48 protein-coding genes, 8 pseudogenes and 2 other annotated features (2 of these 58 cut by a window edge) are annotated in these 57,671 nt (G+C 64.2%); of the genes and pseudogenes, 23 read left to right on the top strand and 33 right to left on the bottom strand.

The window, feature by feature from the left end:
* Positions 1-349, bottom strand: partial view of an alpha/beta fold hydrolase gene (locus J6U32_RS10545; protein WP_208795308.1) — the 5' end (the start) only. The gene continues 512 nt to the left of window position 1, outside the view; 349 of the gene's 861 nt are visible here — the first part of the coding sequence; the start codon lies at positions 347-349; its stop codon lies off the left edge, out of view.
* A gap of 101 nt (positions 350-450) precedes the next feature.
* Between J6U32_RS10545 and J6U32_RS10540 the strand changes: the two genes are divergently transcribed.
* The 4 genes and pseudogenes from J6U32_RS10540 to J6U32_RS10525 all read left to right on the top strand — a co-directional run bounded on the left by J6U32_RS10540 (position 451) and on the right by J6U32_RS10525 (position 5,460).
* Positions 451-1,035: a nuclear transport factor 2 family protein gene (locus J6U32_RS10540; protein WP_208795306.1), complete on the top strand. Its 585-nt coding sequence runs from the start codon at positions 451-453 to the stop codon at positions 1,033-1,035.
* Positions 1,036-2,351: 1,316 nt separating this feature from the next.
* Positions 2,352-3,191 (top strand): SDR family NAD(P)-dependent oxidoreductase, encoded by an 840-nt coding sequence (locus J6U32_RS10535; RefSeq protein ID WP_208795304.1) that lies wholly within the window; start codon positions 2,352-2,354, stop codon positions 3,189-3,191.
* Positions 3,192-3,522: 331 nt separating this feature from the next.
* Positions 3,523-3,957: a DoxX family protein gene (locus J6U32_RS10530; protein ID WP_244332782.1), complete on the top strand. Its 435-nt coding sequence runs from the start codon at positions 3,523-3,525 to the stop codon at positions 3,955-3,957.
* Between the two features lie 902 nt (positions 3,958-4,859).
* Positions 4,860-5,460, top strand: a pseudogene (locus J6U32_RS10525) (TIGR03086 family metal-binding protein).
* Between the two features lie 227 nt (positions 5,461-5,687).
* Here J6U32_RS10525 and J6U32_RS10520 read toward each other — a convergent pair.
* From J6U32_RS10520 to J6U32_RS10505, 4 genes are all read right to left on the bottom strand, one after another.
* Positions 5,688-5,897, bottom strand: a complete 210-nt coding sequence (locus J6U32_RS10520; protein WP_208795294.1) for a ferredoxin — start codon at positions 5,895-5,897, stop codon at positions 5,688-5,690.
* A gap of 34 nt (positions 5,898-5,931) precedes the next feature.
* On the bottom strand, positions 5,932-7,113 hold the full coding sequence (locus J6U32_RS10515; protein WP_208795293.1) for a cytochrome P450: 1,182 nt from the start codon (positions 7,111-7,113) through the stop codon (positions 5,932-5,934).
* 337 nt (positions 7,114-7,450) lie between these two features.
* Positions 7,451-8,335 (bottom strand): SDR family NAD(P)-dependent oxidoreductase, encoded by an 885-nt coding sequence (locus J6U32_RS10510; RefSeq protein WP_244332780.1) that lies wholly within the window; start codon positions 8,333-8,335, stop codon positions 7,451-7,453.
* A 48-nt stretch (positions 8,336-8,383) separates the two neighbouring features.
* The gene (locus J6U32_RS10505; RefSeq protein WP_208795289.1) at positions 8,384-9,856 is read right to left on the bottom strand and encodes an aldehyde dehydrogenase family protein; all 1,473 of its coding nucleotides are present in this window, start codon (positions 9,854-9,856) and stop codon (positions 8,384-8,386) included.
* A 583-nt stretch (positions 9,857-10,439) separates the two neighbouring features.
* Here J6U32_RS10505 and J6U32_RS10500 point away from each other — a divergent pair.
* Positions 10,440-11,555, top strand: coding sequence for an acyl-CoA dehydrogenase family protein (locus J6U32_RS10500; protein ID WP_208795287.1), 1,116 nt, complete (start codon positions 10,440-10,442; stop codon positions 11,553-11,555).
* Between the two features lie 183 nt (positions 11,556-11,738).
* On the opposite strand, the gene J6U32_RS10495 is transcribed toward J6U32_RS10500, so the two are convergent.
* Entirely contained in the window at positions 11,739-11,933 is a 195-nt protein-coding gene (locus J6U32_RS10495; protein ID WP_208795286.1) for a hypothetical protein, read from the bottom strand.
* A 172-nt stretch (positions 11,934-12,105) separates the two neighbouring features.
* Between J6U32_RS10495 and J6U32_RS10490 the strand changes: the two genes are divergently transcribed.
* Together J6U32_RS10490 and J6U32_RS10485 are read left to right on the top strand one after the other, a co-directional pair.
* On the top strand, positions 12,106-12,315 hold the full coding sequence (locus J6U32_RS10490) for a hypothetical protein (protein WP_208795284.1): 210 nt from the start codon (positions 12,106-12,108) through the stop codon (positions 12,313-12,315).
* A 202-nt stretch (positions 12,316-12,517) separates the two neighbouring features.
* Positions 12,518-12,895, top strand: coding sequence for a GNAT family N-acetyltransferase (locus J6U32_RS10485; RefSeq protein ID WP_348273371.1), 378 nt, complete (start codon positions 12,518-12,520; stop codon positions 12,893-12,895).
* Positions 12,896-12,936: 41 nt separating this feature from the next.
* Here the strand turns inward: J6U32_RS10485 and J6U32_RS27840 are convergent.
* The 3 genes and pseudogenes from J6U32_RS27840 to J6U32_RS10465 all read right to left on the bottom strand — a co-directional run bounded on the left by J6U32_RS27840 (position 12,937) and on the right by J6U32_RS10465 (position 15,682).
* A pseudogene (locus tag J6U32_RS27840) lies at positions 12,937-13,804 on the bottom strand (IS5 family transposase).
* A 74-nt stretch (positions 13,805-13,878) separates the two neighbouring features.
* A pseudogene (locus J6U32_RS10470) lies at positions 13,879-15,005 on the bottom strand (IS701 family transposase).
* A 236-nt stretch (positions 15,006-15,241) separates the two neighbouring features.
* Positions 15,242-15,682 carry a hypothetical protein gene (locus J6U32_RS10465; protein ID WP_208795281.1) on the bottom strand — a complete coding sequence of 147 codons (441 nt, stop codon included), beginning with the start codon at positions 15,680-15,682 and terminating at the stop codon, positions 15,242-15,244.
* A gap of 219 nt (positions 15,683-15,901) precedes the next feature.
* Between J6U32_RS10465 and J6U32_RS10460 the strand changes: the two genes are divergently transcribed.
* A complete protein-coding gene (locus tag J6U32_RS10460; RefSeq protein WP_208795279.1) occupies positions 15,902-16,216 on the top strand; it encodes a transposase in 315 nt (104 codons plus the stop codon).
* On the opposite strand, the pseudogene J6U32_RS10455 reads toward J6U32_RS10460, so the two are convergent.
* Positions 16,213-17,473, bottom strand: a pseudogene (locus tag J6U32_RS10455) (IS3 family transposase). The gene J6U32_RS10460 and the pseudogene J6U32_RS10455 sit on opposite strands and share 4 nt — an antisense overlap.
* Positions 17,058-17,189, bottom strand: a sequence feature (AL1L pseudoknot). (Overlaps the previous pseudogene by 132 nt.)
* Before the next feature lie 371 nt (positions 17,474-17,844).
* Between J6U32_RS10455 and J6U32_RS10450 the strand changes: the two are divergent.
* Positions 17,845-18,150: a transposase gene (locus J6U32_RS10450; RefSeq protein WP_208795278.1), complete on the top strand. Its 306-nt coding sequence runs from the start codon at positions 17,845-17,847 to the stop codon at positions 18,148-18,150.
* A 20-nt stretch (positions 18,151-18,170) separates the two neighbouring features.
* On the opposite strand, the pseudogene J6U32_RS10445 reads toward J6U32_RS10450, so the two are convergent.
* A pseudogene (locus J6U32_RS10445) lies at positions 18,171-19,669 on the bottom strand (IS1634 family transposase).
* A gap of 175 nt (positions 19,670-19,844) precedes the next feature.
* Here J6U32_RS10445 and J6U32_RS10440 point away from each other — a divergent pair.
* The gene (locus tag J6U32_RS10440; protein WP_208795277.1) at positions 19,845-20,468 is read left to right on the top strand and encodes a TetR/AcrR family transcriptional regulator; all 624 of its coding nucleotides are present in this window, start codon (positions 19,845-19,847) and stop codon (positions 20,466-20,468) included.
* A 327-nt stretch (positions 20,469-20,795) separates the two neighbouring features.
* Entirely contained in the window at positions 20,796-21,464 is a 669-nt protein-coding gene (locus tag J6U32_RS10435; protein ID WP_244332778.1) for a TetR family transcriptional regulator, read from the top strand.
* Positions 21,465-21,584: 120 nt separating this feature from the next.
* Here J6U32_RS10435 and J6U32_RS10430 read toward each other — a convergent pair whose 3' ends face one another.
* From J6U32_RS10430 to J6U32_RS10405, 6 genes and pseudogenes are all read right to left on the bottom strand, one after another.
* On the bottom strand, positions 21,585-22,505 hold the full coding sequence (locus tag J6U32_RS10430) for an IS5 family transposase (RefSeq protein ID WP_208796052.1): 921 nt from the start codon (positions 22,503-22,505) through the stop codon (positions 21,585-21,587).
* A 229-nt stretch (positions 22,506-22,734) separates the two neighbouring features.
* Positions 22,735-23,909 (bottom strand): annotated as a pseudogene (locus J6U32_RS10425) (IS1380 family transposase); the annotation flags it as partial.
* 32 nt (positions 23,910-23,941) lie between these two features.
* Positions 23,942-25,202 (bottom strand): annotated as a pseudogene (locus J6U32_RS10420) (IS3 family transposase).
* Positions 24,787-24,918: a sequence feature (AL1L pseudoknot), on the bottom strand. Its footprint overlaps the pseudogene before it by 132 nt.
* Before the next feature lie 48 nt (positions 25,203-25,250).
* Positions 25,251-25,664: pseudogene (locus tag J6U32_RS10415) on the bottom strand (helix-turn-helix domain-containing protein); the annotation flags it as partial.
* A gap of 368 nt (positions 25,665-26,032) precedes the next feature.
* Positions 26,033-27,136, bottom strand: a complete 1,104-nt coding sequence (locus tag J6U32_RS10410; RefSeq protein ID WP_208795276.1) for an amidohydrolase family protein — start codon at positions 27,134-27,136, stop codon at positions 26,033-26,035.
* A gap of 890 nt (positions 27,137-28,026) precedes the next feature.
* The gene (locus J6U32_RS10405) at positions 28,027-29,199 is read right to left on the bottom strand and encodes a thiolase family protein (RefSeq protein ID WP_208795275.1); all 1,173 of its coding nucleotides are present in this window, start codon (positions 29,197-29,199) and stop codon (positions 28,027-28,029) included.
* 100 nt (positions 29,200-29,299) lie between these two features.
* Between J6U32_RS10405 and J6U32_RS10400 the strand changes: the two genes are divergently transcribed.
* Both J6U32_RS10400 and J6U32_RS10395 read left to right on the top strand, forming a co-directional pair.
* Positions 29,300-29,800, top strand: a complete 501-nt coding sequence (locus J6U32_RS10400; protein WP_208795274.1) for a TIGR03086 family protein — start codon at positions 29,300-29,302, stop codon at positions 29,798-29,800.
* A gap of 73 nt (positions 29,801-29,873) precedes the next feature.
* Positions 29,874-30,311 carry a TIGR03668 family PPOX class F420-dependent oxidoreductase gene (locus J6U32_RS10395; protein WP_208795273.1) on the top strand — a complete coding sequence of 146 codons (438 nt, stop codon included), beginning with the start codon at positions 29,874-29,876 and terminating at the stop codon, positions 30,309-30,311.
* 440 nt (positions 30,312-30,751) lie between these two features.
* Here the strand turns inward: J6U32_RS10395 and J6U32_RS10390 are convergent, their stop codons facing one another.
* The 9 genes from J6U32_RS10390 to J6U32_RS10350 form a co-directional block, all read right to left on the bottom strand.
* The gene (locus J6U32_RS10390) at positions 30,752-31,312 is read right to left on the bottom strand and encodes a TetR/AcrR family transcriptional regulator (protein ID WP_208795272.1); all 561 of its coding nucleotides are present in this window, start codon (positions 31,310-31,312) and stop codon (positions 30,752-30,754) included.
* Positions 31,313-31,389: 77 nt separating this feature from the next.
* On the bottom strand, positions 31,390-32,067 hold the full coding sequence (locus tag J6U32_RS10385) for a TetR/AcrR family transcriptional regulator (RefSeq protein ID WP_208795271.1): 678 nt from the start codon (positions 32,065-32,067) through the stop codon (positions 31,390-31,392).
* Between the two features lie 106 nt (positions 32,068-32,173).
* Positions 32,174-33,694: a class I adenylate-forming enzyme family protein gene (locus tag J6U32_RS10380; protein ID WP_208795270.1), complete on the bottom strand. Its 1,521-nt coding sequence runs from the start codon at positions 33,692-33,694 to the stop codon at positions 32,174-32,176.
* Positions 33,695-33,805: 111 nt separating this feature from the next.
* A complete protein-coding gene (locus tag J6U32_RS10375) occupies positions 33,806-34,738 on the bottom strand; it encodes an N-acetyltransferase (RefSeq protein ID WP_208795269.1) in 933 nt (310 codons plus the stop codon).
* A 15-nt stretch (positions 34,739-34,753) separates the two neighbouring features.
* Positions 34,754-35,935 carry an aromatic ring-hydroxylating oxygenase subunit alpha gene (locus tag J6U32_RS10370; protein WP_208795268.1) on the bottom strand — a complete coding sequence of 394 codons (1,182 nt, stop codon included), beginning with the start codon at positions 35,933-35,935 and terminating at the stop codon, positions 34,754-34,756.
* A gap of 216 nt (positions 35,936-36,151) precedes the next feature.
* Positions 36,152-37,381 carry a cytochrome P450 gene (locus J6U32_RS10365; protein ID WP_208795267.1) on the bottom strand — a complete coding sequence of 410 codons (1,230 nt, stop codon included), beginning with the start codon at positions 37,379-37,381 and terminating at the stop codon, positions 36,152-36,154.
* On the bottom strand, positions 37,378-37,632 hold the full coding sequence (locus tag J6U32_RS10360; protein ID WP_208795266.1) for a ferredoxin: 255 nt from the start codon (positions 37,630-37,632) through the stop codon (positions 37,378-37,380). Before J6U32_RS10360 ends, J6U32_RS10365 begins: the two co-directional genes overlap by 4 nt.
* Before the next feature lies 1 nt (position 37,633).
* Positions 37,634-38,503 carry an SDR family NAD(P)-dependent oxidoreductase gene (locus J6U32_RS10355; protein WP_208795265.1) on the bottom strand — a complete coding sequence of 290 codons (870 nt, stop codon included), beginning with the start codon at positions 38,501-38,503 and terminating at the stop codon, positions 37,634-37,636.
* Between the two features lie 336 nt (positions 38,504-38,839).
* A complete protein-coding gene (locus tag J6U32_RS10350; protein WP_208795264.1) occupies positions 38,840-40,336 on the bottom strand; it encodes an aldehyde dehydrogenase in 1,497 nt (498 codons plus the stop codon).
* Positions 40,337-40,578: 242 nt separating this feature from the next.
* On the opposite strand from J6U32_RS10350, the gene J6U32_RS10345 reads away from it, so the two are divergent.
* Positions 40,579-41,328, top strand: coding sequence for an enoyl-CoA hydratase/isomerase family protein (locus J6U32_RS10345; protein WP_208796051.1), 750 nt, complete (start codon positions 40,579-40,581; stop codon positions 41,326-41,328).
* A gap of 178 nt (positions 41,329-41,506) precedes the next feature.
* A complete protein-coding gene (locus J6U32_RS10340) occupies positions 41,507-42,160 on the top strand; it encodes a TetR family transcriptional regulator (RefSeq protein ID WP_208795263.1) in 654 nt (217 codons plus the stop codon).
* A 57-nt stretch (positions 42,161-42,217) separates the two neighbouring features.
* Here J6U32_RS10340 and J6U32_RS10335 read toward each other — a convergent pair whose 3' ends face one another.
* From J6U32_RS10335 to J6U32_RS10315, 5 genes are read right to left on the bottom strand one after another with little or no spacing between them, the layout of a single operon-like run.
* Complete coding sequence (locus J6U32_RS10335) at positions 42,218-43,258, bottom strand: PDR/VanB family oxidoreductase (protein WP_208796050.1); 1,041 nt, start codon at positions 43,256-43,258, stop codon at positions 42,218-42,220.
* 40 nt (positions 43,259-43,298) lie between these two features.
* Positions 43,299-44,768: an aldehyde dehydrogenase gene (locus J6U32_RS10330; RefSeq protein ID WP_208795262.1), complete on the bottom strand. Its 1,470-nt coding sequence runs from the start codon at positions 44,766-44,768 to the stop codon at positions 43,299-43,301.
* A complete protein-coding gene (locus tag J6U32_RS10325) occupies positions 44,765-45,949 on the bottom strand; it encodes a thiolase C-terminal domain-containing protein (protein ID WP_208795261.1) in 1,185 nt (394 codons plus the stop codon). The genes J6U32_RS10330 and J6U32_RS10325 overlap by 4 nt, the downstream gene beginning before the upstream one ends.
* A complete protein-coding gene (locus J6U32_RS10320; protein WP_208795260.1) occupies positions 45,946-46,389 on the bottom strand; it encodes a Zn-ribbon domain-containing OB-fold protein in 444 nt (147 codons plus the stop codon). Before J6U32_RS10320 ends, J6U32_RS10325 begins: the two co-directional genes overlap by 4 nt.
* Complete coding sequence (locus J6U32_RS10315; RefSeq protein WP_244332777.1) at positions 46,386-46,766, bottom strand: hypothetical protein; 381 nt, start codon at positions 46,764-46,766, stop codon at positions 46,386-46,388. Before J6U32_RS10315 ends, J6U32_RS10320 begins: the two co-directional genes overlap by 4 nt.
* A 292-nt stretch (positions 46,767-47,058) precedes the next feature.
* Here J6U32_RS10315 and J6U32_RS10310 point away from each other — a divergent pair, with 292 nt between their 5' ends.
* The 8 genes from J6U32_RS10310 to J6U32_RS10275 all read left to right on the top strand — a co-directional run bounded on the left by J6U32_RS10310 (position 47,059) and on the right by J6U32_RS10275 (position 56,106).
* Positions 47,059-48,234 carry an aromatic ring-hydroxylating oxygenase subunit alpha gene (locus J6U32_RS10310; protein ID WP_208795258.1) on the top strand — a complete coding sequence of 392 codons (1,176 nt, stop codon included), beginning with the start codon at positions 47,059-47,061 and terminating at the stop codon, positions 48,232-48,234.
* Entirely contained in the window at positions 48,231-48,878 is a 648-nt protein-coding gene (locus J6U32_RS10305) for a PaaI family thioesterase (RefSeq protein WP_208795256.1), read from the top strand. Before J6U32_RS10310 ends, J6U32_RS10305 begins: the two co-directional genes overlap by 4 nt.
* Positions 48,875-50,065: a CaiB/BaiF CoA transferase family protein gene (locus J6U32_RS10300; RefSeq protein ID WP_208795254.1), complete on the top strand. Its 1,191-nt coding sequence runs from the start codon at positions 48,875-48,877 to the stop codon at positions 50,063-50,065. The genes J6U32_RS10305 and J6U32_RS10300 overlap by 4 nt, the downstream gene beginning before the upstream one ends.
* Positions 50,066-50,192: 127 nt before the next feature.
* Positions 50,193-51,794 carry a class I adenylate-forming enzyme family protein gene (locus tag J6U32_RS10295; protein WP_208795252.1) on the top strand — a complete coding sequence of 534 codons (1,602 nt, stop codon included), beginning with the start codon at positions 50,193-50,195 and terminating at the stop codon, positions 51,792-51,794.
* Positions 51,791-52,633: an alpha/beta fold hydrolase gene (locus J6U32_RS10290; protein ID WP_208795250.1), complete on the top strand. Its 843-nt coding sequence runs from the start codon at positions 51,791-51,793 to the stop codon at positions 52,631-52,633. The genes J6U32_RS10295 and J6U32_RS10290 overlap by 4 nt, the downstream gene beginning before the upstream one ends.
* Before the next feature lie 106 nt (positions 52,634-52,739).
* A complete protein-coding gene (locus tag J6U32_RS10285; protein WP_208795247.1) occupies positions 52,740-53,564 on the top strand; it encodes a mycofactocin-coupled SDR family oxidoreductase in 825 nt (274 codons plus the stop codon).
* Positions 53,565-53,771: 207 nt separating this feature from the next.
* Positions 53,772-54,521, top strand: a complete 750-nt coding sequence (locus J6U32_RS10280; RefSeq protein ID WP_244332776.1) for an esterase/lipase family protein — start codon at positions 53,772-53,774, stop codon at positions 54,519-54,521.
* A gap of 274 nt (positions 54,522-54,795) precedes the next feature.
* Positions 54,796-56,106 (top strand): ISL3 family transposase, encoded by a 1,311-nt coding sequence (locus J6U32_RS10275; protein WP_208791341.1) that lies wholly within the window; start codon positions 54,796-54,798, stop codon positions 56,104-56,106.
* 119 nt (positions 56,107-56,225) lie between these two features.
* On the opposite strand, the gene J6U32_RS10270 is transcribed toward J6U32_RS10275, so the two are convergent.
* Together J6U32_RS10270 and J6U32_RS10265 are read right to left on the bottom strand one after the other, a co-directional pair.
* A complete protein-coding gene (locus J6U32_RS10270) occupies positions 56,226-57,284 on the bottom strand; it encodes an ABC transporter ATP-binding protein (RefSeq protein WP_208795245.1) in 1,059 nt (352 codons plus the stop codon).
* A gap of 22 nt (positions 57,285-57,306) precedes the next feature.
* Positions 57,307-57,671, bottom strand: partial view of a hypothetical protein gene (locus J6U32_RS10265; RefSeq protein ID WP_208795243.1) — the final stretch only. 475 nt of this gene lie beyond the right edge of the window; the window shows 365 of its 840 coding nt (coding positions 476-840); the start codon falls outside the window, past its right edge; it ends in the stop codon at positions 57,307-57,309.

Genomic DNA, 57,671 nt, shown 5'->3' with positions numbered 1-57,671 from the left:
CAAGGATCGCGCCCATCGAGTGACCGATGAGGAAGACTGGACCGCAGTCGGGCTCAGCGGAGAGCCCGTCAATGAGGTCGACGACGATCTCGGCCTGCCGCGCCATCCGAACGTCCGGACCGACGAGGCCGCGGCTAGCGCCGTAGCCGGGACGATCGATCGCAATCACGCGGTAACCGAGCGACGCACCGAGGTCCAGCAGCGAGGCCACGGGCAGCAGTGGATGGTGCCAGTAGCCCGCGCCGTAGCCGCCGCCGTGAAGGCCGATGACAGTGCCGAGCGGCGTCCCCGCTGGCCGCGCCTCGATGCCCGAGAGCGTCAACTCCCCCACGGACCAGGTCCGGGACATTCTGTCTCCTCGGCGACGATTGCCATAAGGCGATTGCTATAACTAGTAATACTATTTATAGCAATCGGCCCGGCACTGAGCAACGCAGAGGAACTGCCACGATGAGCATCGATGACTGGGCCGCGCCCAGTGGACACCACCGCACCCACTCCGCCGCCCGGCGCATGCCCGCCCCGGAGGGACTGTCGGCGCTGGACCAGCTGCTTGCCTATGAGCAGATCCGCCAACTCGCGAACCGCTACGCACTGGCGGTCAACATGCGCGACTTGGACGCTCTCGTCGACCTCTTCGTCGACGACGTCAAGGCCTTCGGCGGGAAGCGCGGACGCGAGGCCCTGAAGGAGGTCTTCGCCTCTCATATCAATACAGCCGACGTCGACGTGCTCGAGGTGACCACGCACGTCATCAATCTGCACGACGCCGACCATGCGACCGGCACGGTCTACAGCCGGTGCGAGATGGGCTCACAAGGCACCTGGGCGCGCCAATCGATCGCCTATGAGGATCGGTACGAACGTCGCGACGAGCTCTGGTACTTCGTCAACCGCAACCACTTGCTGTTCTACGGTGTCGAGGTCCCTGAGCGCCCGCTCGACCAGCGCCCTGCCAACTGGCCCGAGCACACGCTCGGGCGCGGCAGCGTGCCATACGACTGGGAGTCATGGCAGGCCGCACGCCCGAGGTGAGCCGTCAGGCCGAGTTGCACACCTCCCAGGCCGCCCCCTCGCGCTGGGGATCGGTATCCCGGACGCGGTGAGGCGAGCCGGAGAGCCCGGCGGCAACGTCCACATTGACGCGAGTGCATTAACGACGTCGAGCTGTCCGAACGCCCCGACCGCCTGCGCGACGGCGGCATCGACCGGGCCCTTCGCACAACACGTCGCAATCGACGGGAAGGGCCTCCGCATCGAGATCTCAGATCTCCGTAGCGACCTTCTCGACCTTGCTGAACGTGTAGCCCGCGAGGACCGCCGTCGCGCACTTGTTTGGCCATCGCGAGCGCGACGCCACGCCCGGATCCCCTGGCCCACCCCGGTGATGAGCGCGACACGCCCTGCCCGCCTGCCCCGTACCCGAGTCGTTCACCGACGCATCCTTCGAACTCGCCTGTCGAACCGTCCACGATGAGGCGAACGTAGCGCCGCGACGGAAAACTCGCTAGATTATCTAACTGGTAACTTCCATGCGAGGAGGCTGAGATCGAGATTCAGCGCGTCACGCTGACCGGCTGCGGGATGACGACGGAGTACTCCCACGGCCGGAGCCATCCTGACCTGTCCCCACTCGCTCTCGGCGCGACGCTCGGCTTCTCAGTGCTGGCGCTCAACCGACCGGGGTATGGCGGCTCGGCCGACGCGCTCGCGGACGGGATACAGCTGCTGGACCAGGCCAAGACCGTCTACGACGCACTCGACGGCTTTGGCCGCAGCCACGACACCGGCGCGGGGACCCCTCGTGGTGGCACACTCGTACGGCTACAAGCTCGCCCTGCACCTCGCGGCCGACCAGCGCGGCGGCGACCTTCTCGGCATCGACGGCTCCGCGCGGTCCCGCGGCACGCCCCCGCCCTCGATCCGAACCGACAGAAGTCGGATAAGGAGCCGGCCGCGACCCGTCCTGGGGCAGTGCGTACCTGTTATCCGCCCGGCACCTTCAATCGCGGGATTCACTCCATCGCCCCCGTTCCGGTGATCGAGTCGGAGGACGCCCTGGGCTGGACCGGCATCCTGCCCGCGATGGCCGCACGCGTACGCGTACCACTGCAGTTCTCGGTCGCCGAGCACGAGAGGTGGTGGCTGATCGACGACGCCGCACTGGCCGACTATCGCAGCCTGTTCTCGTCGTCGCCGCGGATGATCGTCCGCTGCCGGCCCCGAGCCGGGCACAACATCAGTCTCGGGTGGGCGGCGCGGCCATACCACCTCAACACGCTCGCGTTCGCCGCCGAGTGCATCCGTCACCCGGAACATCTGAGCCGGGCGCCATCAGGAAGGAAGTACACATGGAGTCACGCCGCTGGCTGGTCTCGGGAGTCTCCTCGGGACTGGGTTGGGAGCTCGCCCAGACTCTCGTCGAGCAGGGTCACGTAGTCATCGGGACGGTCCGTAAGGACGCCGACGCCGATCGCCTGCGCACCCTCGGCCCCAACGTCCACGTCGTCCAGATCGACCTTGTCGAGCCGGAGAACAAGGTCGCCACCGCCGTCCGCGCTGCCATCGACGAGGTCGGCGGGCTCGACGTGCTGGTGAACAACGCCGGATACGGACTGGTCGGAGCCATCGAGGAGTCCAGCGAGGACGAGGCCCGCCACCAGATGGAGACCAACTTCTGGGGCCCGTGGAAGCTCATCCGTGCGGCGCTGCCGGCATTACGACACAGCGATGACGCCCGCATCCTCAACGTCAGCTCGACCGCCGGCTTCCATGGCGTACCCGCGATGGGGATCTACAACGCCTCGAAATTCGCCCTCGAGGGCATCAGCGCCGCGTTGAACCTGGAACTCGCCGATCACGGCATCCACGTCACCATCGTCGAGCCGGGGGCCTTCCGAACCGACTGGGCCGGCGGCGGCTTGAAATTCAGCGAGTCCCAGCTGTCGGAGTATGCCGACTCCGCGGCCGGCAAGATGCGCGGCGGCATCTCGCATCTCGACGGTCGCCAGGACGGGGACCCGCGCCGTGGCGCCCAGGCCTTGGTCGAGCTCGCCTCGGCCGACAAGCCGCCGCTGCGATTCCCTCTCGGCGCCGACGCCGTGCTCGCCTGGCGCAAGCACCTCGCGCGCACCGGCCGCGAGCTCGACGCATGGGCCGACCGCTCCGAGAGGACGAGCTTCACCAGGTAGCCCCTGTTCTGCCGAGCAGGCGCGGCCTGAGGCATCCGATGTTTTGGGCCCGGACCGGTGACAGGTCCGACCGCTGGAGCGCACACCACATCGGTCATGAGGTCTAACTCAAGGGCTCGTGAATCATGCAACACCCCAGCGCACGTCAATTACCGGACCTCGCACTGCTGGAACAGCTCTCAATGGTTCCGATGGCGTTCCGCACCTGACGTGCGAAGAAAATCGACAATAGATACATGAAGGGAAGTTCTCGATGTTTCAAAGAATATCTGCTGATGGCGCCGGTACTGCCGTCGCCCGTCTGCTCCTGCGCACCGTCGTGGGCAGCACAATGATTGCCCACGGTGTCAAGCACGGCAAGAGCCTCGACGGGACCGCCGGCTGGTTCGGCTCGATCGGCTTTCGTCAGCCGAGACTCCAGGCACAGCTCAGCGCCGGGGTGGAGGTCGGCGGGGGTGCGGCACTCTTGCTGGGTGCGGGGACCCCGCTCGCCGCGTCGGTGATCATCGGCACGATGGGCGTGGCCGCCACGAGCGTCCACCGCCCCAACGGCTTCTTCATCACCTCCGAGGGCTACGAGTACGTCCTTAACCTCGCCGCCGCGAGCACCGCCGTCGCTGCGCTGGGACCGGGGCGCTACAGCGTCGACTCGGCTCTCGGATTCGACCGCAAAGTCGGCGGCGGCAAGGCCGCCGCGCTCGCGGTCGGGCTGGGCATCGCGGGGGCCGCCGCGCAGCTCGCCGTATTCTGGCGAAAGCCCGCTTAGGCTGAACGACCCGGACAAGCCCGAACCCGATCACCGGTCTCGTCAATCCCCTCTACGGAAACGATCTCGACCGGCCCGGTGATTCTCTGCACATCGCCAGCCACACAATCGATTACCACGTCGGTCGGCGAGAATTGAGACCGGAACACCTCCGGTGCCGTTGCCACACTTCATCGACATCGACATGCGGTTCCCGCACCGCTCGATCATCGGGAATCTCGGCGTCCGTCATCCGCGACACCCGGTAGATCCGCTCCGTCCACACGAATTCGCAACCAGATACCAGGTATCGCCGGCCACGATCAGGCCGACCGGATCCAGGACGCGTCCGTCGGCTCGCCTCCGCTCGTCAGTACGCGACACGAAGACGCCGATCCTCGACCTCGACTCACTGCACCGGATCCAACGCATCAAGCCTCGTCGGTGGGCGCAGGAATCTTTTCGGCTGCAACATGATTCGCCGACTCGCCTGGGCAACCCTCCCGGGATGCATCTCCGGCAGGGATGCCTCGATCTTTCGTTTCGGCCTCGCCGCCGGCGGCGAATCGATACGTCCAGCACCGGACAGCAACGCAATCGACTCAGACAGGGTCAGCCCCGAAAGCTCCAAGCGATAGTTCTTCATCAATGCGAAGCCCCCGCCTCGGCCGCGAATCGAGTACAGCGGCACCCCCGACACCGACAAGGAATCGCTATCGCGGAGGATCGCCCGCTCCGATACATCCAGTTCGGCGGGAGCCGCGCCGCGGTCTGCGCTCTCCCTTGGAACTCTGCAGCATCAGAATGGACACCACCCGTTCCGCACGCACCCGATGAGCATTCCAGATAATCATGACAGAAGATGTCGGGTATCTGCGGTTGCCTGGTTCTTGTCAGCCTGAACAACCGGAAGGACCGAACCGATGACCACCAATCTGCCCGCCGACCCGCGCCCCCTCCATGCCGCCGCATCCCGCTGGGTCACCGATCTACTCACCGCTGTCCGCGACGATCAACTCGACTCCCCACCCCCTGCGACGAGTTCGATGTCCGCGCACCGGCCAGCCATTTGATCGTCGTCGCCGGTCGGGCAGTGGCGATCGGCGAGATCGGCGACGCCCTCGTCGAATTCGGCCAGGAGGATCGCCACGACGTCGACACCTACGCCGGACTCGCCGCCCGAGCCATCGACGTGTGGGCCGACGACACGCAACTTGCCGCGCCGGTGCGGGTTCCGTGGGGCGAGGTGCCTGGCGCCGGAGCGCTGTGGGGATATGTCAACGAGACCCTCGCCCACGGCTGGGACCTGGCCGTGGCCACCGGCCAGAACGCGCAGCCGGACCCGACGTGCGCTGAGGACACCCTCGTGGTGGCTCGCCAGTTCATCCCGGCCGAGATCCACGCAGACGACACCGTACCGTTCGGCTCGGTCCTCGAACCCCGACCGGACAGGGGGCCACCGAGCGACTGGCGAATTGGAGTGGTCGGTCGTCTGCCCGGTGGGCGGAGGTCAACTCGCGTTGACCTCGACATGATCTGGCGCGATGAAGCGCCACCACCCCGGCAGCCCAGAACGCGAGGGATCGTCGGGCCTTTGGAAACGCCAGTACATACCCCATTTTTGATACAACAGTATAACTGTTTGTCGGGCCCTGATCACTCCGGGCCCGCAAACCGATCCGGCTTCCACCGCGGACGTAGCGATCCTGCCGACAATGGCCACATCGACACACCCACCGTGGTCGAGCGCCTCATGCTGCCGGAGGGCCTCGGTCTTCGAGCACCAGGGCCTGCTCCGGACAGGCTCCCACTCCCCGCCGGACAATTGCTTCGTTTTCTGCGCACACATCGAACAGCTCGACTGTCGAGTACCCGTCGTCATCGATCGGGAAAAGTCGCTCATCTACCGCGAAGCACTGTGCATGTCCAACACAACGCTCCCGTTCGAGCCGAACTCTCATGTGCGGTGCGCCTGACTCATCGACGACGGGCCTATCACAGGTCGACCCTGATATTGGTGACCGTGCGAACCGCGATGTTGTCGTAGGTCAGTGCGTCCGCATCGATCTGGTATTCCGGAATGGCCCGTAATATCTCCTCGAGTGCGACTCTCAGTTCCAGTCGCGCCAAGTGGGAGCCGAGGCAGCGGTGGACGCCGCTCGCGAATGTCATATGACCGGTCTTCTCGCGGCCGAAATCGATATGCAGAGGCTCCGTGTGATACGTGGGATCCACGTTCGCAGCCGCCCAGAATGCGTTGACCTGCTCCCCTGCACTCACGATGAGACCGCCCCCTAAGTCGATATCGCTTTCGGGATAACGCATCCCGAACGGGACCGGCGATTCATAGCGCATCAGTTCTTCGATGGCCGGTCGCAAGATCGTTGGCTCCTCAATAAGCTGCACGCGGGCGTCTGGGTTCTTGCCGAGCCAGCTGATCAGGCATGACATCGATGCGGTCACTGTGTCGAGGCCGGCGAACATGAGCAGGAACAGGATGTTGATCAAGTCCGGTTCGCTGATGGGCTCGCCATCGATCTCCGAACGCATGAGATCGGCAATCACGTCGTCGTCATCGTCCAGGGCCCGACGCTTGTCCTTGAGGAAGGCGTCAAAGTACTCGAGCAGTCTGCCACCGGCGACAGCCATGTTCGCGTCGACTTCCTCGGTGGTCTCACCCGTCGGGTGGACCACGCCTTCTTTGAACTCCAGAAAGAAGTCTAGGTCCTCGATCGGGGCTCCTACCAGCCCCAAGAATATCTGACAGGGCAGCGGAACACAGTAGTCATCGTGTAATTCGGCACCACCCCTGGCCTTCGCGTCATCCAGCAGAACGCGGGAGAGGGTGCGGATCTGTTCCTCGAGCTGTGCGACACGTTTCGGCGCGAACATCGGATCGAGGAGCCTGCGCCACTTCTTGTGGTCGGCGCCGTCGATTTCCAAGGGAATCAGGCCATCGTGGCCCATACTTCCTCCACGCCCGCCACTTCCGAGAACGTCGGGATGTTTATTGACGGCAAGAATGTCCTCGTGACGATAAAGGTGCAAAGCGCCGTCGATGTGCTCGGCGCGGATGTCCCGCGCCTTCTCCATGTAGACGAGTTGGGGATTTGCCAAGGTCTTCACTTGCTGGGACAGACCGGCGATGCGCGGCTCGAAACGGGTCGTCGAGTCCATGGGGCACCTCCTAGAAGGTGGGCTGGAGAAGTGGTGGACTGACCAAGTGGATGGCACTGGAAATTCGTCCGGGGTCTTCGGTGGAGCGACGGACGAGTGGCAAGGCGGCGGAGCGAACGATGACAGCGTCATCGAGATGACGACAACGCAGCCAGTCGCTCATCGAATGCCGAAGTCGCCCGACGAATTTCCAGTGGGAAACACTAAGTTGCTGCGAAAGAATCCGAATAGCGACGCGTGCGATCAGCGCGCCATCGGCACAAAATGTCGTGGAGTCGGTTCCCGGCGCACCGATGAGTCGTACGGTGCGTCGGGAACCGGGTACTGCCACTGCTCACTAGCGGTCGATCTGATCCCTGAACTTGTCCGGGATCGACCCGGAGGTGATGTCGGCGCTTTCACCGAGATCGCTCGGGAAGATGATCGAAGTACGAGCGAACTGTCCACCATCGACAGACTGGATCGATTGGCCGGACATGTAGCGCGCTTCATCAGATGCGAGGAACAGAGCCAGGTTGGCGTTATCCCTGAGAACCGGCGGCTCGTCAAGTCGAAGCGGCATGGCACGATGATCTGGATCCCAGGGCTGCATCTCCTCATATGACTTGCCGAGCACGTCAGCATCTGACGGCAAGGCGAAGTTGATCGACATCCCGTGCGTGGGGCACAACGCATTTGCGCGGATGCCGAACTTTCCGAACTCCAGCGATGCCGCGCGCACGAGGCCGTTCACCGCCGCCTTGGACGCGGTGTACATGGGGAACCCCGGGTAGGCGTTGTAGGCCGACGCGGACGATGTTGCCAGCAGTGCCCCCGGCTTTGAGTTCGCGATCATCCACCGGGCGGCTTGTCGCCACGCGAGGTAGATACCGGTGGTGTTGACCGCAAAGATGTTGTTCCACTCATCGAGGGACGACTCCGCGAGCGGTTGCATGCCGAACCCAGGCTCCGGGATACCGGCGTTGGCCCACATCACGTCGATACGCCCGTAAGTGTCGACCGCGGTCGACACCAGTGCCGACATGTCCGCTTCGCTTCGTACGTCGGCGTCGATTGCCGAAGCCGTACCGCCCTTTTCGATGATCTCCTTAGCCACGGCCTGCGCGCGACCAGATACGACATCGCTGACGACGACGGTCGCGCCCTCCGAAGCGAACAGAAGTGCGCCTTCCCGGCCCAGACCGGAACCGGAGCCGGTGATCGCGACGATCTTGTCTTTCATACGCATGGTTGTTCTCCTTCTCGTCAGTGGGCCGGGCCGGCAATTTCGTCAGTGGGCCGGGCTGGCAATCGACTTGATCCGCAGGTATTCGCGAAATCCGGCGACACCGTGTTCGACTCCGTCACCACTGATGCCGTAACCGCCAAATGGAGCATCGGCAGACAGATAGAAGGAGTTGTTGATGTTGACCGTGCCCGCCCGCAGCTTGTGTGCGACTGCCCAAGCACGTTCCTCATCGGCGGACTGGACATAAGCGGAAAGGCCGTAGCGGGAATTGTTGGCCACGCGCACCGCCTCGTCGTCGTCTCCCTCATAGCGAATCACCGACAGCACGGGGCCGAACACCTCGGTCTGGGCGATCTCGGAGTTCTCATCGACGTCGACGACCACGGTCGGCTGATACCAGAAGCCGCGACCGTCCCGTTCGCCACGCTGACCACCCACGAGAACACGGGCGCCTTCCGCTCGCGCGCGGTCGACGAGTCCCTCGATTCGCTTGAGCTGTTCCTCCCGAATGATCGGGCCGACGACAGTGGCCGGATCGTTGGGATCTCCGCATTGCATGTTGCCGACCGCGACCTCGAGACGTTTGAGTACCTCGTCGTACACGTCGGCATGGACGACCATTCGTGTCGCGAGCGCGCAACCCTGTCCGGTGTTGGACATGCACATCGCAACTCCCACACCACAAGCCATGTCGAGATCCGCGTCGGGGAGGATGACGTTGGCCGACTTACCACCGAGTTCGAGCACCGAATGGCGGATACCGTTGGCGGCGCGCTCGGCGATGCGCTGACCAACCCCAGGTGACCCGGTAAAGTGGTAGAGGTCGATACGCTGGTCGGCGGTCATCGCATCGCCGACGACCGCCTTGTCAGCAGAACTGATCGCATGGAAGGCACCAGCGGGGATATCCGTGTCGGTCTTGACGACCTCAGCGAAGAGCGCTGCGGTCAGTGGCGTGTCCGGCGCGCTCTTGAGTACCACGGCGTTGCCTGTCGCGAGTGCGTGATGCACCTTCCAGATCGCCGTCATGAATGGTGCATTCCAGGGTGTGATTGCGCCGACGACGCCGTACGGCTCGTAAACCACTCTGCGATCGCTCTTGAATCCCAGCCCCTCGTTCGGGCCGAGGTCTTCCTCCCACTGAAAGGCCGTGATCAAGTCATTGAAGAAGTCCATGCCCTCGATCATGTAGCGCACGTGGGTATAGATATTGCCCCGGCAGATACCGGCTTCCGCTACCAGCAGGTCCTCGAACTCATCGGCGCGTGCGCGCAGTCCCTCCTGCAACTGCACCATGCAGCGCTTGCGGAAGTCGCGATTCGTCGCCCAGTCCGAGGTATCGGCAAAAAGTCGAGCAGCGGCAATTGCTTCCTCGACGTCTTCCACGCCCGCATCGGCGGCTTCGGCCACCACCGACTCGTCCGCGGGGTTGATGACCGGGTACCGCTTTCCTGACTTCGCATCGCGGAATTCGCCGTCGATGAACAGCCTTCCCTCGATCTGACCGTTGGGCATGAGATCTCCTCAGACTCGATTGCGGTTATGTATATGTGCTGGGTGCGATCGCCGGCCCACGCAACGAGGTACCGCGGGGACAGCATCAGACAGGTTGCGCCCCAATGGCTTATCGAAGTTGACATCGATTCCAGGAGGACCTCACCGTGTACGACTGTGATGCGTATCGCATGAATGATTAAACTGTATGGCGTACCTCACGTCAAGGGAGCGCTCCTCCCTTAGCCGAGGTTCAGAGACGCCGGCCGCGCAGACGTCCGACGATCCCCCAGACTTCGAGTGGCTTTACTTTACACTGTAACAATTACGCGGCATGATGGTGACCAGCCACTTCAACCGCCCAGGAGGCACTGTGGAACCATCAACCGACACTCCGCTGCTCGATGCAGCCAAGCGCTCCGAGTACATCAACGGACTCAACGCCGAGACCCTCTCGGCATTGATGCGGTCGACCTGGACCTGGGACGATCGCGCTCTCCGACGTCGACTCAGCGAGGCATTGGTGGGCCTCACCGCGGTTCGCGAGATGCGTCGCGGAAAGATCGAATGCTCTCCGCATGTGGTCGACGCCGCTGAAGCGCGGTTGCTCGCCGAGCTCGGCGAGTTCATTGCCGAAGTTCTTGGTCCGCGACTTCTGATTGAGACCGGGAACCCCTTCCGCGACAATCTCTTACCACTCGTCGCTGCGACGGCTGAGCTCACGGCCGACGCAGACCGGGCCATCGAGTTGCTCGCCGTCGACATCGCTGGGCATGTCATCGAACGCAACGAGGATCTGACCACCGTTGTCACCGAGGATCAGTGGGGTTCGCTTGCCTTCGACGGCGCGGTCGGAGCTGCAAAGGTCGCGTATTCGGCCGGGTTCGGACTGAGCGACACCGAATATTTCGCCGCGGCGGGATTGGGCGCCCAGGCACTGCGAACCGCAGCCTCGCCCACCGACACCTCAGTGGACCTACGCCACAGCACTCTCGCAGCTGCAGAGAAATCCGGATCATGGGACCCGGCGCTCGTCCGCACCCGCGCGCATCCGAGCGGCGACCGGTGGTCCATCACCGGGGAGAAATGGTACGTGCCCGGCACCGAGAGCGCCGATACCCTGCTCGTCGTTGCGCGAACGGCCGGTGGCCCCTCCCTTTACCACGTAGCCCGGTCCGCGCCAGGAGTCGACGTCGAGGTCTTGCCAAGCCTGGACCCGGCACGCCCCTTAGGGCACATCACCTTTACCGATGCTCCCGCCACTCTCATCGGCCGTGAAGGTGCGGGCGGGCGAATCATGAATCGCACCGTTGACAAAGCAACCACCGTGCTCGCCGGCGAACAGACTGGAATGGTCGACCGCGCGTTGAAAACACTGTGCGAGCTTCTCCCGCCCTGCAACGACTCGGCCGCTTGGAATCATTTCACCCGTAAGGTCGCGGAGCTCGAGGTGGTTCGCCAGACCGCGACCGCACTCTGGTACCGCGCAGTCAAGTACGACACCAACGACAATCTGGACAGCGCCGCGGTTGCCGCGGCAATGGCCCATATCGGTTGCTCCTCAGCAGTCCGGGCGGCGGCGCTGGAGATCACAACCGTGGCCGACGATGTCGATTCCAGGTTCGTCGAGACGTTCCGCATACGGGCCCGCGCCACCGATCTACTGCTCGGCGGTCCGGCTCTCTCACACGAGCGCCTCCTCGAACGCCTGGGTATCTGATCGGACAGTTACGGACACAATGCATCAGGCCCTGGGGCGCCAGCCGAGGGCCTGATTGTTGTTCCGGCATGACGGTCGGGAGCCGAGCTCGCATCCGGGCACAGCGTTCAACGCGTAACGACATACGTTGCCATCCCGACAGACATGTCGGGTCGGCAACGGCAGATTAGCGCATGAATCGAGTCAGAGCCGCACGCGCGTAACAGTTCCCAACTCAAGGACCTGGCCCCAGATGCCGGTCGGCGCATTCGTCACACTCTCGCGTCGCGACAGGATCGAGGAGATTGCGAGATCGCCGTTTCGGGTGGTGACTTCCCACTCCGCACCGTTGACAACAACCTCGTTGACGCCGAGCGTTTGCCCCGGCTGCCACCGCATCGAGTGACTCCTCGTCAACGCCGAAGGCGGCACCGCCGGTATGCCCATTCGATGTCACGGTCCAGATCGTCCCACGCCACGTTGGAGTCGACGTACTCATCTCCGACGCGATAGATGCCGACACCGAATAGCTCGGCACGCGCAGCTTCTTGGCCGCATCGATCATCATCTGGTGACTCATTCCTTCACCGTTCTCGGGAACCTCGCAGCACTCGAGCTGTGCTGGAAGGTCATTTTCGAGCGTCAGCAACGCGACAGCGACGCCCACCCCGAGCCGCGCTTCCAGATCACGCGTCACCCACTACTGGAGTTCAGCGACGTCGTTCGTCCGTTCGAGAACAGACCCGCCTCGCGAACGCAGGTGCTCCATGGGAGCACGTGACCGGATGATCTGGAACATCCCGTCGCTAAGCCGCTAGGGCGTGTTGCTAAACAGGTGACCGCTGCCTGTGCGTCTGCCATCGCTCTGGGATGATGGGCTGATGATGTCTTTGAGAGGGGAACCCTCCGTGCCTGCTCTGTGTCTTCGGCCGTCAACCGGGGCTGCGGAGTATCCGGCGCTCGTTGAGATTTGGCGCAGCGCGGTGGATGCGACGCACGACTTCCTCGCGGATGCTCATCGCGACGAGATCGAAAGCCGCCTGCAGCCTGACTACTTCCCCACCGTGACCCTCTCGGTCGCAGAACTTGATGGTGAACCGGTGGGATTCTCCGGTGTTCTCGACAGTAATCTGGAGATGCTGTTCGTTGACGCGACACGACGCGGAGCTGGAATCGGCACGGCGCTCCTCAACCATGCAATCACGGAGCACGGCGTCGCCAAGGTGGATGTCAACGAACAGAACGTGGCGGCTGCAGATTTCTACGCTCACCGAGGATTCGAGGTCGTTGGTCGCAGCGAGACGGACGAGGCTGGCCGGCCGTACCCGTTGCTCCACATGAAGCTCAACGAGCCGTCCTGACCCGCGTATTCGCCACCCCGTAAGAAGCTCCCCTGGCCGAACTACAACCATTGGAGCGTCGCAGCGAGGCACACTCCCGCGTGATAGTTGCGAGCCGTCTTGTCTGAGCGCATCGCGATGCCGCGCCACTGCTTGAGTTTGTTGAAGCACCGCTCGACGACGTTGCGGCCACGGTAGCGTCTGCGTTGATCCTCGCCGAAATCGATTGGGCGGCCTGACTTCTTTCGTCGGTGCGCGATCTGATCGTCCCGTTCGGGAATCGTCACGGCGATGCCGTGCTGCCGGAGCCAGGCCCGGTTCGCTTTCGACGGGTACCCCTTATCGGCCATCACCCGATCCGGGCGGGTCCGTGGCCGGCCCCGCCCGACGGGTACCCGGATTTGCTCGAGTGTTGCGACCATCATCCTGGTGTCTGCGGCCTGTCCAGGTGTGAGGATGAACGCGAGCGCGCGGCCCTTCCCGTCGCAGACTAGATGATTCTTCGTCGTCAATCCGCCGCGGGAACGACCGATCGCGTGGTCGGGTGGCTCGTCAGCGAACTTCTTGTAGTTCGACAGAGCCCCCCGTATTCCGCGGTAACGTCGCGCCGTGCTGATGCACGCGCACGATCGTGGAATCGATCGACGTCACCCAGTCCAGGTCGCCCGACTGCTGCGCGAGAGCCTGCGTCTTCTCCAGCACGCGCGCCCAGACACCTTGGCCGGACCATCGGTTGAAATTCTTGTAGATCGTGTTCCAGTTCCCGAATCGTTCCGGCAAGTCCCGCCACGGAGCCCCGGTGCGAAACCGCCACGCCGTCGCCTCGGCTACCACACGTCGAGCTACGGGCGGTCGGCCGGTCGCCTTCGCAACCGGGAACAACGGGCCGATTACGGCCCATACCTCATCCGAGATCACATCACGCGACATGGCCTCAAGCCTCACCCACGTGCCAGCGAAGAGGGTTTAGCAACACGCCCTGGTACTACAGCCGTAGATCGGGTTCATTGTTGCGTTGACCTGCGGCTTTGATGGCATTGTTGGGCTCTTCGTTGGTGTCGTCGTCGCCAGAGTGACCAGTCGAGTATCCGGTCGCGGGTGGTGTGCAGGGGCGCGAGCATCAGTGTGATGAACAAGCGGCGAAATTCGTTGACACTCAACCGGATCAATGCGGGATTGGGGTGTTCGGTGCGGCGTTGAGTCGCGGTGGTGACAGCCAGGAAGGCGTGGGCGAACATCACCAGGATGGTCCAGCGGTGCCACGAGGTCCAGGTGCGGACCTGATGCTGATCCGGGCCGGTCAACCCTTTGCTGGTCTGAAACGATTCCTCCACCGTCCAGCGTCGTCCGGCTACCCGCACCAGGGCGGCGAGGGTGGCTGGCCGGGGGCTGTAGCAGCGGTAGGACGCCACCTCGCCGGTCTCGTCGTTGCGGCGGATGAGTACCGAACACTGACCGCCACGGGCGGGGGTCTCGGTGGAAGTGCCCCATGCCCACGAGTAGAGACGATCGCCTTTGGTGCCGGTTCCGGCTGAGAGGCGTTGCCAGGCGCTGGTGGGCATGGTGGAGGCGATGTCGGCGACACACTGCTCACCAGTATCGGTGGGGATGCGTCGATCCTTGGAGATCGCCAGTACATACCCGATCTGGCGTTGCTGCACCACGGTTCGGAGATTCGGGTCCACGCCGTAGACCTCGTCGCCGGCGACCCAGCCAGCGGGTACGTCGGCATCGAGGGCGCGGTCGATCAGAGCGTGGCCCTTGGAGCTGGTGTAGGTCATATACACCGCCACCTGCCAGTTCTCTATCCGGCCCGCCGTGCCCCAGTACTGTCGTTGCACCCCACAGTTTTAGTTCCCTTCTTCACATCACCGGTCTCATCGACGACCAGGATTGCGTCGGGTTCGGCGAACGCGTCGATGACCATCGCACGCAGGTCCGCACTGATGTCATCAGCATCCCACTTAGCCCGAGACAGCAAGTTCTGCAATCTGTCCGGTGTCGAGTGCCCCGACGGCTCAGCCATCGTCCAACAATTCTTGGAGTCGATCGCCGAGAGGACCGACAACACGAACGCGCCCGCATTACGGGCAGCCTCGCACCGCGCGAACCGCGGTGCAATCTGATCGATCAGCACGTCCAAGCCCGACTGCCACCGTTGATGGTCTACCCTCAAACCTGCGGCTGCCGCGGGCGTATTTGGTTTCTTCACAAATTCTGAATCATGCCCCGGCAGCCGTCCTGACCAGAGCAAACACGCCACACAACCTCAGCGACAGCTATCTACGGCTGTAGTACTAGGCTTTGGCTATTCTTCGACGATCTCCCAGACATCGCTGACGACAACGGCTTTGCCGTCGACCGCCGTCACGTCGCCGGTACGACCAGCGATCCACATCCGGGCGTGGGTGCGGCCATCGATGAGGGTTTGGTGGTCAGTCGCGCCAGGTCACCGGAGCAGAAACTGGATGTGAGGTGCGGCACGGTTGTTCGAGATCGGTGGCGGCCGCTCGCCGACCTGCCCTGCAGGCAGCGCTCGCCCGATGCGACGTCGAACACCTCGGGGTAGAGGGTGTCCTCCCGCGACTGAAAGGCGTCGAAACCCGTCCCCTCCCTGGTGGTCCCGGTGTCGCCCACGCCGGTGTAGCTGATCACCGCGGCACCCCGGTCCTCGGTGACCTTACGTTTCAAGACAGCGCCCATCGGCTGGCCGGCGAACGAGAAGGACTTAGACGCGAATGCCTGGCGGAGAACATAATTCGATTCGCGCTTCTCGACTTCCACGATCGTCGTTAGATGGACCAACATCGGATCATCCACACGTTCAACGACATACAAGATGGTCCCACCGACCACAGAGATGACCGACGCGAACTCGGCCGCCGTTGCGCTCCCACGTTCCATAAGGTCGATCATCAGCGTCGGGACCAGACCGCCGGATCGGACGCAACTTCGGTACGCAAAGACAACTCGATACTGTTATGTCTATTGGGGCGTGTCTCCAAATTCTGAGTGCTGTTGTGGCGCATGATTTTGGGTGTGTCGAGATTTCAGGTGTTCACCGATGAGCAGTGGCTGCTGCTCGAAGCCGTCTTGCCGTCGTCGGATGGTATGCGGGGACGTCCTTTTCGTGATCATCGGCAGGTGATCGAGGGAATTGTGTATCGGGCGCGCACGGGATGCCCGTGTCGTGATCTGCCCGCGGAGTTCGGGCCGTGGCAAACGGTGTGGAAACGCCATCGCCGCTATAGCGGTGATGGCACCTATGACAAGATTCTGGCCGTGCTGGCCGCCGATGCCGACGCACGTGAACCGTCCTGGACTGGGTGGAGACCTGGTTAGGCCACCTCCGTCTCAGAGGTGACGCTCTCACGGTAGCGCGTCTCGTATTCGATGGGTGAGCAGTAGTCCAGCGAGGAGTGCAGGCGGTCGGTGTTGAACCAGAACACATACGCTGCGGTCTCACGTTCGACCTCGGCGCGGTCGGTCCAGGTGCGACTGGTGTTGATGAGTTCGGTCTTGTAGAGCCCGATCGTCGATTCCATCAGCGCGTTGTCGAGGGCATCGCCAACCGATCCGATGGATCCGGTGATGTCGGCCTCCTGCAAAGCCGCGGTAAACGCCAACGACGTATATTGACCAGGTTCAACCGGTGTCGCTGTGGTGCACCAAACCTGTTGCAGTGAAGTCGAATACAGATCTACTTCGGGTGAACAACGCTTGCTTGACCACACTGGTCACCAACGGCGTGTGTTTGCTGGTCATGACCCGCCACCCGAGGATGCGTCGGGAGAACACATCGACGAGAAACGACACGTACACGAACCCGGCCAACGTCCACACATAGGTGAAGTCGGCCACCCACCACTGATCCGGTCGATCTGGTGTATCCCATTGCCGGTCAACATGATCCGGGAATCGTGGCGCTTTGTCATCGCGATGGGTGGTGACGGTGCGGTGAGAACCCCGGACAGCTCCGGAGATCGGCGCAGATCCCCATCAGCCGGCCCACCTGATCGCGACCCATCGGGTGTCCTGCTCGCCACATCTGGTGATGCATCTTGCGGACCCCGTAGACACTGCAGTTCTTGGTGAACTGCCGGAACACCTCGTGTGCGGCGTACGCCTCGGCCAGCGCGGCCGCCGAGACGACACCACGCTTCTTGCGGGCGTAGTAGGTGGACGGGGCGATCTGCATTCCGTACTCGGTGAGTACCCGGCAGATCGGATCGACCCCGAACCGGTCCTTGTGATCGTCGATGTAGTCGACGATCAGTGCAGTCGGCGGTCGATCTCCGCCGCCGCGAAAAACGCTGACGCTGTCTTCAAAATCTCGTTGGCTCTGCGTAATTCGGCGTTCTCGCGGCGCAACTCGCGCAGCTCAGCACTCGGCGCCTCCGCCGATGAGGCACTCGCGGTCGAGACGGCCGGCGTGTCCTTCCCGATCCAGTTCCGCAACGTCGCTGGATTGATGTCAAGCATCTCCCCGACATGGCGCCGCGCCGCCAACTTCGCGCCACCGACCTCGGCCAGCCGATCGTGATACATCCTCACTGCCCGCTCACGAGTCTCCTGGTCAAACTTTCGTGCTGCTCCCATACCGACATTCTCCTGGTGAGATCACGGTCTCCACCAGACCCAGGACGGTTCAACGCGAGGTGCTGGAATGGTCGGTCTCGGTCGATTCCACCGTCGCCCGCGCCCACCAGCACGCCACGAACCTCCCGCGCCACACAGGGGGATCTGTCGAATTACACCAATCGTGGCAACGAGCCGGCTGACCACGCGCTGGGCCGCTCACGCGGCGGCATGAACTGCACAGTCCATGCCCTGGTCGACGGACGTGGACTACCGCTGGTGGTCTTGTGCGGTCCAGGTCAGGGTGGTGATTCGCCTATGCTCGAGCCCTTGCTCGACCAACTCAAGGTCGCCCGCCCAGGACGTGGTCGGCCACAAACCCGGCCGATGCGGTGCTGGCCGACAAGGCCTACTGCGGGCGTGCCCATCGCGAAAACCTGCGCCGACGCGGCATCAAGGCCGTCATCCCGCAACGCGACGATCAGATCGCCCACCGCAAGAACAAGGGCTCCGACGGAGGCCGACCGATTTCCTTGGACAAAGAAGCCCACAAGGGCCGCAACGTCGTTGAGCGCCTCTTCAACCGCATCAAGCAATGGCGCGCAGTCGCTACCCGCTACGACAAACTCGCCCTAACCTACCGCGGCACAGTCCTTCTCGCCGGAATCCGACTCTGCACTCAAACCCTCACACAATAAAGAGACACGCCCTAGCTCAATTAACTAATGTCCACGTTGGGGGCGAGGTCGCGAATGGCTTGGGCCAGGTCGTCTGGGAGTGCGTCCGCGGCGGTGATCGTCTGGCCGGCGGCTTGGATCTCGATAGTTCGATAGCGGTGAGCGGTGGTGACGAACTTCTTGATCGACCATCCGGTGCGGGCTTCGACGATCCGGGTGACCGCGAGGGCGGCGAACACGATCGTCAGGTGCGCATGGATCGATCCTTCGAGGTGGTGGAAGATCGGGCGCGCGGCCAGATCGGACTTCGACATCCGGAACGATTTTTCGATCCGCCGCAGCTGATGGTAGGAGACGATCGCGAAATCTGCTGTGGGAGAGTCGATGTTCTTCGCGTACGCCTTCCACCCGGCAAGGGTCTTCGCGATCGTCGCCAGTGCAGTGTTGACGCTCCTGTCCGCGCCGGTTGCGCTTGACCGGAATCTTGCCCGCCACCGCCGTCTCCGCCTTGTCCAACTGCTCGTTGATGCCACGGAGACTCCGACGGGCTTGATCGGCGCTGTAGCGGTAGTACACCACCCGATTCTGACGGCAACTGGTCTTCTGGTCTTCGAGTTCGCGGGTAGCCACTGAGTCAATGCCAACCCGTCCGGCGGAATCGATTCCGGATTGTCCTTGTGCCACTTGCTGATCAGATAAGGAATGGTCGGGATCTTCTCACCACAATGAACGACAGCCCAGCATCCTCGATGGTCTTCATGTTGGCCGAGGAGATCATTCCAGCATCAGCGACCACCGTCACGTCGGTGAGCTGGTGGGCGGTCATGAACGTTGTCAACGTCGGCATCATCGTCAACGTGTCCGCCTTGTTGCCCTCGAACGCCTCCATCATGAGCGGAAACCCTGATGCGTCGATCAACAACCCGACCGTAATCTGCGGCTCCAGGCAACGTTCCTTGGAGAACCCAGGTTCCTGAATCCCGTCGGCCTTGTCGGTCTCGAAATAGAGCGTGATGACGTCGTACAAACACAGCGTCGCCGGCCCCAGGCGGGCGTGCTCCGCGCACGCTCGCGACAACTCGCGTTGCCACCGCGGCTCGGCGAACGTACGCAGGTGTCGGGTGATGGTGGCATACGAGGGTGGGTCGACACCCGATTCGGCCGGTACCCGTAGCGAATCGCGTTTGCTCATCAGTTCGATGATCCTGGCCAATATGAGATCACCGAACGCTCTGTTGCCATTGGTCTCTCCCGTGAATCCCAGTTCGTCGTAGATTCCGGTCAACGCATCGAGCAGTACCACCATCCGGGAACTGGCAATCGGGAGCGACCCGGTCCCATCAACCGCGGCGATCCCCAGATCCAGTTGCTGCTGCCCTGGGACAGCCGAGCTGCTGCCGCCGCCTTCAGTGCCGCCACCTTGTGTTCGTCGTGACCGGAACCGATGTGTTCGATCCTGCGGGCACCACCACGATTGGAGTACACGATCTGGACAGTGGTGGCCCCCGAACTTCGTCTTCACCGTCCGCACGAACGCCAAACCCACGAGCCTGAACACCACCTGTAAGCGTCCATCTGCAGACCCATCACCCCAGTTCACGGCGCCGCGAATCACGGATCCAACGAAAATGAGATGAGTCAGGAATCACCACGCAGGCATTCGCCCCCAGGCAAGCCCGACCCCTTCGCGTTGGCGTCCATGCGATCATCGAGGCGTGACGTCAGACACCGCACGCAAACGACGGTCGAGCGCCGAGGTACTTTCGCTGATCCGCGACGCGGCCTACGAAGAGTTCGCCTGCACCGGCCTCGCGGGTGCCAGCATTCGATCCATCGCCGAACGAGCCGGCGTCACCGAATCCATGGTATTCCGTCACTTTTCGTCCAAGGCCGAATTGTTCCAGGTGGCCGCAGCCGGCCCGGTGGTCCGGTACATGTACGAGTTCGCGAGTTCTATCGCATCGAATCCCGACGAAGGCCCGACCGACGTGACCGAACGCTTCGTCAGCGGGCTTTACGACCTGTGCATGGCGAACCGCCGAATTCTCATCTCACTGGCTGCAGATGCTTCCGAGGACGTTGGCCTCGACGCCGAGCCGGCATTCGACGCCTGCCTCGATGCCCTCGTTCGCGGAATCAATCGGTATTCAGCCGCGAACAACAGCAGCGCGAGAGGCAACCTCAAGGACACGGTGCGCTTGACGTTGGCAGTGGTGCTCGGGGCAACTATGAGCGGCAATGACCTGTTTCCGCGCTCGACCGACCGATCATCGATCACGGCGATGCTCGCGCAGTTTGTCCTGTACGGCGCTGGATATCGGACTCCCGACATCACCTGACGAAACTCCGAGGCCCTCGTATCAGATCAAAAATTGCACTATTGGGACTAAAAGCTGGGCATTTCGTGACGCCCATGGCCGGGCTCCGACGAGGACCCGAGCTGGATTGGACCCGGACTGCGCGCGCAAGGGATCGCTCGCAGTCGAGGAGTTCGGCTAGCCGTCCTAGACCCCGACTCTGAAGGAACACCAAATGACTTCTGGCACCGCGCGAACCGGATCTCGCGCGCGTCTACCGCACGCCCGCCACCTTACACCGTAATGCTTATGCTGGCCGACCTCGAGTGGCCGCAATCAAAGCAGATGCGCTCTGGGTAGACTTCGCCTGTGACTGGGCACCAGGGCAAAGGAGACGTTTCTGCTGCCCCGCGGCGGACTCTGCGCGCCAAGGGCCGGCCGCCGACCCTGAGTGAAGACCAGATCGTGGAGGCCGCCGTGGCGGTCATCCGTGCTGAGGGCCTCGATGCACTCTCTATGCGTCGCCTGTCGCGGGAGCTGGGCCGTTCGCAAATGGCCGTCTATTCCTATGTCGCCGACAAACAAGCTCTTCTCGATCTCGTTGCCCGCGCGACCTTGGCCGACGTCGAGATTCCCGACACCGGGACGTGGGACGTTCGGCTACGTGCCCTCATCGACAACATCGATCGCAGGTTGAGAAAGCAGCCCGACAGCGCTGGATTGCTGTTGCAGCGCATGCTGCATTCCCACCAACACATCGTCGACGCGATGATGGAGATCATGCTCAGCGCCGGATTGCCGGAACGACAGGTGCTACTGGCATACGCGATGATCCACACGTACCTCTTCGGTCGCTATCAAGTGACGGTCGCGGTCGAGAACAAGGACGACGCCGAGTTGCCACCCACGCTGGCGCGAGTCACGGCGCATCTCGATGAGCTCCATGGCGCCGACTACTACAGCTTCGGCATCGACTCGCTCATCGACGGTTTACGGGCGAGGATCAGGGACGCCGCGACGGAAGCCGGCCAGGAGTAGTCTCGGCCCCAGGACGCGCAACTCCCGACGCCATATCCACAAGGCACTTGACCCGATGCCGTAGAGGCGGCGAACCATATATTGAATTGATCACAGCCATTGCACTTGCCTTATGTGTAGCTAGGGCGTGTCTCCCAAGTGCTGTAGCCAGTTGAGGATCGCGTTCAGTGTCACACCGGCCCGGTAGGTGATGGCGAGTTTGTCGTATCGGGTGGCCAGTCCCCGCCATTGCTTGGACCATGCGAATGAGCGCTCGACGACGTTGCGGCCCTTGTAGAGGTCGGAGTCGAAGGCGGGTGGTCGGCCACCCTTGCTCGCTCGTTTCTTACGCGAGGTAACCTGGGTGGACTTCTCCGGAATCACTGTTTTGATCCCCTTGTCACGCAGCATATCTCGATTGACACCGGTGGCGTAGGCCTTGTCAGCCAGGACCGCGTCCGGACGAGTCCGCGCACGACCGACACCGATCCGTGGAACATGGATGTCGGCGAGCACCTCGGCGAGCATCGCGCCATCGTTGCGTTGGCCGCCAGTGACGATGTTGACCAATGGTCGTCCCCGCCCGTCGACGGCACGATGAATTTTCGTGGTTAACCCGCCCCGCGACCTGCCGATCCCGTGACCTGCGGGTTCACCTCCGTTCGGGGCGGGTTCTTGTGATTCGATGCTGCCCCCTGTGTCCTGATCAGGGCGCGAGGTGTTCGTCGCGTCCTGATGCGCACGCGCGATCGTCGCGTCCACCGACAGTCTCCAGTCGATCCGCCCAGCCGTATCGGCCTCGGCGAGCACGTGCGCGAGCACACGGTCCCACGTGCCGTCCTGGGCATAGCGGCGATGACGTTTCCACACCGTCTGCCACGGCCCGAACACCTCAACTGGCAAGTCCCGCCACGGAATTCCGGTCCGGTACCGATAGGCCATGCCCTCGACCACTCGGCGATGTTCACCACATGGATGCGCACGCTTACCCACATTCGACGGCAACAGTGGTTCGATCCGTGCCCACTGCTCGTCGGTGAACACTTGATACCTCGACGTCATCATCGCCACGAAAACGGCATGCGCCCATCAGAACCACACATATGGGAAACACGCCCTAGCCTCGATGTTTCGCGGGGTGACGCCCGCCGCGTGAGTCGGTCCGGTGCGGTGGTCTGAGGACCGGATTCCGGACCGGGGCCGTGAGTGTGTGGCCGAGCGTCGGTGGGCGTCGGGGTTCACGGCCCCGAAGTGCGTTGTCCTTTCGGTCGGTGGTCAGGCTGGCCGGGGGTCAGCCGGGGTCGGGAAGTGCTGCGAGTCGGGCGATCCCGTCGAGTAGCAACTGGAGGTGGGGTGCGGTGGCGGCGAGTGTGAGTCGGGTCCGTCGCGCGTGACGGGTCAGTCGGGCGGCGATCGAAAAGATTTGTAGTCGTAGCCGTTTGGGTTCCCACCGCCGGGCGGGGGTGGTGTCGAAGGCGAGCATCTGGGTCCAAGCGATCACCTCGCACGCGAGCGCGATGATGGCACACCAGATGCGGTTCTGATCAAACCCGTGCAGCGGAAGGTTCGTCAGTCCGCAGTCTTTGGCGGTGCGGATGCGGTCCTCGCAACGCGCACGCCGGCGGTGGCGCAGTTCCAGCTCGGCGAGCTGGCCGCGGGGTGTGTTGGTGGCGAACGCGGTCAGTCGCATGCCGTCGGAGTCGGTGAACCGCAACTGCGCGCCCGGATGCGGTTTCTCTTTCCGCACGATCACCCGCATGCCCTCGGGCCAGCCCGAAAGGTCCAGCATGCCCGTCAGTTCCGCGACCCACGCCCCGTCGCGTTCGACCCCGTCGGCGTCGTAGGCCGGGGTCCACGCCTGCGGCGACAGTCGGTCGATGATCTCGGCGATGGCCTCGGTGAGTCCGAACCCGACCGAGTAGGCCAGCCGCCGTCTGGTCAGATAGTCGAGGAATTCGTGGGTGCCGCCGGCCGAATCGGTACGGATCAACACGGCTTTCCCGACCCGATAACCGTCGATGCCGGGTACTTGGGCCAGGGCCTGCTCGACGACGCTGATGTGATCAGCAGCGGTGTTCGACCCGGCATTACCGGGCCGCAACATGATGGCGAGTGGTTCACCGGTGCCGGCGGCTTGGTGGTCGGCGAACGCGCACAGCGGGTGAAACCCGAAGCCTTCTTCCAGTGTGGGGTGGCCTGCTCTTTGTCGGAGTGTGCGGTCACCAAGGTGGCGTCGAGATCGATGATCAACGGATGCCGCACATCACGGTCATGGTTAGGGGCCGCGGCGCCGGCGGCGGTCCACGCCTGCGCGCGGGCGGCGGCGCGGGCGGTGTTGATCGCCGACAAAGCCGCCGACGCATCGGCGGCCAGCGTGGAGATCAGCCGCGACACCGTCGGATCCGAGGCCACCGGCCCTAACACGCCCGGATCGGCACGCACCTGGTTGATATCAGCCAGACAATCCCTGAACCGTCCTGGACTGGGTGGAGACCTGGTTAGGCCACCTCCGTCTCGGAGGTGGCGCTCTCACGGTAGCGCGTCTCGTATTCGATGGGTGAGCAGTAGCCCAGCGAGGAGTGCAGGCGGTCGGTGTTGAACCAGAACACATACGCTGCGGTCTCACGTTCGACCTCGGCGCGGTCGGTCCAGGTGCGACTGGTGTTGATGAGTTCGGTCTTGTAGAGCCCGATTGTCGATTCCATCAGCGCGTTGTCGAGGGCATCGCCAACCGATCCGATGGATCCGGTGATGTCGGCCTCCTGCAAAGCCGCGGTAAACGCCAACGACGTATATTGACCAGGTTCAACCGGTGTCGCTGTGGTGCACCAAACCTGTTGCAGTGAAGTCGAATACAGATCTACTTCGGGTGAACAACGCTTGCTTGACCACACTGGTCACCAACGGCGTGTGTTTGCTGGTCATGACCCGCCACCCGAGGATGCGTCGGGAGAACACATCGACGAGAAACGACACGTACACGAACCCGGCCAACGTCCACACATAGGTGAAGTCGGCCACCCACCACTGATCCGGTCGATCTGGTGTATCCCATTGCCGGTCAACATGATCCGGGAATCGTGGCGCTTTGTCATCGCGATGGGTGGTGACGGTGCGGTGAGAACCCCGGACAGCTCCGGAGATCGGCGCAGATCCCCATCAGCCGGCCCACCTGATCGCGACCCATCGGGTGTCCTGCTCGCCACATCTGGTGATGCATCTTGCGGACCCCGTAGACACTGCAGTTCTTGGTGAACTGCCGGAACACCTCGTGTGCGGCGTACGCCTCGGCCAGCGCGGCCGCCGAGACGACACCACGCTTCTTGCGGGCGTAGTAGGTGGACGGGGCGATCTGCATTCCGTACTCGGTGAGTACCCGGCAGATCGGATCGACCCCGAACCGGTCCTTGTGATCGTCGATGTAGTCGACGATCAGTGCAGTCGGCGGTCGATCTCCGCCGCCGCGAAAAACGCTGACGCTGTCTTCAAAATCTCGTTGGCTCTGCGTAATTCGGCGTTCTCGCGGCGCAACTCGCGCAGCTCAGCACTCGGCGCCTCCGCCGATGAGGCACTCGCGGTCGAGACGGCCGGCGTGTCCTTCCCGATCCAGTTCCGCAACGTCGCTGGATTGATGTCAAGCATCTCCCCGACATGGCGCCGCGCCGCCAACTTCGCGCCACCGACCTCGGCCAGCCGATCGTGATACATCCTCACTGCCCGCTCACGAGTCTCCTGGTCAAACTTTCGTGCTGCTCCCATACCGACTCCTGGTGAGATCACGGTCTCCACCAGACCCAGGACGGTTCAGTTCCAGCTCAACCCGACCGCAGCCGCGACGGCCTTCACACTCATCTTGTCGCTGATCATCGCTCGCATGATCCAGGTAGTGGTGCGGCGAGTGACCTGCGCTCGTGGCGCGGCGATCGACGTGAGATCAGCCCGGAACACCGATGTCGCGCAGGCTGCGTTCACACATGTGTAGCGCGGAACCTGCACATGCAGCCGCGTGGGGCGACCCACGATCGGCAGATCGGCCAGCTCCCGGTCGACATGATCACGCAACCGGCCCGGCCGCTCACACGCCGGGCAGCGGTCCTTCGGGTCCAGGAGCTGGCAAAACAGGTGGGTGCGGTCTTCGCCGTCGATGACGGCGTCGGTGATGGTGACGCCGAGTTCGATCGTGCGGCAAATCGTGTCGGCAATAGCGCTACGCTGCGTCATGGTTCCTGTTGGTGTTCGAATGGGTGTGTGAGAGCTTTCATCTTCACACCACAGGACCCGCCACGAGCGCGGCGGCTCACCACCGAATCGGACCCACATCTAGTGGACTCGCACACCCACTCGGGCACTCTCAATCAGGAAGAGCCGTTTTGTTTAGTGGTGTATGACCTGCCCGGTGGCCGCGAACCTCCCACGATGAGCGCGGCCATCAGGTGATCCTTCGAGTGAATTCTCTACGTCCAACTCGAAAGGAACGACCACGATGACCGCTGTCCCTCAGGGTATCGACCCTGCCCAGTTTCTTCACGTCCACCTCACCCAGGCCTCGCCGGATCTAGGCGAGGATCTTCACGCGGCGATTTGGTCGGTCACGGCGCCGCGGCCACCGCTGGGAACAGTTCTTCGAACGACCCGTGCAGCACTCGGTCCCGGATACTCGTGTCGACACCGTCGAACAGGGTATGCAGTGTCTCCTGAGTGTGACCGTAAGTGCCTTCGAGATGCGGGTAGTCGTCACCCCAGAGCACGTTGTAGTACTTGGTGCCCTCGATGACCTGAACACCACTGATGTCATGTTGGAACGACGCGTACACCTGCTGCCGAATGATCTCGCTCGGCAGGCGCGACAACCGAGGACGCACGAACATACCGTGCTGCCGATATGCCTCGTCCATCCGATCGCCAATGGCTGGAACCCAACCGGACCCACCCTCGGCGATCAGGACCTTCAAATCAGGATGACGGTCAAGGGCACCGCCTGCCACCAAATGGGTGACAACGCGCATACCCGGGTAGGTGGTCTCCATATAGTTCACCACGGCGCCGCCCGGGCCCCGATAAACGACATTCTGTGCGCCAGTCCCAATATGGAATGTCAATGGCAAGCCCAGCTCTTCTGCCTTCGCCCACAACGGCTCCCATAGATCCAGACCCCATGCTCGATCATCGTCGATGCCGCATGGGAAGAACAAACCCTGGAAACCCATCTCAGCAGCCCGCTCGGCTTCGGCGACCGCGTTGCCCACGTCCATCAGAGGAACGATCGCGGGCGCGAAGATTCGGTCCTGCGCCGACATCACGTCTTCCATTGCCCAATCGTTCCAGGCCCTGGCAACCGCATTCTCAAGTTCGACGTCGCGGATATTGCACGTCCAGAATCCCATCGACGGGAACGCCAACTGCGACCGAACGCCTTCCTGATCAAGGTCTTGGAGGCGAATTTTCAGATCTTTGAAGCCCGGCGGCCGCATCGCGTCCATGAAGTCATTGAGCTGGCGGTCGATCTGTGTGCCGTCGATGTAAAGAATCTCGTACTTCTCGCCTCGTTCCGATCGCGGTGCGCGATCCGCCAGCCGCTTGGGAAGTCGAGAGGTCCAGAGGTCGTCGGGCTCCATAAGGTGAGAGTCGCCTGAGTGCGCCCAGATCTTCCCTTCCTCTGTCCGCGCCTCAGTGGCGAGCATCGCCTTCGTCATGGGATCTCCTTTACCAGTGTCACATCAGGTTGCCGGCGGCGAGGCTGACCTCCCGCACCAATTACTTTACACTGTAACGCACTGCGTCTGTGATGTGTAGCAGAACTTTTCAGCACACGCCGAACGCGTAGGGTCACGGCCGCCGGGTCAGACCTGAAGCCGGATGCTTGCCCCCGACACCAAGGACCCTCCCCAGTAGCCTCGGTGCACACGCTCGTCACGTCGCGTGCCGACCAGAAGTTGTCGAGACGACAAATTCACCATCGGACTCCGACGAACCATTCGTCGGCATTGCACCGGGAGTTCATTCGGAGCGCCGGGAAGCGCAATGCCCATTGCGCGTGTCCCAGCAAAGCCGGTCCCAGCAAAGCCATCAGCGTAGAGTCACACCTGCAGCTTGGAGCCCAGAGTGCGCGTCTGGCCACGCTCAAACAATGCGGACATTCCGAAACAATTCGCTGAGGTACGCCTCCGGGGCCGACACTGCATTCAGCAGTTTCCTCGCTCATTCCAACTCGAAGGCGATCGGCAGGCGGCCGAGCACGGATCGGAAGCGGGCCGAGTTGCGGCGGAATGTCTCTGGCGGCGTATTCGTCGCGCCGATCTTGCGTAACACTCGAATGATCGGACTCAGCCACGGATTCTCACAACTCGCGGTTGTAATCAATGTGCGATCACTCTCACCACACCGACGTCGGTCAGTTGCCCGAATGCTCAGTCGACATCTCGCTCGAAGTCCCCACCCGATTTCGAAATCGACGAACTATTCGCCCGAGCGACAGAACCCGACGCCGTAGACCGGAGAACGAATCAATGCCAATTCAGGCGCGCACGAGTCTCTATCTTCGACAAGCCGCCTCACGCAACCGTCGCGCTATCGAGTGTTTACCTTACCGAAGGATTTCGTAAATGGTCGCGTTTGCCGTGCCGCCGCCTTCGCACATCGTCTGCAGTCCGAATCGTCCCCCGGTCCGAATGAGGTGACTGATCAGCGTCGAGGCGATGCGGGCTCCCGATCCGCCGAGCGGATGCCCCAATGCGATGGCACCACCGAGCGGGTTGAGCACAGCATCAACCGCTCCCGTCTCGGCCTGCCACGCGAGCGGGACCGATGCGAATGCCTCGTTGACCTCGAACGCGTCGATGTCGTCGACGGACAGACCAGCCCGCGTCAGCGCTAGATGCGTTGCGGGAATGGGGCCGGTCAGCATCTTGACCGGGTCGTCTCCGGTGACCACCGCGGTGTGAATACGGGCAAGCGGCGCGAGCCCGAGTTGAGCCGCTTTCTCCGAGGTGGTGATCAGCAGAGCCGCAGCCCCATCCGAGATCTGAGATGCGTTACCCGCAGTGACACTGCCATTTTCCAAGAACGGGGTCTTGAGTGTGCCCAGCTTTTCCACTGTCGACCCGCGGCGGATTCCTTCATCCGACGAAACGACTCCATCGGCGGTTCGAACCGCCACGATCTCATCGACGAAGGCGCCGTCGTCTTGTGCCTTCGCTGCCCGCTCATGGGACCGAACCGAATACTCGTCCAACTGGGTGCGCGATAGATTCCACTCGCGTGCGATGAGTTCGGCCCCGACCCCTTGATTGAAACGCCCGCCGAATCCTGGTGCGGTGAGTGCGTCAGCGTAACGGTCGACGGCGGAGCCACCCATGTCGCCGGTGCCTTCGACCGTGGCTGCGCCCATCGGGACGCTCGACATCATCTCGACGCCGCCTGCGACGATCACATCGGCCTGTCCCGAGATCACGGTGGCGGCCGCAGTCGAAATGGCCTGCTGCGAGGAGCCACACTGGCGATCGATGGTGAATCCCGGGACGCTTTCCGGCCAGTTCGCGGCCAGCACAGCCATGCGGCCAACGTTGCCGGACTGCTGGCCGACGCTGATGACGTTGCCCCAGTGCACATCGTCGACGATCGATGGATCAATGCCCGCGCGTTCGGCCAGGGCTGTCAGCACCTGGGCGGAGGCATCAACAGCGTGCACACCCGAAAGCCCCCCACCCCGCTTGCCGACCGGCGTCCGCGCCAGCGCCACGATGACTGGGTCCCTCATCACACTTCTCCGATCTCGAACCGATCAAGCGAGCGCGCATTCCGTATAATCAGTTATACGATACGTGCGCGGTGGGGGTCACGTCAACCCCACCTCCGTCGTGACCAACACCCAGCCCGCAGATCCCCGGCCCTTTTACACCGCGGCCACCCAATGGGTCGGCGCCTTGATCGTCCACGTTCGCGATGATCAGCTCGACTCCCCCGCACCGTGTGACGACTTCGACGTCCGCACCGACGAACACCACGATCCCGCCACCTATAACAGCGCGACCGACCAAGCCGTGGCGCTCTGGTCAGATAACGCGAAACTCGTTGCACCGGTACGCGTTCCGTGGGGAGAAGCTCCGGGTGCCGGGGCGCTGTGGGGCTGCGTCAACGAAATCCCGGTCCGCGGCTGGGACCTCGCCGTCGCCACCGGCCAGAACGCCGAGACCGAGCCTGCACTTGCCGAGACCACGCTCGCGATCGCACGGCAATTCATCCCGGCCGAGATCCGCGCCGTCGACGAGGTAGCGTTCGACGCCGTCGTCGGACCCCGTGCCACGGCGGGCGCCACCGAGCGGTTGGCGAACTGGTCGGGGCGTGAGCCCGCGCCCTGAACGCGTGCTTGACGATCTCGCCGTGCCTGACGATCACGCACTGCCGTGTCGAAGATGTGCGAGCGTAGACCTTATGTCCTTCGACACCGCCTGCGTGCGGGCGTTCGCCGCGGCGCGCGTGGCCCGTCTGGCCACCGCTCGCGCCGACGGCACACCGCATCTGGTACCCATCGTCTTCGCACTCGACGACGAGCGTCTCGTCACCGGCGTCGACCACAAACCCAAACGCTCCCAAGCCCTCAGACGCCTGGCGAACATCGAGGAGAATCCCCGGGTGTCGGTGCTTGTCGACCATTACTCCGACGAATGGGGGGAGCTCTGGTGGGTACGGGTGGACGGTCACGCTGTTGTCGTCGACGCCGCCTCCGAGGAGGGCACGACTGCGATCACCGCGTTGGCGAGGAAGTATCCGCAGTATCGCGATCACCGCCCGCACGGTGCAGTGATCATCGTGACCGGTCTGCGCTGGCATCAGTGGTTTGCGCAGACCGGCGCCGTCAGCCCGCGTTGACCCTGGGCAGGACTGTTCGTCAGTCGAATCGTCCATCCTCACCGAGGTGGGAACAACGCGAAACGGCGGCCACAACAGCGGCATCGTCATGCCTGCGTCCCGGTACCGCGTGAGGATGGCCTCGATCTGCTGGGCGGGTTCCGGCAAGCCGCCACCGGCCTCTGCGGTGAGAACGAGAGAGCAGTCGAAGGGATCCGCGGCATCCTGGGGCACCGACGCCTGCGTCGACTCGGCGGGGGGGGAATACCGCGCGCCTCCACCGGCGTTGATGCAACCGACGGTCCCAGAGTCTGCCCCGGGCCCCACCCCATTTGCCGCTTCGAGCGGCCGTTTGCCGAGAGGCGCATTGTCTGGGGCCGTCGCTCTCACAGAGACCGTGCCCGGACCGCCGACCCAGCGGTCCGGGCACTGTGCTGTGACGATGTCGGTGGTTCGGGCCGTCACTGCGGGACAAGCGAGGGCACCAGGAATCGGCGCACCTTCTCCTGCAACCGTTTCAGTGCGTCGTCGGAACCGTCGGTCTGGCTGATGTAGGCGATCTCGATCTCGGCGATCCACTCGCAGAGCAGTCGCACGTCGACGTCCTTGCGCATCTCACCGAGCATCTGCGCTTCGGTGAGGATGGGAGCCCAGAGTTCGTAGGTGAGGTCGATGGCGGTTCCCGAGCGCCACAGCAGTTGCGTCGAGAGGGTCATCTCCTCCGGCGAGACGAGCAGGTGCACCATCGGATCACGCCGACCACGACGCACGTTGTGGCCGATGCCCTCGACGATCTTGTCCTCGAGCGTCCGGCAGTTCGCGATGTAGGACCGCGCGGGTTCGATGTTCATCCGCGCGCGGCGGGTCACCGAGGCCATGATCAGGCTCTCCCGGTCGGAGAAATGCCGGTACACGGTGGCACGCGACATCTTCGCCGCACGGGCCACGTCTTCCATCGTCGTCTTGGTGATCCCGAATCGCTCGAAACACATCTCGGCCGCGCCGAGGATGGTGTCGGCCACCTCGTTGACCCCCGTTGCGGAGCCCCCGGTTCCGGAGCCTCCAGTCCCGGACCCTGCAGCCCCGGAACCGGTCGCGCTCAGGACCGGACCTCGGTCACGGCGTCGGAGGAGGGTGCGCCGGACGCGACCGGACCGGAGGCGACCGCAGCTCCGGGCGCGAAGGCGGGCAGAACGAAGTTGCGCAGCATCTCTCGGTGCGCCGGGTCATCGGGCCGATCGAAGTCCAGCCGGCCGACGAGGATGAATTGCACCAGCGCAATCCATTCCGCGACCTTTTCCCGGTCGAGGTCGGAGCGGATCTCACCGCGCTCGATCGCCCGGTCGATCACCGGTCCCCACATCTCCGCGGTGAGCCTGGCCGCGAGTCCCGAACTGCCGACCAGCGGCTCGGCCATCTGCATGTGTTCGGGACTGACCAGGATGCGAACCAACGGATCCTTGCGCCCGCGATCGACCAGGTAGATCAGGCCCTCGACGAGCTGCTCGGAGAAGGTCGGCATGTCGAGGAGGAATTTGCGGGCCTTGACGAAGAGCATCCGCGATCGGCGCTCGATCAGCGCCGCGATCAAGCTGTCGCGGTCCCCGAAATATCGGTATACGGTGGGCCGCGAGACCCCGGCCTCGCGGCCGATGTCGTCCATGGTCGTCTTGGCGACACCGTACCGTTGGAACACGCGCTCGGCGGCGACCATGATCTGCTTGCGGGCTTCGTCCACATCCTCACTGAGGACGTTGCCCGTCTTCCTGCGCGCCACGTCAGCCTTTCGTCCCTGGTATCCGAACCTCCACGATACAAGAGACGCCTGCTGTCGAATGTCTGCACACTCCTCTCACCTGGTACAGGCGAGAGGAGTGTGCCGATCAGCGCACCTTCGAGAACCGGGTGTCGACGTCCTTGTACTCGTCTCGGATGACGGTCTTGGCGATCTTCCCGCTTGGCAGTCGCGGCAGCGGATCCTGTCGGACGACGACGTATCGGGGCACCTTGAAGTCGGCCAGCACCTTCTCGCAGTGCGCAACGATCGCCTGGGCGTCGACGTCGCCCGAGACGGTGACGATGGCTGCCGGGGTCTCACCGAACCGGTCGTCGTGGGCGGCGATGACCGCGACCTCCTCGACGCCGTCGATCGCCATGATGGCCATCTCGAGTTCCACCGGTGAGATGTTGATCCCGCCGGAGATGATCAGGTCCTTGAGTCGGTCGACGAACTTCACCCGGCCGTCGGTATCCATCACGCCCAGATCCCCACTGTGCAGCCAGCCGTTGCGTAGGGCGGCGGCCGTGGCCTCCTCGTCGTTCCAGTAACCCGGCGTGACGCCCGGCCCACGGACCACGAGTTCACCTTCCTCACCGGGTTGCGCGGGTGCACCGTCGTCGTTGAAGACCGTCACCTCGGTGAAGATCGACCCGGTGCCACACCGGTCCGGGAACTCGAGGGCCTCGGACCGGATCGTCGCGGTCGCCACGCCACCGGCCTCGGTCATCCCGTAGATCTGGCGCAGCAGTACACCCTTGTCCGACCAGCGTGTGAGCAGATCGGTGGGGACCGCCGCGCCACCGACGATCGCGGTCTTGATCGAGGTGAGGTCGGCGGTCGCGAATTCCGGTGCACGCGAGAGTGCTTCGAAGATCAACGGCACCCCGAAGATGGCGTTGACGGAGTGCTTCTCCAACAGCGCCACGGCGTTGCCCGGATTCAGTTCGGGCTCGATGATCAGCTTCCCGCCGAGCACGGTGGTGATGAGCAGTCCGTAGACCAGTCCGGGCGTGAACGCCAGTGGCAGCACCAGCAAAGTCGTTGCGCCGGGCCGGAATCCCTCCTCGGTCAGGGTGTTCTCGAGCACGATCGACAACAGCGTCCGGTTGGTCAGGATGACCCCCTTGGACAGGCCGGTCGATCCGCTGGTGAACAGCACGGTGGTCGGCTCCTCCGGCTCGAGGTCGACCCGGAACCGGTCCGCCTCGCCCGACCGCAGCCGCTGCAATTCGTCGTACCGGACGACGTCGAAGGATTCACCGATCGCCGAGGTGTCCTCGGCGAGTTGCTCGAAACCGGGTGCGACGATCACGAGTCCGATGCCCGCGTCGTCGGCGATCTTGCGCAGTTCGGCCGGCTTGTATCGGCTGTTCAGCGGGACGAGCACACCACCGGCCTTCAGCACCGAGAGTGCGGCCACCGGCCATTCGAGCGAGTTCGGGCCCAGGACACCGACCCGATCGCCGCGCGAGACCCCGTGATCGTCGACGAACGCTCGCGCCACCCGACTCGTCCAGTCGCGGAGTTGGCGGTAGTTCAGCTCGGACTCGGTGAACACCAGCGCGGTGGCATCCCCCTTGGTACGTGCCCACCAGTCGAGGGCTGCTCCGATTGTCGCGGTCATGTGAGTCTCTCTGCTTTCCGCCCGGCGGGTGACCGGGGTGTGGACGGGGCTGGTCGTAGTCTAAAGCTATTAGGATAAATCGGACATGGTTTTCGCTGATCCCGCTCTGTGTCAGCGCAATTCGTAACGGACGTCGGTCCGATCGTGCTGGAATCCGAGGAGACGGCATACCCCGACGAGGTCGTCGTCGGTGGATTCGACGTGGATCTGGATCGCGTGGAGCCCAGCCTTCGACGCCGCCGACGCCGCGCCGAGCAGCAGCGTGGTGATCGCGGCCCGATCGTGTGTCCGCGTCGACAGATGACGTACCGGTGCACACCGCCCGTACTCCTCGGAGTCGAGGGCGACGAGGCCGAGATCGACGAGGCCGCAGATCTGTTTGTCCTCACGCAGGGCCAGCACCTGCCGCTGGATGCCGTCGCCGCCGAGGGTACCGGCCAGTGCGCGGGCTTGCGCGGCCTGGCCACCGGACTCGAGTCGGTCCGCGTAGGCGAGCACGTCGGGGGCATCCTCAACCGACAGTGTGTTGAGCGTCTGTTCGGACTCGGTACCGTCATGCGGCCGGATCAGTTTCCACACACGCCGGGTGCGCGGAATGAGATTGCGATCGCCGATCCGCCCGGACGCCGGATGGTTCCCCCGCGCCCAGGCCTGGACCCGATGGATACCGCTGCCCAGCCATCCCCCGTCGGCGGCCAGGTTCAGTCCGGCCTGTTCCAGCAGCAGGGTCATGATCCCGATGGACCGGAGGTCCGGATCGATGACGACGGTTGCGTCCCACCAGTGTTCGCCCCGATCCACGAATCGGATCATCCCGGCGATCCGTTCCGGGTCCGGTGGACCGTCGAGCGTATTGGGGCGCGGGAGCATCCAGATGACCAGATTGCGAACGTGATCCGGCTCGGCCGTCCGTGCCACGACGTCGTCGGGGTCGATGGTGTTGTACTCGGGCTCGGCGTCGTAGGCGGCGGCCCGCTCGAGGAGCCCACGGAGTTCGGCGGCCTCCGACTCGTCGAAACCGTCACGCCATTCGTACTTGATCATCGTCGTACCGACCGGCTATGCGTTGTCGGCGCGACCCTGCGCGACCAGCTTCTTCGTTTCACGGCGAAAGACCTGATTGGCGATCTCGTTGCGGCCCAGCAACATATCTCCTGCATCGGCGCTGCCCATTCCGACCTGCGAATGACGCAGCAGTGGGAAGTCCTCGTTGTGCAGTACCGCGAGCAGGATCTCCCAGTTCTTGTTCCACAACCGATCCCACCTCTCCGGCGGCATACCACTGTCCTCGACCGTCGGGACGATCAGTCGCTGCTCCATCCGGGACTTCGTCGGATCGCTCGGATGTGGCCGGAAGGTCAACAGCTGGAAGTGATCCGGCTGTCGCAACAGCGTGCTGTTGGGGAGCAGGAAGTGCGTCTCGGTGACGTATTTGTCGAGGTTGGCATCACCCGGATCCTCTTCGAGGAACCTGTCGATCGACTTGCGCGGCGCGATGAACCGGCAGTGGCGGCCGAAATCCTCGAACGCCATGACGTTGGTGTGGATGATCTTTCCGGCGGTGTTCGGGTGCGCGTACTGGATGTGATAGCCGTCCAGGAAGGCGTCCTGCATGATCTTCCAGTTGGTCGGCTCGTCGAATCCCGCCGCGCGGAAGCACACCGAATCCTCGAGGCGATACTCCGAGAGGATGCCGTCGATCTCCGGACCGAGCCAGTCGGCGACGTCGATCTGCGCCTTGGCGTTGTCGACGACCCAGATGAATCCGTGGCGTTCCTCGGTGGGGATCTCGATGAGTCCGTGCTCACTGCGGTCGATGTCGCCGAAGGTCGAATCGCGGGTGATCGTGCGGAGCGTGCCGTCGGGATCGTAGGACCACCGGTGATACCCGCAGGAGAAGATCCGGCACCGGCCCTTCTCGCGCTCCTCGAGCATCGCACCACGATGGCGGCACAGGTTGACGAACGAGCGCACGCTGCCGTCATTCTGCCGCACGACGATGAGGTTGTTGCGCGGCATCTGCACGGTCATGAAGTCGTGTGCCTTGGCCAGCTCCGAACTGTGCGCCACGATCGAGGGCACCCGGCCGAAGATGTAGTCGCGTTCCTCCTTGGCCAGGACGGGGTCGGTGAACTCATCGGGTTCGAACGCGATGATCTCCTCGAATTTGTCCGTCGTCTCGTTGCGTAGCAACTCGAGCGCTCGCCGGATGCGGTCCTGGCGCGGAAGCGAAGTAGTCATGGCAGGTCCTCCGAAAGGGCTGTCGTAGGCCGGACGGGACGGGGGAACGAGGTCGCCCCGCAGTCACCTAAACCTACAACAAGAAGGTTTATGGGGCAAGGATGGTGCCTGATGGCGGGGTCGCCGGCCGTAGGGCGTGCGCGCGCTGGGTGATACCGACCCGCAGCGATACGAAAGCCCGGGTGATACGACCGGCGACCCGTCATCCGATACCGGTCAGCTCTGCGGGGTGAACCGGATCGGCATCCGCACGCAGCCACGCACCTGACTGGAGTGGAAGATCGGCGGATCGGATTCCACCAGTTCGTAATCGGGAATCCGACGATGGATCTCCTCGAGCGCGATCGTCAGCTCGATTCGCGCGAGATGCGATCCGAGGCAGCGGTGCGGGCCGCCACCGAAGGACAGATGCCGATTGGGACGACGGGCGATGTCGAGATCGTCGGGGTCATCGAACTCTGAGGAATCCCGATTCGCCGAGCACAGCATCAGGATCAGCTGTTCGCCTTCCTTGATCTCCATGCCGCCCAAGGTGGTGTCCCGCGTCGCGCAGCGCCCGGGGACGACCGCGGCCTCGATCCGCAGGATCTCTTCGACCGCGGTCGGGATCATCGCCGGGTCCTCGATGATCTCGCGCCGCTGTTCGGGATTGTTGACCAGGTACACGATCGCCCAGGCCAACGATCCCTGGACGGTGTGGAGGCCGGCGACGAGCAACAGGAAGAACATACGATTCAGTTCTTCGTCGGTGAGCAGGCGCAGCCCGTCTTCCATCTCGACCTCGGTGTGGATGAGCTGCGAGGTGATGTCGTCGCCGGGGTCGGCGCGACGCTCGTCGACCATCTTCTGGAAGTAGCCGAGCATCTGCATTCCGGCGATCGCTCGCGCCTCCAGCGATTCCTGTTCGGTGCCACCGGGTTTGCCGAACAGCACCACGTTGGTGGCATCAGTGAACAGTGGTGCGTCCGACACCGGCCAGTCCATGAGGGCCAGGAAGATCCGGGCCGGCAACTCGTGGGCGAACGACTCGATGTACTCGGTCTCCCCCTTGTCGGCGAATCCGTCGAGCAGGTCGTTGACGACCTGACGGATGTCGTCGGACAGTTTCTTCATGCGAGCGGGACCGAACAGGGGCTGGAGAGCCTTGCGATAGCCGGTGTGCTCCGGCGGATCGAGTTCGATCGGGATGAACTTCCCGAACGCCTCATTTGTGACCAGGTTGTTGGGATAGCTGGAGAACGTCTCCGCGTCGCGGAGCACCTCGTGGATCTCCTGGTACCGCGTGACGATCCAGTGGCCCCCGTATGCGGTCGAGTAGACCACGGGGCCCTTGGCGGCCAACTCTGCCGCCTTTTCCTGGAAGACGTCCACGGGTGTGGCGAGATCGGGTGCGTAGACGTCGAAGTCGACGGTCACGTCCTCTCGCGATCGTTGCGCTGTCGTCATGACTGCTCCTCGGGGCTGTTGTCGGTGGGGTTCACGCCGTCGGTCAGGGTCAGCGCACGCTCCGGGCACAGTCCGACCGCTTCGGCGGCCTGGACCACTTCTGCCTCGGTGAGCGCGCGATCCGGGACGATCGGGTCGCCCTGGTCGTCACAATCGATCAGTTCGGGCGCGGCGCCGTAACACAGTCCGTGGCCGGCGCAGGCACTGCGATCGACCACCAGGATCGGCGAATGCGTGGCTGTCACGGCCATCTCAGGCGTTCGGGTTCTTCTGGTTCAGGTCTTCTTCGAACCACATGCCCACGCGGTTGAGTGTTCCACCGTCGGTGGAGCCGATCGTCGCGCCCGAGATGTAGGCCGAATCATCGGAGGCGAGGAACAATGCAACCTTCGCATTGTCCAGCAGTGACGGAGGACGGTTGAGCTTCAACGGGATCGGGGACACGTAGGGATCCCACGGACCGGCGACCTCCTCGTAGGACTGACCCACGACGGGCGATCCGGGCGGCATCAGGAAGTTGGGTGACATGCCGTGGGTGGGCGCCAAGGCGTTCACCCGGATTCCGTACGGGCCGAGGTCCAAACTCAGGCCGCGGACGAAGCCGTTGACGCCGGCCTTGGTGGCGCTGTAGAGCGCGATGTCGTGGTAGGCCACCAGCGATGCCGCCGACGAGGTGGCCAGGATGGTGCCGCCACCATTGGCCTTGAGCGCCGGCACGGCCGCCTGCGCGGTGTAGATGACGCCGGTGAGGTTGACCCCGAGGACGTTCTGCCAGTCCTGTTCGGTCAGATCCTCGAAGAGCACGCTCTCGCCACCGGCGACCGTCGGGACGCCTCCGCGCGAGACGATTCCGGCGTTGGCCCAGGCGATGTCGAGCTTGCCGAACTTCTCCACGGTCTCGTTGACGGCGGCCACGATCTGATCCTTCTGGGCCACATCCGCGGTGATCGCGATGGCTTCGCCACCCTGCTGCTCGACCAGCTTGGCGGTCTGTTCGGCACGGTCACCGTCGATGTCGACGACGGCGATCCGAGCCCCCTCGGACGAGAAGAGCTGGGAGGACTGGCGTCCCAGCCCCGAGCCGGCACCGGTGATCAGCGCGACTTTTCCTTCGAGTTTCATCGTGGGAATCCTTTGTTTCGAGAACGGACGAGTCGGGTAGAGCAGTGACGTCCGCGATATCGGCTGTGACGCGCGCCACCCTGCGTTCGAATGTAGGCGGTTTTACATGAGACGTCAAGCGACATTTGTCAGCAGCTTGGAAACGTGTATGACGTTGCGTGGATGGATGTTTCGCCGAGGACCAACCCCGAACGTGCATAAATGGAAACGGCCGGCCGTGACAGGGGACGTGCTGTCACAGCCGACCGGGTCAGAGGATTGCGCAGCCGTATCGTTACGGTGCGTCGGGTACGCGTATTCGGTTAGTGGAGGTGTTCGGTCACCCGACGTGTTCGGTCACTGGGCGGGCACAGGAGCCGGCAGGTGCACGGTCTTGGTCTCGAAGAACTCGTCGAGGCCCTCGGGTCCACCCTCACGCCCTACGCCGGACTGCTTGTAACCGCCGAACGGCAGGGTGAAGTCGATGACCGAGGTGTTGACGTTGACGGTACCGGTCCGGATGCGCTTGGCGACCTCGAATCCGTGCTCGACCTCGGCGGTGAACACCGCGCCGGACAAGCCGTAGATCGAGTCGTTGGCGATCGCGACCGCATCATCCTCGTCCTCGTAGGTGATGATCGAGATCACCGGACCGAAGACCTCCTCCTGCGCGATGCGCATGTCGTTGCGCACATTGTCGATGATCGTCGGCTCCACGAAATACCCGTGATCGAAGCGGCGGCCGCCGCCGTGGACGACCTCGCCACCCTCGGCTTTCGCGGTCTCGATGTAACTCTCCACGCGATCGCGCTGACGCCGAGAGGTCAGCGGACCGAGGAAGTTGGTCTGCTCCCACGGATTACCCATCGGGATCATGCCCAGCGCCGCCTTGTACGCGGCCACCACCTCGTCGTGCCGGGCCCGGGAGACCAGGACTCGCGTCAGCGCGATACAGGCCTGACCCGATTGCATGCACCCGCCCATCGGCACGTTGGCCATCACCGTCTGCAGATCCGCGTCGTCGAGGATGATCGCCGCAGACTTGCCGCCGAGTTCGAGCGACACCTTGGCCACCCGGTCACCGGCCAGACTCATGATCCGACGACCGACGGCCGTGCTGCCGGTGAAGGTGATGTGATCGACCTCGGGATTGGTGACCAGTTGTTCGGACACCTCGCGGTCGGCGACGAGAACGCTCACCACGCCTTCGGGGATCTTGCCCTCGGCGACCAGCTCGCCGATGACGTCGGCGAACACCGATGGCGACAGGCATGCTTCCGGCGAGGTCTTGAGCACCACCGAGCATCCCGCCGCGAGTGCGGGAATCACCTTGAAGGCGATGGTGCCGATCGGGCCGTTCCACGGAATGATCACGCCCACAACGCCGGTGGGTTCCTTGAGGATTCGGGAGATGCCACCGTCGGCGCGGGTGCGCTCCTCGACGAGCGCCACCTTGCGCGCTTCGGCGGCCACCGCGCGGAACAGGCCGATCGTCATCTGCTGGGTCATCGCACTGACCGGAAGGGTCACCCCGACCTCGACGATTCCGAGGGTGGTGAGCTCCTCGGTACGTGCCTCGAGCCGGGTGGCGATCTCATCGATGACGTCGGCGCGCTCGGTGATCGGGGTGCCCGCCCACGTCCCGTCGTCGAAGGAGGCCCGCGCGGCATCCACGGCGCGCGCCATGTCGTCGGCAGTCGCGGCGCGTACCCGGGCGGCAGTGCGTTCGGACCAGGAATCGACGACGTCGATCCATTCGTCGCCGGACGAATCGACCCACCGTCCGCCGATGAAGACCTGCTCGCGGTCCTCGATGGTCGCGAGCTGATCGGCGGGGAGTTCTGCGGTTGTCATGTGTGGCTGCTCCTCGAAAGAGATCGGTGCGAGGTGGCGCGGTGAACGGTGTCCGGCCACCGGCGACCGGCTGTCACGGCGAGGTGGATTCGGCCTGTGAAGCGGGTCACACATGTAGAGTAATAACCGAAAGGCGTTAGGTCAACAGCTGACACTATTCGTTATTTGTATCGCGCTTGATTGCAGCTCAGAGGCCATGCCGGGCGCCAGTGCGGCATCGAACCGAGGAGGACTGCGTGACGATGGATGATCAGGAGCCGGATGATCAGGAGTCCCGCTCTGTCGTCTTGCGCAGCGCCGGCGGTGTCGGAGTCATCAAGTTGAACCGGCCGCGCGTCCACAATGCCCTCGATCGGAACGCACAGCGCGAATTCGACGAGGCGCTGGCGGCCGCCGAGGCCGACGAGTCGGTGCGCTGCCTGGTGTTGACCGGGGCGGGCGAACGGGCGCTGTCGGCAGGATGGGATCTCAAGGAGCTCGCGATGCTGCCTCCGGAGACCGAGACGGCGCTACTACACGAGCGCGAGGAGTGGTTGTGGCGATGGTTTACCACCCCACTGCCGACCGTGGCCGCGATGCGCGGGGTCGCCTACGGGCTGGGTGCCTATCTCGCGGTGTGTTCGGATCTGCGAGTCGGCGGACCGGGCACGCGATTCCGGATCACCGGCACGTCGTACGGATATGCCAGTCTCACATGGCTTTTGCCCGATATCATCGGGCACACACACGCTACCGACGTCCTGTTCACCGGCCGCGTCCTCGACGGGACCGAAGCGCACCGGATGGGTCTGTTCTCCCGCCAAGTCGCCGACGACGAGATCCTCGCCATCTCGGTGGCGCTCGCCGAGCAGGTCGCCGCACTTCCCGGCGCGGGTGTTCGCGACGCGAAACGCCTGATGCGCGAACACCGCACGTGCGCGCTGCGAGAGCGCTACGACGCGGAGAACCGTCTGCTCGCCGCCGACCCCCGCCCCGCTCGGGACCTGTTCTGAGGTGCCATTGCGCTCTTGAGGTATCGACTGGCGACAGGCCGCTTCCGATGAGTCGAAGGTCAGCGTATCGACGGTGTTGGGTTTGGTCAGCCCACCAGGGGAATCTAGGCTCGAGGGGGACTACTCGGAAACCTACTCCGGGCAGATCACCCGCCCCGGACGTTCGGAAAGGAATTCGATGGCGCGCCCGTCCAATCCGCTGATCAGCCGTTCTGCCGCAGTTGCGGCATCGATCGAGATCATCGACTCGGAGGGACTCGATGCATTCAGCCTTCCCCGCCTGGCGAAGCATCTCGGAGTGCGCGCCCCGTCGCTGTATCACCACTTCTCCGACAAGAACGAAATCCTCACCGAGGTCGCCCGCTACATCGCCGGTACGTCGGTGAAGCGGCCGCGTATGCGTCCCGGGCCCGACTGGCCGGAGTTCTTCGTCTCACTGGCCCTGAACTTCCGGCAGTCGATCCTGCGGCACCGCAACGCCGCCCCGGTGCTGTTGCAGCACCTGCCGCGTGATCTGTTCGTCTCCACCTACGAGGACACCGCGCAGTTCCTCCGCGATTCGGGTGTCCCCGTGGAATTGCACGTACGCATCCTCGACGGGATGGAGACCCTGGCGATCGGCGCGGTCCTGATGGAGGCGATGCGCCGGCCCAACACCAAGTCCACGATCTTTCCCAACGTGGACAAGAACTCTCAGCCGCTGCTTGCCGAGGCACTCGCCGCCAATGATCTGACGCAGAAGCAGTTGTTCGAGGCCATGGTGCGCAGCTTCCTGCACGGCATCATCCGCGATCATGATCTCGAGCGTCCGGACGAGGCCAGGTCGGCGTGACGTCACGTGACGAGGCCGTGCGCTGGGAGAGACGGGTGACCTCGCTGGTCCGCGTCGTCAGAGATCGAGGACGAGCCGCGGCGAGCAACTGCGCGAGACACAGACCATCATGCAGTCGTTCTCGGCCTTCTCCTCGTCGCTGAGCACCGAGTCGCGGTGGTCCGGAACACCGTCGAGTACCGCGGTTTCGCATGTGCCGCAGGTGCCCTCGCGGCAGGAGAAGTCGTGGTCGATACCCTCCCGCAACAATGCATCGAGGACGGTTTCGCCTTCGCCGACCCGGATCTCCCGACCACTTTGCGCGAGCTCGACCTCGAAGGACGCACCGTCGGTACCGTCGACGGTCTGGGCCTTGGGCGCGAATCGTTCGACGTGGAGTTCCACGTCCGGCCTTGTGTCACAGAGCTTCTCGATCGCAGTGAGCAACGGTTCGGGACCACAGCAATAGACGGTCGTACCCACGCGTTGGTCATCGAGCGCGTCGGCGAGCGGCAGCAGTCCGTACTCGTCCTCGGGCCGCACTGTCACCCGGGCGCCGTACTTCTCGACGAGGTCGTCGGCGAAGGCCATCCCGCTGCGCGTACGCCCACCGTAGAGCAGCGACCACTCCGCGCCCGCCTCGTCGGCCTGGGCGATCATCGGGATCAGCGGTGTGATCCCGATACCGCCGGCGACGAACAGATACGACGCCGCGTCCACCAGTGGGAAATGATTACGCGGGCCCTTGATCTCGACGGTGTCGCCCACCGCGAGCACGTCATGGACACGCTCGGAACCTCCGCGGCCCGACGGTTCACGCAGCACGGCGATGCGCAGGTGGTCACCATCGGCGACCGATCCGCACAGTGAGTACTGACGGATCAGGTCAGCGCCGAGGATCAGGTCGATGTGCGAGCCGGGATCCCATTCGGGGACCCTCGTCGCGCCGTCTGCTCCATTGCTGTCTGCCGAGTGGCCGTCTGTCGTATCACCCGGAGCCCGTGTGGGGTTGGCCGCCGCCAGGGTCAACGAGACCACATCGGTGGCCACGACGTCCTTGGCGGCCACCACCATCGCATGGTGCTCGTGAGAATTGGTGTGCTGCAACGAGAATTCCATTTCCTGTCGAGTGGTCACCCGAGCAATGAGGCGAGAGCCGCTATGTCGAGAAGTACACGGACTTGGTGGACCGATACGGCGCGAGACCTTCCGGGCCGAGTTCTCGACCCAGTCCCGACGCCTTGACTCCCCCGAACGGCGCCGCGAGGTCGAGGGCGTAGTGATTGACCCCGACGGTGCCGGTCTGAATCCGCGCGGCCAACGCCAGCCCGTGGTCCTCGTCAGCGGTCCAGACGGTACCCCCGAGTCCGTACTCGGAGTCGTTGGCGATGGCCACCGCGTCGTCGTCGCCGTCATACGGGGTGATCGTCAGCACCGGGCCGAAGATCTCCTCCTGTGCGATCGTCGCCGAGTTGTCGACGCCCTCGAACACCGTGGGCTCGACAAACCAACCGAGCGGCTGGTCGGCGGGAGCCCCGCCACCGGTGGTGATGCGATATCCGGCAGCGCGTCCGGCGTCGATATAGCCGAGCACCCGATCCCGTTGCCGCGCACTGACCAACGGACCGATCGCGGTGGCCTTGTCGAGCGGGTCGCCGACCGGCAGCGCACGCACCGTGTCGGTCACGGCGTCGACGACCTCGGAGTACCGCGAACGCGGTGCGAGGATTCGGGTGCTCGCGTGACAGGTCTGACCGTTGTTCACCAGCGACACCTCCAGCAGATGCGCGGCGAACAGATCGAGGTCGGCGTCGTCGGCGACGATGGCCGCCGACTTGCCACCGAGTTCGAGCGTCACCGGTCGCAGCAGCGCACCGCAGGTGCGACCGATCTCCCGACCGGCCGCCGTCGACCCGGTGAAGGCCACCTTGTCCACACCGGGGTGCGCGACCAGGTATGCGGCGGTGTCACGTTCTGCGGGAACGATGTTGAGAACTCCGTCGGGTATTCCGGCGTCGTGTGCGGCATCGGCGAACACGTAGGCGTCCAGCGCCGTCTCCGGCGCGGGTTTGAGGATGACGGTGCACCCGACCGCAAGCGCCGGGGCGATCTTCATCGCCGCGAGGGGTTGCGGGTAGTTCCACGGGGTGATCGCGGCGACCACCCCGACGGGCTCGTGTCGAACCACGGTTCGCCCGCCGAAGGAGCTCGGGCGCACGTCGGCGGCCTCCTCGGCACGGACCAGGTTCGCGTAGTAGCGCACCATGGCCGCGGGCCCGAACCCGTTGACCGACTTCGAGAGTGCGATCGGCATGCCGTTCTCACGGCTGACCAGACGAGCGGTGTCACGGGCGCGGGATTGCAGCGCTGAGGCGAATCGCTCCAGCAGTTCGGCCCGCTCACCGCCGGGCATGGCCGACCAGGGGCCCGCCGACGCCGCGCGCGCCGCGGCCACCGCGGCGTCGATGTCGGCAGGGGAACCCAACACCGCAGAGCCCACGGACTTCTCGGTCGCCGCCTCGATGACGTCGGTGACCGCCGAGCCCGACGACGGCTCGACCCATCGCCCACCGATGAACAGTCTCCTGCGGTCGAGCACGGGCTCCGACTCCCGATCGGTGATGCTCACAGCACGTCCTCGTGGGCGAACAGAACCGAACTGACCAGCGGGGCCATCGGTCCACCGATGAACAACGACGTCCGCGCTCCATCGACCTGATTGGTCGAGGTACCGCGAATTTGGCGGACCGCCTCCACGGCCAGGTTCAGACCGTTGACGAAGGCATCGGCCAGGTTGCCGCCACTGGTGTTGACGGGCAACTTGCCCTGTGGCGCCGTCAGGTTCTCCACGGTCATCACGCTGCCGGCCGCCTCGCCGGGCGGGCAGAGCCGATGGTCGATCAGCGCAGCGACGGCCGGACCACTGAAGTTCTCGTACACCTGCACCACGTCGACGTCATCGGGACCGAGACCAGCTGCGGTCCACAGGCGCTCGGCGACACCGGATTTCCCGTTGTTGGCGGGACCGAACCCGGCGGTGGAGTACTGGGCGTCGTTGTCGATGCGCTCGCAGTATCCACCGGGGGCGCCCTGCGCTCCGGCGAGCAGATAGGCGGGCTCCGAGCGGAGCTCTCGTGCCCGCTCGTCGGCGACGAGGACCAGCGCGACGGCGCCGTCGCTTTCGCGGGAGCAGTCGTAGAGATGAAACGGCTCGGCGATCAACCGTGATCCGTCGTAGGTGTCGGCGTCGAGTGGCCGACCGTACCCCTGCGCGGTCGGATTCTGTTGTGCGTGCTGATATGCCGCGAGCACCAGGGATCTCATGGCCTCTCGCGGCACGCCGTCGTGTTCGAGCATGCGTTGCGTCCGCATGGCGCAGATCTGGGCGGGCGAACCGACCCCGTGGGCGAGGAAGTGGGAGCCGTAGTGGTACTTCGCGTATCCGAGCCGACCGGTGTCGGCTTGCGACATCGCCCGGTAGACCACCACGCACTGGGCCTGACCGGTGGCGATGGCAGTCGCAGCATTGATGAGAGCGGCCGCGACACTACCGCCGCCACCTCCCCACATCATGTTGGACCAGCGCAACTCGTCGATCATGAGCGCCGCACCGAGGATCGGTCCGTCGTTCGCCCCCCCCGCGTAGGAGACGAAGCCGTCGATCTCGCGCGGGGAGACCCCCGCGTCCGAGCACGCATCGAGAATCGCGCGAATCGTCATCTGCTGCTCGGTATACGGCGATTCTCCGCGCTTGTAATGCATTTCGGCGACACCGACCACCGCGGCGGCACCTCGCATCGACACACTCATCGCCGGCCACCTCCCTCGGTCTCGTCGCGTCGCCAGCGCAGTAGCGGCCACGGTTGGGTCTCGTCGCGCTCGAAGAAGCCGTGTACCGGCTCACCGATCCGGGGTGCCCGGTCGAGGTCGTCGACGAGCAATCCGAGCACTCGTCGGCCGCCGGCATGGGGAAGTTCGACGAGCACACTGATGTAGGGCAACCGATCGCGCAGTTCGTCGATGTAGGGGTACCAGCTACGGCTCCAGCTGTAGACGGTGCCGCTCGGCTCGACGGATTCGAATCGCAGATCGAATCCGTAACACGCACTGCACACCGACTGGGGTCCCCAGATCCACGTGCGACAGTCGTGACAGCGTTGCAGACGTAGCTCACCGGCGAGCAGACCGTCCCAGTACTGGAAGTCGTGGCCGTCGGCGGCCGGCCCCCACGGGGGCGCTGCCGTCGTCATCGCGAACCCCCCTCGACGCTGCCGATCGTCGGCGACTCGGCGTCGGCCGCCGTGAAGTTGTCCGCAGTGAAGTTGGCCAGGGTGAAGTTGGCCAGGGCCACCGCCTGCCAGGAATCGTCACGGCGCTCCCAGACCGATCGCAATCCGATGATGCCGTCGACTCCACGGTAAACGGCCTCGCCCACCATCCGATCACCTTCGGACCGGACGTCGACGATCTCGAAGCTCTCGACCTCTCGACGCGGAACCAGGACACCCTCGAAGATCGTGCCCAGGGTCGCCGGCGCGATGTCGGCCACCGCGGCCGCCATGTCGCCGGCCACCACATGGCCGACGTGGCGTTCGTACAGTTGCCGGAAGTCATCGATCTCGGACACCGCATCACTCCTCACCGCCGGCGTGGACGCCGGCACCATCTTCTGGCATTAAACCTTACGGAGTTAGTTTTACTGCGTCAACCGCGCCAGGCCGCGATCGCCTGGCTCCATGTATGTGCTGAACCACATCGCCGACGAGAAGTGTCACGGGAATCGCGGGGCGCTCATGAACGTCATTTCGGCTGTACATGACCACTTTTCGCGCCTGGCGCATTTCGGCGACCCACGATCAAACTAACGACATTAGACGAGACAGTAGACATCATTTGTTGCATGTGGCATTGTGGCCGCCATGGAACGGGAAGAGAAGATCCAGCTGACCAAGCGGCTGATCGCCCATGTCGACCACGATTCGACCGATTACGCAGACGACCTCCTGCGGGTTCCGTTCTCCGTCTTCGACGATCCGGAACTGGCGCGCAAGGAACTCGCGGTGGTGCGTCGATTCCCGCACATCGTGGCCCATGTCGACGAGTTCGAGAAGACCGGCAGCTTCGTGACGACCGACCTGATGGGTACGCCGTTGCTCCTCGTGAAGCAGTCCGACGGAACCATCCGCGCATTCTCCAATGTGTGCCGTCACCGCGGTTCGAAGCTCGAGTTCGCCGAGTCCGGGTGCAAGCGGGTGTTCAGCTGCCCCTACCACAATTGGGCCTACGGCAAGGACGGCGCACTGCGCGGGATGCCCCATGCCGAAGGTTTCGACGGGATGGACCGCGCCGAGTACGGACTCGTCGAGTTCCCTTGCGAGGTACGCCATTCGCTGGTGTGGGTGGTCCCGACCCAGGGTGCCGACCTGGACATCGCCGCCACCCTGGGGCACAAGCATGATGCCGAGGTCGCCGACACCGGGATGACCACGTCGTATCAGGTCCGCAAGGAGACCTGGCGGCTCGGAATGAACTGGAAGATCGCCGTGGACGGCGTCCAGGACTCGTATCACCTGTGCCAGTTGCACACCAAGACGGTGTGCAACTACCTGGAGGGCAACATCACCGCCTTCGACATGGTCGACCGGTCGTGGCGGCTGGTCGTGGCGCGCAAGTCCATCACCGAGGTACGCGACGCCGACCCCGACACCTACGACGTCCGTGATTACTCGTTGGCAAATTACACCGTGTACCCCGGCACCATGCTCGTCACCGAGCCGAACCATTTCGAGGTCTGGACCATCGTCCCCGACCCCGACGACCCGAATGTCTCGTACTGCACCATCCGGCTGCTCTCGCCGACGAAGCCGCAGACCGCCCGAGAGGAGCGGATTCTCGAGAAGAACTGGGATCTGTTGATGGAGACGCTGCACGACGAGGACTGGTTCGTCACCAAGACCATCACCGACAACGCCGCCAACGGCCAGGTCGACGAACTCATCTACGGGCGCAACGAACTTCCCGGGCAGGTCTTCCACGCGATGGTCGCGCGCGATGTTGCCGCGCTGGCCGCCCCCGTGGGAGAGCCGGTCGCGTGACGCCGACGCCCTCCTCATCGTCGGCCGCGGCTCGGCTCCGACCCTCTTGGCAGGACCAGCTGCAGCCGACCGCCCCGGGGGCCGATGAGTTCGCCGAACTCACCGAAGCCGTTGCACTGCTTGCCGAATCGTTCACTCGCAGCGATCCACCACCGGAGGTGGTCGCCGTGCTCGCCGCGCGCATCCGCGAGATCGCCGCCGTGCTCGCCGATTACGAGGTCTCCGAGGACGACCAGCCCGTCGGGAAGCTGTGGGATCGCCCGGGTCGTGGGCAGATCCTCACTCCGGCGCTGCATATCGACGAGGTCACCGCCGAGACGGTCCGTGCCCGGTTCACCCTCGGTCGCTTCCATTCCGGTTGCGATGCGCTCAACGGCGGCGTCACCCCGATGATCTTCGACGAGGCGCTGTCACGACTGGCCAATGCGGGCGGGCGCCCCTGGGCGCGCACCGCGCATCTTGCCGTCGATTACCTCGCTCCCGCACCCCTGCACCGGGAGTTGTCGGTGACCGCGGAACTCGTCGGCGAGGACGGCCGTAAACGCTGGATGCGCGGGGAGATCCGCGACGACACCACCCTGCTCGCCGAGGCCACCGGACTCTGGATCGTCCCCCGTCCACCACAACCGAAAGCTCACTCATGACCGGTTATTCGCTCCTGAACGGGGTACGCATCCTCGAGGTCGCACAACTCGCTCCGTCCTCGCTCGGCGGCCACCTGGCCGACCTGGGGGCCGAGGTGATCAAGATCGAGACGGGCCCGCTCGGCGATCCGGTTCGCGTCGGCGGCAGTCGGACCATCGGCGACGACGACGGCCCCGCCTTCATGCATTTGCGGTGGAATCGGGGCAAGAGGTCCGTAGAGCTCGATCTTCGTTCCGAACAGGGCAAGCGCGACTTTCTCGATCTCGCCGCCCGCAGCGACGCTGTCGTGGAGGGGATGCGCGGCGGTTATCTGGACTGGCTCGGCCTGGGGCTGCCCGAACTCCGCAAGGTCAATCCGCGCATCGTCCTGTGCAGCGTCTCGGGTATGGGCACCGACGGTCCCTACCGGACCCTGGGCACCGGCGGCCCTGTATTCGACGCGTTCGCCGGTCTGCGCGAGGTCAACACCCCGACCGATGAGCCACCCACCGACGGGATGGCGGGTTCGCGGACCCCGCCCATCGCGATGTACGCCATGGGCGCCTACGGTGCGATGGCCCTGTTGGCGGCTCTGCACAAGGCCACGGCGACCGGCGAGGGCAGTCACGTCGAGGTCGCCGGAATCGACATCGCCGCCGCGTGGATGCCGGATCTCGTTGACGCCGAGCTGAATCGAGATGCATCGACGGCACGGTCCACGTGGCTACCCGACGGGCGGCTGCCCGATTGGCCCCGCCTGGAGGCCTATCGCACCGCCGACGGCGAAGCCATTCTCTTCGGCTCACATGTCGAGAAGTTCTGGCACCATTTCTTGCTAGCGGTGGACCGCGAAGACCTGATCGACGTCGATCTCACCCACGTCGACGACGGCGCCGGCGACCGCGCGGATCTCGTCTGGCGTGAACTCACCAAAATCTTTGCCACCCGCACGCGCGCCGAATGGATCGAGGTCTTCCTCGAGCACGGCATCGCCGGCGGCCCCGTCAACAGCGTGCACGATCTGCTCGACGACCCGCACTTCCGGGCGCGCGAGACCACCTACACCGTCTCCCATCCCACCGCCGGGCAGCTCGAATTCCTCCGGAGTCCGGTGCGGGTGCACGGCGAGAAATTCGCGCCCGCACTGCCTCCCGAGGTCGGCGCCGACACCGCAGAGGTCCTCGCCGAACTCGTCGACCGCGGATGACCGGGCGGTTCGCATCCGAATCTGCGCAACCATTCCGCCCAGAACCTATCTCTGTTAGTTTTGAGCCACCTCATGTGAGTGGCGTCACACACAGCGGTCCGCCCGGACCCAGGCAGGAGTCAGCCCGATGAACCTCGCAGAACTCACCCGCTACTGGGGCAAGACGCGACCCACCCAGGACGCCATCGTCTTCGAGGGACGGACCCAGAGTTGGGCGGAGGTCGACGCCATCACCGATGCCCTCGCCCGCGGGCTCGCCGCGCGGGGAGTCGGCGCGGGCGACCGGGTCGGCCTGCTGATGCTCAACCGCCCCGAACTCGCGCACCTGATCCTTGCCGTCGTCAAACTCGGCGCAATCGGCGTCCCGCTGAACTTCCGGCTGACCGGCCCCGAACTGGCGCCGATGATCACCGACAGCGCGCCGCGCGTCATCATCGTCGAGGAGCGGTTCGCCGGGTTGCTCGACGTAGCGGCCGACCATGCCGACTTCGAGGTGTTCTCGGTGGACGGCACGAGCCACCGACCCTATGACACGTTGATCGACTCCGGGCGCGCACCCGTCGTCGACATCTCGCCCGACGATCCCGCGTTCATCTGCTACACCTCGGGGACCACCGGCGTGCAGAAGGGTGCGCTGATCACCCATCGCAGCGCGATGACGCCGGGAATCTCACAGACCATCAGCTTCGGCTTCACCAGCTCCGATCGTGTGATGTGTTCGGCTCCACTGGTGTTCACGGGCTCGCTGCTGTCGATCTTCGTCCAGCTGGTCCTGGTGCCGGGGGCGACCATGGTGCTGTTGCGCGAATTCGATCCCGAGATCGCCCTGGACATCTTCGAACGGGAGCAGGTCACCGCCACCACCACCGTGCCGGTCATCTGGGAGCGGATGGCCGCGCTCCCCGACTTCGGACGCCGCACGCTGGCCGAGTTCACCTTCGCCGGAACCGGCGGGGCACCGGTGAGCCCGGATCTTCTCGAGTTCTATCGAGAACACGGTATTCCACTGATCCAGGTGTACGGACTGACCGAGGCGTCCGGGATGGTCTCCACACTGAGTTACCAGGATGCCTTGACGCGCTCCGGTTTTGCCGGTCTCGCGCTGGTCGGTACCGAGGTGCGGATCGGCGATCCCGGTACGACGACGCCGGCCGGCGAGGTCGGCGAGATCCTCGTCCGGGGCGAACACGTGATGCGGGAGTACTGGGCGAAGCCCGAGGCGACCGCGGCCACCCTGACCGACGGCTGGTTGCGGACCGGTGATCTCGGGCTCCAGGACGAGCAGGGATTCCTCAAGATCGTCGACCGCAGCAAGGACATGCTGATCTCCGGTGGGATCAACGTCTATCCCGCCGAGATCGAGAAGACGCTGCACGCGATCGACGGTCTTGTCGACTGCGCGGTGATCGGGGTCAAGGACGAGACCTGGGGCGAGGTGCCCATGGTGGTCTTCCACAGCGAGCGGGAACCCGCCGCGGTGATCGCCGACATCGCCGCGGTCTCCGAGGTGAATCTGGCAAAGTTCAAGCGCCCCAAGCACGCCGTCGCATTGGACGAGCCACTTCCGCGCACCTTCTCCGGAAAGCTCGCCAAACCGACGTTGCGCCAACGCTTCCCCAGCGTGCCTGCGTCCGCGGTTCCCATCTCCCCGGTGTCGGCCACCCCGGTTGCCGTCACCCCGGAACCCCAGCCGCCGGCGCCGGTCGGTGGAGAAACGGTGACGGCGTGAGGGCACAGAGCCTTCCGGGACAAGGCGTCACGCTGCGCGCGGATGTGTGGCTGCCGGAGCAGACGGGCACACGTGGGAGTGTGCTGTTGCTCCACGGGGGTGGCCAGACCCGGCATTCGTGGCAGCGCACCGGTCGGCGGCTGGCTGAACACGGGTGGAGCGCCTATGCCGTCGACGCCCGGGGCCACGGGGAGAGCCAGTGGGCCGACGACGGGGACTACAGCATTGCCGCACATGCCCGCGATGTCGTCGATGTTGCCGAATCCCTTTCGGAACCACTGGTTCTCGTCGGCGCATCGCTCGGTGGGATGGCCTCGCTGATCGCGCAGGCCACCAATCCCGGACTGGCTCGTGCGCTGGTACTCGTCGACATCACACCGCGTGCCGAGCCGGAAGGGCTCGCGCGCATCCATTCCTTCATCCAGCGCGGGCTCGACGGCTTCGATTCTCTCGAGGACGCGCTGCACGCGGTCGCTGCCTACAATCCCCACCGCAGACGTCCACCTCGCATCGAGGGACTTCGCAAGAACCTTCGGCAGCGCGATGGCCGGTGGTACTGGCATTGGGATCCGCGCATTCTCACCCACCGCGAGAACAGCCCTGAACAAGCTGCCGCCAGAGAAGGTCACGCACGCGAGGCGGCACGTCGGATCGACGTCCCGACGCTACTTATCCGGGGTGCCCAGTCCGACGTCGTCAGTGATGCCGGAGTCCGCGAATTGCTCGAGCTGATTCCCGGATCCACCCACCTCGACGTGTCGGGTGCGGGCCACATGGTCGGCGGCGACGACAACGACGTGCTCAGCGAAGGACTGCTCGACTTCCTCGACACCCTTTGACACCCGATCCCCGGGATTCCCGTTACCGACAAACCCCCGACACCCGAAACCAGGGTGCCGCCCCGCACACCGATCCGAACGACGTTCGGGGAAGAGAGGAAAGATCATGACACGACTCGAGGGCAAGGTTGTCTTCATCACCGGAATCGCTCGCGGCCAAGGGCGTTCCCATGCCGTCCGGATGGCACAGGAGGGTGCTCGAATCATCGGTATGGACATCTGTGACCAGATCCCCACCGTGTTCTATCCGATGGCGACCCGCGAGGATCTCGCCGAGACCGAGCGGCTGGTGAAGGAGGCGGGCGCGGAGATCGTCACGACCGTCGGCGACGTGCGCAAGCGCGAAGACATCGAGCGCGCACTCGATCTCGGTATCGAACAGTTCGGCCGGCTCGACACGGTGATCGCCAACGCGGGCATCATGCCCGTCATCGGCCCCGGCGACCAGCCGCAGGCCTGGCATGACGCCGTCGATGTCATGCTGACCGGCGTGTGGCAGGTCCTCGACGAGACCGTGCCCCGGCTGGTGCAGCAGGGCACGGGCGGGTCGATCATCATCACCAGCTCCGCGGCCGGGCTGACCAGCATGGGCCTCAACACCTTTGCCGGACAGGCCGGGTACACGGCGTCCAAGCACGGCGTCGTCGGATTGATGCGCCTGTACTCCAAGCAGCTGGCCAAGGACTCGATTCGGGTGAACACCGTGCACCCGACCGGCGTCAACACCCCGATGGTCGCCAACGCCGAGTACGGCGAGTTCGTCAACACCCACCCCGAGGTGGCGAATGACGAGGCCTACAAGAATCCGATGCCGGTCGAACTCATCGAGGCGGTCGACGTGAGCAATGCGATGGTCTTCCTCGCCTCCGACGAGGCGCGCTACATCACCGGGATCACGCTTCCCGTCGACGCGGGATACAACAACCGCTGAGCATCAGCTTCTCCTCCTGATTATTCGACAATGCTCTGCTACCTAATGGACATAGGTTGACTGCGCACGAACGTCCACCCTCCCCATCCGAAGAGAACCGAATCATGGCGACCTCAACCCGATCCCCCGATCCCGCGTCGCCAGACGCCCCTCATGAATGCCAGTCGGAGACGCCCGCTCGTGGCCGCCGGTCGTAGACGCGCGGCCATGGTCGGCGCCGGGGCACTGGCCGCACTGGCTTTGGTCGGTGCAGCCAGTGCGACCGCCGCCGATCCGCTTGCCACCACCGGACCCGCACAAACAGACTGGACCACCGCACTGCGGCTGTCGATTGCGCAGGCCAACCTGGTGCCGCCCGGTATGAACGATCCGAACTGTCGGCCGTCGGCGGCACATCCGCGGCCGGTGGTTCTGCTCAACGGCGCGATCGTCAACAAGTACGGCATCTGGGCGAGGTTGTCGCCCATGCTGGCCGCGGCTGGTTACTGCGTCTATGGGCTCGACTACGGCACCACGATCCCGGGGCCCTTCCATCAGATGGACGATGCCCGCTCGTCCGCCCGCGAGATCGGGGACTTCATCGATGGCGTGCGCCGTCACACCGGTGCCGATCAGGTCGATCTCGTCGGCTATTCCGAGGGCGGATTCGTGCCGTTCTACTACCTCAACGAGCTCGGCGGTGCATCCCGGGTACACACCTTCGTGGCGGTGGCGTCACCGATGCGTGGGATGAGTTTTCATGGGGCACTGGAACTTCTGTCGCGGACGCCTGCGACGCGCCAGCTGCTGCAAGCTGCTCTCCCCGCCGCCATCGACGGCACCAAGGGCTCTGCATACATGCAGGAGATCAGCTGCCACGGGCTGACCCGACCGAACGTCACCTACGTCACCATCAGCTCGCGCGACGACAGTGTCGTGGCGCTGAACGAAACCCAGTTGCCGCCGGGGCCAACGTGACGAACATCGTGATCCAGGATCTCGACCCTCGGACCTCGGCGTTCCACGGCGCCATCACCTACAACTCCGTGGCGCTGAACTCCGTGTTGCACGCCTTGTAGGCGGTGGAGACACGGCGGGTTACACGGCTCTTCAGGATTGACGGTGCGTGAAACAGGTTCTATCGACCACAAGATGTAGGTCGGATTTGCGGGTGTGAGCCGCGTGATGTGGGCGGGTCCTGTGGTGTGAAGATGAAAGCTCCTACACACTCATCCGAACACTCACAGGACCCATGACGCAGCGTAGCGCTATTGCCGACACGATTTGCCGCACCATCGAGTTGGGGGTGACGATCACCGATGCCGCCGTCGACGGCCAGGACCGTACCCACCTGTTCTGCCAGCTCCTGGACCCGAAGAACATGTGCCCGTCCTGCGGGCAGGCCGGGCAGTTGCGTGATCATGTCGACCGTGAGGTCGCCGATCTGCCGATCGTCGGGCATCCGACCCGGCTGCACCTGACGGTGCCCCGCTACACGTGCGGCAACGACGCCTGCGCGACGTCGGTGTTCCGGGCCGACCTGGGCGCGATCGTGGCCCCGCGTGCGCAGGTCACCCGCCGTACCACCACCTGGATCATGCGGTCGATGATCTGCGACAAGATGTCGGTCACCGCGGCGGCGGCCGCGGTGGGGTTGAGCTGGAACACCGTCAACACCCTGGCGTGTGAGGCGGCGAAGACGCTGGCCGCCGCACCCGCACGCCTGGCCGGCGTCCGCGTATTAGGCGTGGATGAACACAAGTGGAAACATGTTCGCGGCCAGGGTGATCCGAGTTTCGTGACGGTACTGGTCGACCTGACCCCAATCGTGGACGGTACCGGTCCGGCCCGGTTGTTGGATATGGTCGCCGGGCGCTCCAAAGCCGCGTTGAAGGACTGGCTCGACGCGCGTGATCCGGCGTTCCGCGACCGTATCCGGGTGGTCACGATGGACGGGTTCACCGGCTACCGCACCGCCACCGCCGAATCCCTCGACAAGGCACGGGCAGTGATGGACCCCTTCCACGTCGTACACCTCGCCGCAGAGAAACTCACCCTGTGTCGTCAACGCGTGCAACAGGATACGTGCGGACATCGAGGCCGCAGCGGGGATCCGCTCTACGGCATCCGCCGCACCCTGCTGACCCGGATCGGGCTGCTCACCGATAACCAGAAAACCCGCCTACGCACGGGCCTGGACGCCCGGGAGGAGCACGTGGCGGTGGCCATCACCTACGCGATCTATCAGGATCTGATCGACGCTTACGACCAGTCCAACAAGCGGGACGGGAAGATCGCGATGTACAAGCTGCTCAAACGTATCCATACCGGCCTACCCGCCGGCCTCGCCGAGGTAGCGCAACTCGGACGGTCGTTGTGGGCCCGACGTGCCGAGATCCTCGCCTACTTCGACACCGGCGCCTCCAACGGCCCCGTCGAAGCCATCAACGGGCGCCTCGAGCACCTCCGGGGTATCGCACTCGGGTTCCGCAACCTCAAGCACTACATCTTGCGGTCACTCATCCACTCCGGCCAACTCGCAGAAAGCCTGAATGCACTCTGAATTAGGAAGAGCCGGTTACACGACGACCGGGGTCACGACACGACGGGTTACAGACGGCGGGGTACGACTGACGGGGTACAACACCCCTCGTGCCGTGCCCCGTCGTGTCGTCACCCCGACTATCGGCCGCCGATGGGGATCGGCGCCGTGTCCGCGACATCGGCGCCGTGGGCCTGCGCCTGAGCGCGGATCTCGTCCTCCTGCGCCATCGATTCACGGATCGCGCGCTGGGCGTTCTCCGGCAGCGAGGGCAGCAGTTCGAGGACGCGTTCGCGGTGACGGGCAACCGCCTTGCGTTCGGGCATACCCGGATTGGGCTGCACCTGCGGAATGATCTCGGAGAAGTCGTCCTTGGTACCACCACCACCGATACCCGCGGCCTGCATCGCCTCTTCCTGCTTCTGGACCGCCTCGTCCTTCTCCTCCGACATACCGATCGGACCGAACCGATCACCGGACAGGAACTGCTTGACCACCGGCTGCTCCGAAGTCAGCAACTGTTCCCGCGGACCGAACATCACCAACTCTTTGCGGAACAACATCCCGATATTGTCCGGAATCGTCCGAGCGATGTTGATGTTGTGCGTCACGATCAGAATCGTCGCATCGATCTGCGCATTGATATCGATCAACAACTGCGAAATATAGGCGGTACGCACCGGATCCAAACCCGAGTCCGGCTCATCACACAAGATGATCTGCGGATCCAACACCAACGCCCGCGCCAACCCGGCACGCTTACGCATACCACCAGAGATCTCACCCGGCAGCTTGTCCTCCGCACCGGCCAGACCGACCAGGTCGATCTTCTCCATCACGATGTCGCGGACCTCGTTCTCCTTCTTCTTCGTGTGCTCACGAAGCGGGAACGCGATGTTGTCATACAAACTCATCGACCCGAACAACGCACCGTCCTGAAACAACACACCGAACAACTTGCGGATCTCATAGAGTTCCTTCGCCGAACACTGGGTGATATCGGTGCCATCGATGATCACCGACCCCTGCTCCGGATGCAACAACCCGATCAACGTCTTCAAGAACACCGACTTACCGGTACCCGACGGACCCAACAACGCCGACACCTCACCCTCCGGCAAGGTCAGGGTCACATCACGCCAAATATTCTGCGAACCAAACGACTTGGTGAGGTTGGCGACGCTCACTTCGACACCCATGATGGATTTCCGTCCCGTCGTCTCAGTTGCCGGGCGCCGGAGCCGAGCCGGCAGGCGCGGGGGCAGCGGGGGCCGGGGATGCGGGAGCCGACGTCGCTGCGCCACCCGGGGCGGTGCCACCCGAAGCATTGCCATCGTCACCGGTCCCCAGATTGGTTCCGATGCCGCTGATCTCGCTGATCTGCCAGTTCTGATTCGGGTCGATGGTCACCTTGTAGGTGGCCGTCGATTCGATGCCGTCGGGAGCCTGGGCGTTCTTGGTCGTCACGTTGACGAACGCCACCACCTGGTAGGTGCCATTGTCCTGCGAGACGACCTTGGCGGCGATCGGCTCGGCGGTCGAGGACCACTGCAGCGGCACGATGAGCTGCTCCATGGACTGCGAGG

The organism is Gordonia polyisoprenivorans (assembly GCF_017654315.1).
GTDB classification, from domain to species: Bacteria; Actinomycetota; Actinomycetes; order Mycobacteriales; family Mycobacteriaceae; genus Gordonia; species Gordonia polyisoprenivorans_A.
The sequence above is the reverse complement of the archived record's forward strand: the minus strand, read 5'-3'. Positions and strand labels throughout refer to the sequence as shown.

Excerpts from the sequence above, each read along its gene's own strand:
- J6U32_RS10285 (WP_208795247.1), top strand. The coding sequence starts at position 52,740 with ATGACACGACTCGAGGGCAAGGTTGTCTTCATCACCGGAATCGCTCGC.
- J6U32_RS10520 (WP_208795294.1), bottom strand. The coding sequence starts at position 5,897 with ATGAGAGTTCGGCTCGAACGGGAGCGTTGTGTTGGACATGCACAGTGC.
- J6U32_RS10380 (WP_208795270.1), bottom strand. The coding sequence starts at position 33,694 with ATGACCGCGACAATCGGAGCAGCCCTCGACTGGTGGGCACGTACCAAG.
- J6U32_RS10395 (WP_208795273.1), top strand. The coding sequence starts at position 29,874 with ATGTCCTTCGACACCGCCTGCGTGCGGGCGTTCGCCGCGGCGCGCGTG.
- J6U32_RS10530 (WP_244332782.1), top strand. The coding sequence starts at position 3,523 with ATGATTGCCCACGGTGTCAAGCACGGCAAGAGCCTCGACGGGACCGCC.
- J6U32_RS10430 (WP_208796052.1), bottom strand. The coding sequence starts at position 22,505 with ATGACGTCGAGGTATCAAGTGTTCACCGACGAGCAGTGGGCACGGATC.
- J6U32_RS10495 (WP_208795286.1), bottom strand. The coding sequence starts at position 11,933 with ATGCGGTGGCAGCCGGGGCAAACGCTCGGCGTCAACGAGGTTGTTGTC.
- J6U32_RS10355 (WP_208795265.1), bottom strand. The coding sequence starts at position 38,503 with ATGAAACTCGAAGGAAAAGTCGCGCTGATCACCGGTGCCGGCTCGGGG.
- J6U32_RS10280 (WP_244332776.1), top strand. The coding sequence starts at position 53,772 with ATGGTCGGCGCCGGGGCACTGGCCGCACTGGCTTTGGTCGGTGCAGCC.
- J6U32_RS10535 (WP_208795304.1), top strand. The coding sequence starts at position 2,352 with ATGGAGTCACGCCGCTGGCTGGTCTCGGGAGTCTCCTCGGGACTGGGT.
- J6U32_RS10300 (WP_208795254.1), top strand. The coding sequence starts at position 48,875 with ATGACCGGTTATTCGCTCCTGAACGGGGTACGCATCCTCGAGGTCGCA.
- J6U32_RS10340 (WP_208795263.1), top strand. The coding sequence starts at position 41,507 with ATGGCGCGCCCGTCCAATCCGCTGATCAGCCGTTCTGCCGCAGTTGCG.
- J6U32_RS10375 (WP_208795269.1), bottom strand. The coding sequence starts at position 34,738 with ATGATCAAGTACGAATGGCGTGACGGTTTCGACGAGTCGGAGGCCGCC.
- J6U32_RS10410 (WP_208795276.1), bottom strand. The coding sequence starts at position 27,136 with ATGACGAAGGCGATGCTCGCCACTGAGGCGCGGACAGAGGAAGGGAAG.
- J6U32_RS10345 (WP_208796051.1), top strand. The coding sequence starts at position 40,579 with ATGGATGATCAGGAGCCGGATGATCAGGAGTCCCGCTCTGTCGTCTTG.
- J6U32_RS10365 (WP_208795267.1), bottom strand. The coding sequence starts at position 37,381 with ATGACGACAGCGCAACGATCGCGAGAGGACGTGACCGTCGACTTCGAC.
- J6U32_RS10510 (WP_244332780.1), bottom strand. The coding sequence starts at position 8,335 with ATGAAAGACAAGATCGTCGCGATCACCGGCTCCGGTTCCGGTCTGGGC.
- J6U32_RS10335 (WP_208796050.1), bottom strand. The coding sequence starts at position 43,258 with ATGGAATTCTCGTTGCAGCACACCAATTCTCACGAGCACCATGCGATG.
- J6U32_RS10405 (WP_208795275.1), bottom strand. The coding sequence starts at position 29,199 with ATGAGGGACCCAGTCATCGTGGCGCTGGCGCGGACGCCGGTCGGCAAG.
- J6U32_RS10505 (WP_208795289.1), bottom strand. The coding sequence starts at position 9,856 with ATGCCCAACGGTCAGATCGAGGGAAGGCTGTTCATCGACGGCGAATTC.
- J6U32_RS10350 (WP_208795264.1), bottom strand. The coding sequence starts at position 40,336 with ATGACAACCGCAGAACTCCCCGCCGATCAGCTCGCGACCATCGAGGAC.
- J6U32_RS10295 (WP_208795252.1), top strand. The coding sequence starts at position 50,193 with ATGAACCTCGCAGAACTCACCCGCTACTGGGGCAAGACGCGACCCACC.
- J6U32_RS10460 (WP_208795279.1), top strand. The coding sequence starts at position 15,902 with ATGATTTTGGGTGTGTCGAGATTTCAGGTGTTCACCGATGAGCAGTGG.
- J6U32_RS10370 (WP_208795268.1), bottom strand. The coding sequence starts at position 35,935 with ATGACTACTTCGCTTCCGCGCCAGGACCGCATCCGGCGAGCGCTCGAG.
- J6U32_RS10310 (WP_208795258.1), top strand. The coding sequence starts at position 47,059 with ATGGAACGGGAAGAGAAGATCCAGCTGACCAAGCGGCTGATCGCCCAT.
- J6U32_RS10275 (WP_208791341.1), top strand. The coding sequence starts at position 54,796 with ATGACGCAGCGTAGCGCTATTGCCGACACGATTTGCCGCACCATCGAG.
- J6U32_RS10515 (WP_208795293.1), bottom strand. The coding sequence starts at position 7,113 with ATGGACTCGACGACCCGTTTCGAGCCGCGCATCGCCGGTCTGTCCCAG.
- J6U32_RS10465 (WP_208795281.1), bottom strand. The coding sequence starts at position 15,682 with ATGTTGGTCCATCTAACGACGATCGTGGAAGTCGAGAAGCGCGAATCG.
- J6U32_RS10320 (WP_208795260.1), bottom strand. The coding sequence starts at position 46,389 with ATGACGACGGCAGCGCCCCCGTGGGGGCCGGCCGCCGACGGCCACGAC.
- J6U32_RS10540 (WP_208795306.1), top strand. The coding sequence starts at position 451 with ATGAGCATCGATGACTGGGCCGCGCCCAGTGGACACCACCGCACCCAC.
- J6U32_RS10270 (WP_208795245.1), bottom strand. The coding sequence starts at position 57,284 with ATGGGTGTCGAAGTGAGCGTCGCCAACCTCACCAAGTCGTTTGGTTCG.
- J6U32_RS10325 (WP_208795261.1), bottom strand. The coding sequence starts at position 45,949 with ATGAGTGTGTCGATGCGAGGTGCCGCCGCGGTGGTCGGTGTCGCCGAA.
- J6U32_RS10360 (WP_208795266.1), bottom strand. The coding sequence starts at position 37,632 with ATGGCCGTGACAGCCACGCATTCGCCGATCCTGGTGGTCGATCGCAGT.